Annotated in this window: 56 protein-coding genes, 1 pseudogene and 1 riboswitch (1 of these 58 cut by a window edge); of the genes and pseudogenes, 33 read left to right on the forward strand and 24 right to left on the reverse strand. The window is 71.3% G+C overall.

The genetic code is table 11. The annotated features are described in order from the left end of the window. The 4 genes from ACWIF2_RS01335 to ACWIF2_RS01350 all read left to right on the forward strand — a co-directional run. Positions 1–1,221: the 3' portion of an MFS transporter gene (locus ACWIF2_RS01335; protein WP_454358014.1), read on the forward strand. The gene continues 180 nt to the left of window position 1, outside the view; only the last 1,221 of its 1,401 coding nucleotides appear in the window; the start codon falls outside the window, past its left edge; its stop codon occupies positions 1,219–1,221. 62 nt (positions 1,222–1,283) lie between these two features. Next, complete coding sequence (locus tag ACWIF2_RS01340; RefSeq protein ID WP_454357949.1) at positions 1,284–1,757, forward strand: DUF2771 domain-containing protein; 474 nt, start codon at positions 1,284–1,286, stop codon at positions 1,755–1,757. Next, the gene (locus ACWIF2_RS01345; protein ID WP_454358015.1) at positions 1,727–2,518 is read left to right on the forward strand and encodes a futalosine hydrolase; all 792 of its coding nucleotides are present in this window, start codon (positions 1,727–1,729) and stop codon (positions 2,516–2,518) included. Before ACWIF2_RS01340 ends, ACWIF2_RS01345 begins: the two co-directional genes overlap by 31 nt. After that, complete coding sequence (locus ACWIF2_RS01350) at positions 2,508–3,356, forward strand: 1,4-dihydroxy-6-naphthoate synthase (RefSeq protein ID WP_454357950.1); 849 nt, start codon at positions 2,508–2,510, stop codon at positions 3,354–3,356. Before ACWIF2_RS01345 ends, ACWIF2_RS01350 begins: the two co-directional genes overlap by 11 nt. A 6-nt stretch (positions 3,357–3,362) precedes the next feature. On the opposite strand, the gene ACWIF2_RS01355 is transcribed toward ACWIF2_RS01350, so the two are convergent. Continuing rightward, a complete protein-coding gene (locus tag ACWIF2_RS01355) occupies positions 3,363–3,746 on the reverse strand; it encodes a cold-shock protein (protein WP_189729237.1) in 384 nt (127 codons plus the stop codon). 164 nt (positions 3,747–3,910) lie between these two features. On the opposite strand from ACWIF2_RS01355, the gene ACWIF2_RS01360 reads away from it, so the two are divergent. Continuing rightward, complete coding sequence (locus ACWIF2_RS01360; RefSeq protein ID WP_184599437.1) at positions 3,911–4,159, forward strand: hypothetical protein; 249 nt, start codon at positions 3,911–3,913, stop codon at positions 4,157–4,159. Here ACWIF2_RS01360 and ACWIF2_RS01365 read toward each other — a convergent pair. Together ACWIF2_RS01365 and ACWIF2_RS01370 are read right to left on the reverse strand one after the other, a co-directional pair. Continuing rightward, positions 4,138–4,761: an HAD family hydrolase gene (locus ACWIF2_RS01365; RefSeq protein ID WP_454357951.1), complete on the reverse strand. Its 624-nt coding sequence runs from the start codon at positions 4,759–4,761 to the stop codon at positions 4,138–4,140. The two genes, ACWIF2_RS01360 and ACWIF2_RS01365, sit on opposite strands and share 22 nt — an antisense overlap. A gap of 52 nt (positions 4,762–4,813) precedes the next feature. Further along, a complete protein-coding gene (locus tag ACWIF2_RS01370; RefSeq protein ID WP_454357952.1) occupies positions 4,814–5,812 on the reverse strand; it encodes a hypothetical protein in 999 nt (332 codons plus the stop codon). Positions 5,813–5,965: 153 nt separating this feature from the next. On the opposite strand from ACWIF2_RS01370, the gene ACWIF2_RS01375 reads away from it, so the two are divergent. The 3 genes from ACWIF2_RS01375 to ACWIF2_RS01385 all read left to right on the forward strand — a co-directional run bounded on the left by ACWIF2_RS01375 (position 5,966) and on the right by ACWIF2_RS01385 (position 9,108). Beyond that, entirely contained in the window at positions 5,966–8,515 is a 2,550-nt protein-coding gene (locus ACWIF2_RS01375) for a helicase-associated domain-containing protein (RefSeq protein WP_454357953.1), read from the forward strand. A 173-nt stretch (positions 8,516–8,688) separates the two neighbouring features. Next, positions 8,689–8,820, forward strand: a complete 132-nt coding sequence (locus ACWIF2_RS01380) for a hypothetical protein (RefSeq protein WP_311126344.1) — start codon at positions 8,689–8,691, stop codon at positions 8,818–8,820. A 96-nt stretch (positions 8,821–8,916) separates the two neighbouring features. Then, positions 8,917–9,108 (forward strand): hypothetical protein, encoded by a 192-nt coding sequence (locus ACWIF2_RS01385; RefSeq protein WP_454357954.1) that lies wholly within the window; start codon positions 8,917–8,919, stop codon positions 9,106–9,108. Here ACWIF2_RS01385 and istB read toward each other — a convergent pair. Then, positions 9,086–10,345, reverse strand: coding sequence for an IS21-like element helper ATPase IstB (gene istB, locus ACWIF2_RS01390; RefSeq protein WP_454357955.1), 1,260 nt, complete (start codon positions 10,343–10,345; stop codon positions 9,086–9,088). The genes ACWIF2_RS01385 and istB overlap by 23 nt on opposite strands. 164 nt (positions 10,346–10,509) lie before the next feature. On the opposite strand from istB, the gene ACWIF2_RS01395 reads away from it, so the two are divergent. Then, positions 10,510–12,153, forward strand: a complete 1,644-nt coding sequence (locus ACWIF2_RS01395; RefSeq protein ID WP_454357957.1) for a DNA repair helicase XPB — start codon at positions 10,510–10,512, stop codon at positions 12,151–12,153. A 19-nt stretch (positions 12,154–12,172) separates the two neighbouring features. On the opposite strand, the gene ACWIF2_RS01400 is transcribed toward ACWIF2_RS01395, so the two are convergent. Beyond that, entirely contained in the window at positions 12,173–12,361 is a 189-nt protein-coding gene (locus tag ACWIF2_RS01400) for a hypothetical protein (RefSeq protein WP_454357958.1), read from the reverse strand. 247 nt (positions 12,362–12,608) lie between these two features. Here ACWIF2_RS01400 and ACWIF2_RS01405 point away from each other — a divergent pair, with 247 nt between their 5' ends. Beyond that, positions 12,609–14,648, forward strand: coding sequence for a HelD family protein (locus ACWIF2_RS01405; protein ID WP_454357959.1), 2,040 nt, complete (start codon positions 12,609–12,611; stop codon positions 14,646–14,648). Between the two features lie 4 nt (positions 14,649–14,652). Here the strand turns inward: ACWIF2_RS01405 and ACWIF2_RS01410 are convergent, their stop codons facing one another. From ACWIF2_RS01410 to ACWIF2_RS01425, 4 genes are all read right to left on the reverse strand, one after another. Further along, the gene (locus ACWIF2_RS01410; RefSeq protein ID WP_454357960.1) at positions 14,653–15,393 is read right to left on the reverse strand and encodes an SDR family NAD(P)-dependent oxidoreductase; all 741 of its coding nucleotides are present in this window, start codon (positions 15,391–15,393) and stop codon (positions 14,653–14,655) included. 27 nt (positions 15,394–15,420) lie between these two features. Beyond that, positions 15,421–17,016, reverse strand: coding sequence for a BTAD domain-containing putative transcriptional regulator (locus ACWIF2_RS01415; RefSeq protein WP_454357961.1), 1,596 nt, complete (start codon positions 17,014–17,016; stop codon positions 15,421–15,423). Between the two features lie 94 nt (positions 17,017–17,110). Then, a complete protein-coding gene (locus tag ACWIF2_RS01420) occupies positions 17,111–17,809 on the reverse strand; it encodes a copper homeostasis protein CutC (RefSeq protein ID WP_454357962.1) in 699 nt (232 codons plus the stop codon). A gap of 103 nt (positions 17,810–17,912) precedes the next feature. Further along, positions 17,913–18,590 carry a maleylpyruvate isomerase family mycothiol-dependent enzyme gene (locus ACWIF2_RS01425; protein ID WP_454357963.1) on the reverse strand — a complete coding sequence of 226 codons (678 nt, stop codon included), beginning with the start codon at positions 18,588–18,590 and terminating at the stop codon, positions 17,913–17,915. Between the two features lie 172 nt (positions 18,591–18,762). Here ACWIF2_RS01425 and ACWIF2_RS01430 point away from each other — a divergent pair, with 172 nt between their 5' ends. From ACWIF2_RS01430 to ACWIF2_RS01445, 4 genes and pseudogenes are all read left to right on the forward strand, one after another. Next, positions 18,763–20,430, forward strand: coding sequence for a helix-turn-helix domain-containing protein (locus tag ACWIF2_RS01430; protein ID WP_454357964.1), 1,668 nt, complete (start codon positions 18,763–18,765; stop codon positions 20,428–20,430). Between the two features lie 223 nt (positions 20,431–20,653). Further along, positions 20,654–22,000 (forward strand): diaminopimelate decarboxylase, encoded by a 1,347-nt coding sequence (locus ACWIF2_RS01435; RefSeq protein WP_454357965.1) that lies wholly within the window; start codon positions 20,654–20,656, stop codon positions 21,998–22,000. A gap of 31 nt (positions 22,001–22,031) precedes the next feature. After that, positions 22,032–22,238, forward strand: coding sequence for a hypothetical protein (locus ACWIF2_RS01440; RefSeq protein ID WP_435283240.1), 207 nt, complete (start codon positions 22,032–22,034; stop codon positions 22,236–22,238). Between the two features lie 45 nt (positions 22,239–22,283). Continuing rightward, a pseudogene (locus ACWIF2_RS01445) lies at positions 22,284–23,157 on the forward strand (IS5 family transposase). 23 nt (positions 23,158–23,180) lie between these two features. Here the strand turns inward: ACWIF2_RS01445 and ACWIF2_RS01450 are convergent. Continuing rightward, positions 23,181–23,984 carry an SDR family NAD(P)-dependent oxidoreductase gene (locus tag ACWIF2_RS01450; RefSeq protein ID WP_454357966.1) on the reverse strand — a complete coding sequence of 268 codons (804 nt, stop codon included), beginning with the start codon at positions 23,982–23,984 and terminating at the stop codon, positions 23,181–23,183. An 87-nt stretch (positions 23,985–24,071) separates the two neighbouring features. Here ACWIF2_RS01450 and ACWIF2_RS01455 point away from each other — a divergent pair, with 87 nt between their 5' ends. The 3 genes from ACWIF2_RS01455 to ACWIF2_RS01465 all read left to right on the forward strand — a co-directional run bounded on the left by ACWIF2_RS01455 (position 24,072) and on the right by ACWIF2_RS01465 (position 26,852). Further along, on the forward strand, positions 24,072–24,923 hold the full coding sequence (locus tag ACWIF2_RS01455; protein ID WP_454357967.1) for a helix-turn-helix transcriptional regulator: 852 nt from the start codon (positions 24,072–24,074) through the stop codon (positions 24,921–24,923). Positions 24,924–25,096: 173 nt separating this feature from the next. After that, positions 25,097–25,759, forward strand: a complete 663-nt coding sequence (locus ACWIF2_RS01460) for an HD domain-containing protein (protein WP_454357969.1) — start codon at positions 25,097–25,099, stop codon at positions 25,757–25,759. Positions 25,760–25,793: 34 nt separating this feature from the next. Then, positions 25,794–26,852 (forward strand): GNAT family N-acetyltransferase, encoded by a 1,059-nt coding sequence (locus ACWIF2_RS01465; RefSeq protein ID WP_454358016.1) that lies wholly within the window; start codon positions 25,794–25,796, stop codon positions 26,850–26,852. Here the strand turns inward: ACWIF2_RS01465 and ACWIF2_RS01470 are convergent. Continuing rightward, positions 26,822–27,109: a DUF4031 domain-containing protein gene (locus ACWIF2_RS01470; protein WP_454357971.1), complete on the reverse strand. Its 288-nt coding sequence runs from the start codon at positions 27,107–27,109 to the stop codon at positions 26,822–26,824. The two genes, ACWIF2_RS01465 and ACWIF2_RS01470, sit on opposite strands and share 31 nt — an antisense overlap. Positions 27,110–27,116: 7 nt before the next feature. Beyond that, positions 27,117–27,497, reverse strand: coding sequence for a hypothetical protein (locus ACWIF2_RS01475; RefSeq protein WP_382495101.1), 381 nt, complete (start codon positions 27,495–27,497; stop codon positions 27,117–27,119). Between the two features lie 55 nt (positions 27,498–27,552). Between ACWIF2_RS01475 and ACWIF2_RS01480 the strand changes: the two genes are divergently transcribed. The 3 genes from ACWIF2_RS01480 to ACWIF2_RS01490 are packed head-to-tail and all read left to right on the forward strand — an operon-like array spanning position 27,553 to position 29,999. Further along, complete coding sequence (locus ACWIF2_RS01480; RefSeq protein WP_454357972.1) at positions 27,553–28,524, forward strand: MurR/RpiR family transcriptional regulator; 972 nt, start codon at positions 27,553–27,555, stop codon at positions 28,522–28,524. Between the two features lie 41 nt (positions 28,525–28,565). After that, the gene (gene murQ, locus ACWIF2_RS01485) at positions 28,566–29,498 is read left to right on the forward strand and encodes an N-acetylmuramic acid 6-phosphate etherase (protein ID WP_454357973.1); all 933 of its coding nucleotides are present in this window, start codon (positions 28,566–28,568) and stop codon (positions 29,496–29,498) included. 36 nt (positions 29,499–29,534) lie between these two features. Then, positions 29,535–29,999, forward strand: a complete 465-nt coding sequence (locus ACWIF2_RS01490; protein WP_454357974.1) for an SRPBCC family protein — start codon at positions 29,535–29,537, stop codon at positions 29,997–29,999. Between the two features lie 3 nt (positions 30,000–30,002). Here the strand turns inward: ACWIF2_RS01490 and ACWIF2_RS01495 are convergent, their stop codons facing one another. After that, positions 30,003–30,248 (reverse strand): hypothetical protein, encoded by a 246-nt coding sequence (locus ACWIF2_RS01495; protein ID WP_454358017.1) that lies wholly within the window; start codon positions 30,246–30,248, stop codon positions 30,003–30,005. A 113-nt stretch (positions 30,249–30,361) separates the two neighbouring features. Between ACWIF2_RS01495 and ACWIF2_RS01500 the strand changes: the two genes are divergently transcribed. From ACWIF2_RS01500 to ACWIF2_RS01520, 5 genes are all read left to right on the forward strand, one after another. After that, positions 30,362–31,201, forward strand: coding sequence for a helix-turn-helix domain-containing protein (locus ACWIF2_RS01500; protein WP_454357975.1), 840 nt, complete (start codon positions 30,362–30,364; stop codon positions 31,199–31,201). Further along, positions 31,185–31,397, forward strand: coding sequence for a DUF397 domain-containing protein (locus ACWIF2_RS01505; protein ID WP_454357976.1), 213 nt, complete (start codon positions 31,185–31,187; stop codon positions 31,395–31,397). Before ACWIF2_RS01500 ends, ACWIF2_RS01505 begins: the two co-directional genes overlap by 17 nt. A gap of 251 nt (positions 31,398–31,648) precedes the next feature. Continuing rightward, the gene (locus ACWIF2_RS01510; protein ID WP_454357977.1) at positions 31,649–32,452 is read left to right on the forward strand and encodes a hypothetical protein; all 804 of its coding nucleotides are present in this window, start codon (positions 31,649–31,651) and stop codon (positions 32,450–32,452) included. Positions 32,453–32,511: 59 nt separating this feature from the next. Then, complete coding sequence (locus tag ACWIF2_RS01515; protein ID WP_454357978.1) at positions 32,512–33,183, forward strand: Uma2 family endonuclease; 672 nt, start codon at positions 32,512–32,514, stop codon at positions 33,181–33,183. 13 nt (positions 33,184–33,196) lie between these two features. After that, positions 33,197–33,766, forward strand: coding sequence for a hypothetical protein (locus ACWIF2_RS01520; RefSeq protein WP_454357979.1), 570 nt, complete (start codon positions 33,197–33,199; stop codon positions 33,764–33,766). A 4-nt stretch (positions 33,767–33,770) separates the two neighbouring features. Here ACWIF2_RS01520 and ACWIF2_RS01525 read toward each other — a convergent pair whose 3' ends face one another. From ACWIF2_RS01525 to thrC, 6 genes are all read right to left on the reverse strand, one after another. Beyond that, complete coding sequence (locus ACWIF2_RS01525; protein WP_454357980.1) at positions 33,771–35,327, reverse strand: carboxylesterase/lipase family protein; 1,557 nt, start codon at positions 35,325–35,327, stop codon at positions 33,771–33,773. Between the two features lie 88 nt (positions 35,328–35,415). After that, complete coding sequence (locus ACWIF2_RS01530; protein ID WP_454357981.1) at positions 35,416–36,537, reverse strand: NADH:flavin oxidoreductase; 1,122 nt, start codon at positions 36,535–36,537, stop codon at positions 35,416–35,418. A gap of 201 nt (positions 36,538–36,738) precedes the next feature. Next, a complete protein-coding gene (groL, locus tag ACWIF2_RS01535) occupies positions 36,739–38,361 on the reverse strand; it encodes a chaperonin GroEL (RefSeq protein WP_391114850.1) in 1,623 nt (540 codons plus the stop codon). Between the two features lie 393 nt (positions 38,362–38,754). Beyond that, entirely contained in the window at positions 38,755–38,958 is a 204-nt protein-coding gene (locus tag ACWIF2_RS01540) for a cold-shock protein (RefSeq protein ID WP_003949956.1), read from the reverse strand. 448 nt (positions 38,959–39,406) lie between these two features. Further along, positions 39,407–39,682, reverse strand: a complete 276-nt coding sequence (locus tag ACWIF2_RS01545) for a MoaD/ThiS family protein (protein ID WP_003991133.1) — start codon at positions 39,680–39,682, stop codon at positions 39,407–39,409. Positions 39,683–39,767: 85 nt separating this feature from the next. Then, positions 39,768–41,054, reverse strand: a complete 1,287-nt coding sequence (gene thrC, locus ACWIF2_RS01550) for a threonine synthase (protein ID WP_454357982.1) — start codon at positions 41,052–41,054, stop codon at positions 39,768–39,770. 18 nt (positions 41,055–41,072) lie between these two features. Further along, positions 41,073–41,229, reverse strand: a riboswitch (SAM riboswitch). 155 nt (positions 41,230–41,384) lie between these two features. On the opposite strand from thrC, the gene ACWIF2_RS01555 reads away from it, so the two are divergent. The 3 genes from ACWIF2_RS01555 (at position 41,385) to otsB (ending at position 44,637) form a co-directional block, all read left to right on the forward strand. Beyond that, complete coding sequence (locus ACWIF2_RS01555) at positions 41,385–42,329, forward strand: glucosyl-3-phosphoglycerate synthase (RefSeq protein ID WP_454357983.1); 945 nt, start codon at positions 41,385–41,387, stop codon at positions 42,327–42,329. Positions 42,330–42,402: 73 nt separating this feature from the next. Continuing rightward, complete coding sequence (locus ACWIF2_RS01560) at positions 42,403–43,791, forward strand: alpha,alpha-trehalose-phosphate synthase (UDP-forming) (RefSeq protein WP_454357984.1); 1,389 nt, start codon at positions 42,403–42,405, stop codon at positions 43,789–43,791. A 3-nt stretch (positions 43,792–43,794) separates the two neighbouring features. Beyond that, positions 43,795–44,637 carry a trehalose-phosphatase gene (gene otsB / locus ACWIF2_RS01565; protein ID WP_454357985.1) on the forward strand — a complete coding sequence of 281 codons (843 nt, stop codon included), beginning with the start codon at positions 43,795–43,797 and terminating at the stop codon, positions 44,635–44,637. Positions 44,638–44,721: 84 nt separating this feature from the next. Here the strand turns inward: otsB and ACWIF2_RS01570 are convergent, their stop codons facing one another. Together ACWIF2_RS01570 and ACWIF2_RS01575 are read right to left on the reverse strand one after the other, a co-directional pair. Continuing rightward, positions 44,722–44,967, reverse strand: a complete 246-nt coding sequence (locus tag ACWIF2_RS01570) for a DUF3263 domain-containing protein (RefSeq protein WP_454357986.1) — start codon at positions 44,965–44,967, stop codon at positions 44,722–44,724. A 44-nt stretch (positions 44,968–45,011) separates the two neighbouring features. Beyond that, a complete protein-coding gene (locus ACWIF2_RS01575) occupies positions 45,012–46,265 on the reverse strand; it encodes an ABC transporter substrate-binding protein (protein ID WP_454357987.1) in 1,254 nt (417 codons plus the stop codon). Positions 46,266–46,419: 154 nt separating this feature from the next. Between ACWIF2_RS01575 and ACWIF2_RS01580 the strand changes: the two genes are divergently transcribed. The 3 genes from ACWIF2_RS01580 (at position 46,420) to ACWIF2_RS01590 (ending at position 49,631) form a co-directional block, all read left to right on the forward strand. Then, complete coding sequence (locus ACWIF2_RS01580) at positions 46,420–47,361, forward strand: ROK family protein (protein WP_454357988.1); 942 nt, start codon at positions 46,420–46,422, stop codon at positions 47,359–47,361. Further along, positions 47,361–48,572 carry an N-acetylglucosamine-6-phosphate deacetylase gene (gene nagA / locus ACWIF2_RS01585; protein ID WP_454357989.1) on the forward strand — a complete coding sequence of 404 codons (1,212 nt, stop codon included), beginning with the start codon at positions 47,361–47,363 and terminating at the stop codon, positions 48,570–48,572. The genes ACWIF2_RS01580 and nagA overlap by 1 nt, the downstream gene beginning before the upstream one ends. Before the next feature lie 129 nt (positions 48,573–48,701). Then, positions 48,702–49,631, forward strand: a complete 930-nt coding sequence (locus ACWIF2_RS01590; protein WP_454357990.1) for a 1-phosphofructokinase family hexose kinase — start codon at positions 48,702–48,704, stop codon at positions 49,629–49,631. A gap of 15 nt (positions 49,632–49,646) precedes the next feature. On the opposite strand, the gene ACWIF2_RS01595 is transcribed toward ACWIF2_RS01590, so the two are convergent. Together ACWIF2_RS01595 and cdgB are read right to left on the reverse strand one after the other, a co-directional pair. After that, positions 49,647–50,612: a CBM35 domain-containing protein gene (locus ACWIF2_RS01595; RefSeq protein ID WP_454357991.1), complete on the reverse strand. Its 966-nt coding sequence runs from the start codon at positions 50,610–50,612 to the stop codon at positions 49,647–49,649. 120 nt (positions 50,613–50,732) lie between these two features. Then, entirely contained in the window at positions 50,733–52,394 is a 1,662-nt protein-coding gene (gene cdgB / locus ACWIF2_RS01600) for a diguanylate cyclase CdgB (RefSeq protein WP_454357992.1), read from the reverse strand. Between the two features lie 322 nt (positions 52,395–52,716). Here cdgB and ACWIF2_RS01605 point away from each other — a divergent pair, with 322 nt between their 5' ends. Next, positions 52,717–53,301, forward strand: coding sequence for a flavin reductase family protein (locus ACWIF2_RS01605; RefSeq protein ID WP_454357993.1), 585 nt, complete (start codon positions 52,717–52,719; stop codon positions 53,299–53,301). 227 nt (positions 53,302–53,528) lie between these two features. Here ACWIF2_RS01605 and arfB read toward each other — a convergent pair whose 3' ends face one another. Then, positions 53,529–53,966 (reverse strand): alternative ribosome rescue aminoacyl-tRNA hydrolase ArfB, encoded by a 438-nt coding sequence (gene arfB, locus ACWIF2_RS01610; protein WP_454357995.1) that lies wholly within the window; start codon positions 53,964–53,966, stop codon positions 53,529–53,531. 152 nt (positions 53,967–54,118) lie between these two features. Between arfB and ACWIF2_RS01615 the strand changes: the two genes are divergently transcribed. Then, the gene (locus ACWIF2_RS01615) at positions 54,119–54,694 is read left to right on the forward strand and encodes a TerD family protein (protein ID WP_454357996.1); all 576 of its coding nucleotides are present in this window, start codon (positions 54,119–54,121) and stop codon (positions 54,692–54,694) included. The last annotated feature ends 101 nt before the right edge of the window (positions 54,695–54,795 follow it).

Consider the following 54,795-nt stretch of genomic DNA (forward strand, 5'->3'; position numbering starts at 1 on the left):
GAGCTGCACGGCGTGAACGGCGCCGGCGATGTCATGGTCACCGTCGCGCTCGCCTCGACCGTGTTCTTCTCCGTCCCCACCGACGAGGCCCGCGGCCGCGTCGCGCTGTACCTGGCCATCACCATGGCGCCCTTCACGCTCCTCGCGCCGGTGATCGGCCCCCTCCTCGACCGCATCCCGCACGGCCGCCGGGCGGCCATGGCCGGCGCGATGCTGGCCCGGGCGCTGCTCGCGATCGTCCTGTCCGGGGCCGTCGTCACCGGCGGTATCGAGCTGTACCCGGCGGCGCTCGGCGTCCTCGTCTCGTCGAAGGCGTACGGGGTGGTCAGAAGCGCCGTCGTGCCCCGGCTGCTGCCGCCTCGCTTCTCCCTGGTGAAGGCCAACTCGCGCGTCACCCTCGGCGGGCTCCTCGCCACCGGCATCGCCGCCCCGATCGGCGCAGGCCTCCAGCAGATCGGACCGCGCTGGCCGCTCTACGGCGCCTTCGTGCTCTTCGTGGCGGGGACGATCCTGTCGTTCACGCTGCCGCCCAAGGTCGACTCCGCCAAGGGCGAGGACACCGCGCTGCTCGCCGCGGACGAACAGCATCTGCACGGCCCGCACCGCCGGCCCGTCAAACGCCCCGGGCTGCGCACGGTCGGCCCGGCCGTCACCCACGCCCTGGCCGCCAACGCCTCCATCCGCTGCCTCACCGGCTTCCTGATCTTCTTCCTGGCCTTCCTGCTCCGCGAGCACCCGGTCTCGGGCCAGAGCGCCGCCGTGTCCCTGGGGATCGTGGGCGTCTCGGCGGGCGCGGGAAACGCGCTCGGCACGGCGGTCGGGGCGTGGCTGCGCTCCCGGGCACCGGAGATCATCATCGTGACGGTGGTGGCGTGTGTGGTGGGCGTGGCGGTGCTGGCCTCGGTGTTCTTCAGCGCGGTCCTGGTGGCCTGTCTGGCGGCGATGGCCGGCTTCGCACAGGCCCTGGCCAAGCTCTCCCTGGACGCGCTGATCCAGCGGGACGTGCCCGAACTGGTCCGCACCTCGGCCTTCGCCCGGTCCGAGACCCTGCTCCAGATGTCCTGGGTGCTCGGCGGGGCGGTCGGCATCGCGCTGCCGCTCAACGGCCCGGTCGGGCTGGCGGTGGGCGCCGCGATCGTCGCAGCGGGCTTGCTGCTGACCGTACGGGGGCTGGTCGCCTCGGCCCGGCGCGGCAGTGCGACACGACCGCGCGTGGCGTAGCCGTACGGGCACGCCGTACCCCGCGTGGGCGCTGCCGGTCGTGTGCCCGATAACCTTCGCCCATGAACACGTTGCAATCCGTAGTGCGACGCCGCCGCGCCGTCGCTGTCGCCGGTGTCGTATCCGCCGGACTGCTCGTCCTGTCGGCCTGTGACAAGCCGACGCCGATGGCCACGGTCACCGTGGGCAGCGACTCGGTGAACTCCGAGGCCACCTGTGGCGGCGAGGGCGACGCCCTGAAGCCCGCCGACCTCACGCAGTGCCTGAAGGACAAGGGCATCAAGACCATCTCGGTCGACCCGGACGAGACCGTGCGCTTCGGTGTCGACCCGGAGATCGCCGACAAGGGCTGGACGATCCTGATGAACGGTCAGCCGCTGACCGACAACAGCACGAAGACGTACCGCACCATCCCGGGCAGCGTGTTCTTCAACGCCCAGTACGGCGCGCAGGGCGACTCGACGCTGGTGTCCATCAAGGAGGGCGAGAAGGACACGTCCGGGCTCTGGAACTTCAAGCTCAAGAAGGACGCCTGATCGCTGCCGCTGGGCTTGGCGGGGTGCTGATTGCCACCGCTGTTCCTGTGGAGAGGGACGCGGTGGCACAGGCCTTTGGTGGGTTTTCGCCGGGGTCCGATGAGTCGGCGCTCGGCGTTGCAGGCCGTGGCGCGGCTGCGCGCTGCGACAGCGGCGTGGCTGCGTGCGGCCGGATTGACGTGATCGACGCCGGTGTCGGGCCCGCCCTCGCCGCCGCGTCCGTCGCCTCCGCTCTCACCGCCGCGTCCCTCCGGGGCACCCCCTACGACCTCGTCGTCTCCGCCGGGATCGGGGGCGGCTTCCAGCCCGGGGCGCCCGTGGGGTCGCTCGTCGTCGCCGATGAGATCGTCGCGGCCGATCTGGGGGCCGAGACGCCCGACGGGTTCCTGCCGGTCACCGAGCTGGGGTTCGGGACCGTACGTCACCAGCCGCCCGGGGAGCTCGTGCGGCGGGTCGCCGAGGCCGCCGGGGCCCGTACCGGGGCCGTGCTCACCGTGTCCACCGTGACCGGGACGGCCACCAGGGCCACCGCGCTGCGCGAGCGGCACCCCACCGCTCTCGCCGAGGCCATGGAGGGCTTCGGTGTCGCCGAGGCGGCCGGCGCGCACGGGGTGCCCGTGCTGGAGATCCGGGCGATCTCCAATCCCGTCGGGCCGCGTGACCGCGCCGCCTGGCGCATCGGGGACGCCCTGGCGGCCTTGACCGAGGGTTTCGGGAAGCTCGTGCCCGTACTGGAGAGTTGGAACCGGCATGACCAGTGACCAGTTGCAGATCGCGTACTCCCCCTGCCCCAACGACACCTTCGTCTTCGACGCCCTGGCCCACGGCCGCGTCCCCGGCGCCCCCGCCCTCGACGTGACCTTCGCCGACATCGACGTCACCAACGGCATGGCCGAGCGCGGCGAGTTCGACGTACTGAAGGTGTCGTACGCCGTGCTGCCGTACGTCCTCGACGAGTACGCGCTGCTGCCCTGCGGAGGCGCCCTGGGGCGGGGCTGCGGGCCGCTGGTGCTGACGCGGGAGGCGGATGTCGATCTCGCCGGGCGCACGGTCGCCGTGCCCAGCGAGAAGTCCACGGCCTATCTGCTGTTCCGGCTGTGGGCCGCCGACACCCTGGACGACGGGGTCGGCGAGATCGTCGTCATGCCGTTCCACGAGATCATGCCGGCCGTACGGGACGGGAAGGTCGACGCGGGACTCGTGATCCACGAGGCGCGCTTCACGTACGGCGGCTACGGCCTGCACAAGCTCGCCGACATGGGCGAGCACTGGGAGCACACCACCGGGCTGCCGATCCCGCTGGGCGCGATCATCGCCAAGCGGTCGCTGGGCGAGCAGAGGCTGCGGCTGCTCGCCGACTCCATCCGAACGTCCGTGCGCGCCGCCTGGGACGACCCAGAGGTGTCCCGCCCGTACGTCATGGAACACGCCCAGGAGATGGACCCGGCCGTAGCCGACCAGCACATCGGGCTGTACGTCAACGAGTTCACGGCCGCTCTCGGCGAGGACGGCTACGCGGCCGTACGCGGACTGCTGACACGCGCGGCGGCCGAGGGACTCGTACCGCCCCTCGGCCCGAACGCGCTGCGTTTTCCCTGAGCGGCCTCAGACGTCCAGCTGGTCGGCGACCGCCCGCAGCAGGCCGGCGATCTTCTTGCCGGAGGTCCGCTCGGGATAGCGGCCCCGCTCCAGCATCGGGGTGATGTTCTCCAGCAGGGTCGTGAGGTCCTGGACGATCGAGGCGAGTTCGTCCGGCTTCTTGCGCGTCGCGGCGGCGACCGAGGGGGTCGGGTCCAGAATCGTCAGGGACAGTGCCTGGTCGCCGCGCTGTCCGGCGACCACGCCGAACTCCACTCGCTGACCGGGCTTGAGCGTCTCGACTCCGGCGGGGAGGACCGAGGAATGGACGAAGACGTCACCGCCGTCGTCGCGGGAGAGAAAGCCGAAGCCCTTCTCGCTGTTGAACCACTTGACCTTGCCGGTAGGCACGTCTGTCCTCGTCCTCGTACTCGTCGGAAAACTGCTTCTGGAAACGGCTCTTGATAGCACTCGGGCGGGCCGCACGGACCCGCCGGTACCAAGGCTAATGCTCTTCAGGCCGGTGACAAGACGTCACCGGGTTGTTCCTTCGGGCTGGGAACTACCCTGGTCCGGTGCCTGACAAAACCCAAACGAATTCCGCCGCGCCCGGTGACCGTCTGGTCCGTGCCGGTGCCATCGTCTTCTTCATCGGTGCCGTGGCCACACTGGTCACGGTCGCCCCGCTGTTCCTAGGGACGACGCCCTTTCCGACGTACATGTTCGGATTGAGCATGCTCATGGCGGTCGGTTTCCTGATGGCCGGCGCGGGAGTACTGCGTTCCGTGGCGGCCGGCCGGCGTCAGGCGCGCGCGGGGCGGTAGTCCGAAAGCCACCCGGGGAATTCGGTCAGGTCCCCGAGGACGACGTCCGCGCCCGCCGCGCGCAGCTCCTCCGGGGAGCAGGGGCCGGTGGCCACCGCCACGGACAGCGCGCCGGCCGTCCGGGCACCGCGTACGTCTCCGACGTGGTCGCCGACGTAGACGGCCGCGTCGTGCTCACGCAGCGCCTCCGCCTTCTGCTCGGCCCACAGATCACCGATCACCGCGTCGGGCTCTATGCCAAGGTGGGCGAGGTGCAGCTTGGCGTTGGGCTCGTACTTGGCGGTGACGACTATCGCGCGCCCGCCGGCCTCCCGTACGGCCGCGATGGCCTCGGCGGCGCCGGTCATCGCCGGGGTCGCGGCGATGGCGATCGACGGATACATCTCCCGGTACAGATCGGCCACGTCCCCGACCTCCTCGGCCGGGAACCAGTTGATCAGCTCCTCGGCCAGCGGCGGCCCGAGCCGCGTGACCGCCAGATCGGCGTCGACGTACGTGCCCGTCCGCTCGGACAGCGCCTGGTAGCAGGCGCGGATGCCGGGGCGGGAGTCGATGAGGGTCATGTCCAGGTCGAAACCGACGGTGAGTGCCATATGGGCCATTGTGCCCAGGGCGTATGGCCGGCAGGCGTCCCGGGGGTGCTCAGGATGTGGGCTACTTCTGCCGCTGGGAGCGCCACACCAGGAACAGCGCCGACGCCACCGCCGCGCCCCGGACCACCCAGGGCCAGGTCTCGGAGACCGCGTCGTTCATATGGCCCTCGGCGATCGGAGTGCCCCAGCGGCCGTTCATCCTGCCCCAGAGCCACACCAGGCCCGCTGTGACGGCGAGCCCGGGCAGGACCATGACGGCCCACTTCGTCTCCGCCTGGGTCAGCCGGCGCGAGGCGTAGGCGATGAGCCAGCCGAGGAGGAGCACGAACCAGTTGCCGAGCACGGCGCCCGCGACGAGCAGCCCCGCGGCGGCGAGGAGCAGCGGGTTGCTCCAGCTGCCGGAGGGCAGCCGGGGGAGGCGGCGACGGCTGCCGGTCTCCGCCGCTTCCTCCACGGCCTCGACGGCCGGCTCGGCCTCCTCCTCCGTCAGCGTCTCCTTCGCCGGCTTCCTCGGCTGCGGCGGCTTCAGCAGGTCCGGCAGTTCCACGCCGCCCACGAAGCCCGGCACCTCCTCGCCCACGCCGAACGGGCTGCTGTCCACGCGCCACCAGTCGGGCTGTACGACGCTGTCCCCGAGCTCGTGCCCGGCGGCCAGGTGCGGCGGGGCCGGGCCCTCGGAGGGCGCCGGGTGGGGCTCATCGGCGGGCCGGGCCGGACGGGGCCGGGGAACGACGCGCCGCAGCACCCCCTTCGCCCGCTCCTCCGGCTCGGTGTCGCGCTGCACGGGGACGGAAGGGGGAGCGGGGGCGGTGCTCCGCGGCGCACCGCCGGTGCCTTCCGCTGCCGCCGCCACGACCTCGTCGGGGCTGCCCATGCGGGTCAGGATGCGGCGGACGGCGGCGGGCGAGTCGACGGTGGCCTTCGCGCGGCGCCGGTCGATCTCGTCGCGCAGGCCGGCGACCAGGCGCATCCGGGTGGCCGACGACAACTGCCGCTGCTGGGCCACGTCGCCGACCCGGCTCAGATACTCGTAAACGACCTGGTCGCTCTCAATCCCCACGAAGTCCCCTCCGGGGCGGGTGCGTTGGCTGACGCCGTCGGACGACGGTATCGCGAGTACCGGCAGGTCGGCCAAGAGGCCCGTCCGGCGATCGGGCCCGAGGTGGCCCGCAGTCGGCCCGGCCGCCCTGGGCGACCCGCTACCGTGGACCGGATGAGCACCGAGGACAGGCCCCCGGCCCCCCGCTCGCTCGCGGAAGCGCTCCGCGCGCGGGGCGATGCCGCGCTGGGCGCGCTTCTGCGCAGCCGCCCGGACCTCATCACTCCCGTGCCGACCGACCTCACTCAGCTCGCGACCCGGGCCGGCACCCGTGCCTCGGTCGTGCGCGCCCTGGAGCGGCTGGACCGGTTCGCGCTGCAGACGGCGGAGGCGCTGGCCGTGGCGGCGGACCCGGCGACCTACGACGAACTGCTCGGGCTCACCGCCGGGGACGACGCCGACCCGGCCGTCGTCGCCGCGCTGCCGCACGCCCTGGACACCCTGCGCGAGCAGGCCCTGGTCTGGGGCGGCGACGACCGGCTGCGGCTGGTCCGTACGGCACGAGAACTGCTGGCTCCCGCGCCGCAGCACCCCTCGCCGACCGGTCTCGGCCCCACCGTCCAGGAGGCCACCGCCGGGATGTCCCCGGGGCGGATCCAGGAGATCGTCACGGCCGCCGGACTGGCCTCGACCCATGACTCGGTCTCCGCGGTGACCGCCCTCACCGGCCTGTTCACGGACCGGGCCAGGATGACCGCGCTGCTCGACGGCGCCCCGGCCGACTCCCTGGACGTGCTGGAACGCCTGGTGTGGGGGCCGCCGTACGGGCAGGTCACCCCGGACCCGGCGCCGCGGCTGCGCTGGCTGCTGGACCGGGGACTGCTGCTGCCGACGGCGCCGGGGACGGTCGTCCTGCCGCGCGAGGTCGCCCTGCACCTGCGGCGGGGGCTGGCGCACCGGACGCCGGAGCCTCTGCCGCCGGTGGTCGAGGCCGCGGCCGTACATCGTCCACAGGTTGTGGACAGTACGGCGGCCGGGCAGGCGTACACCGCGCTGGCGACCGTCGAGGAGCTGCTGAAGGACTGGGACGAGGGCGGGCCCGCGGTGCTGCGGGCCGGTGGGCTGAGCGTGCGGGACCTGAAGCGGACCGCCGTCGCCCTCGACGCGCCGGAGCCGGTCGCCGCGTTCTGGGTGGAACTGGCCTACGCGGCGGGCCTGATCGCCTCGGACGGGGAGGCCGACGAGCGGTACGCGGCGACCCCGGCCTACGACGAGTGGCTTCAGGCGCCCCCCGCCGAGCGCTGGTCGCGGCTGGCCACGGCCTGGCTCGCGGCGACGAGGACGGCCGGTCTGGTGGGCGGGCGGGACGCGAAGGACCGTACGTTGTCGGCGCTCGGGCCGGGCCTGGACCGCTCGGCGGCGCCCGAGGTACGGCACCGGGTGCTGGCGCTGCTGGCCGGGCTCCCGGAGGGGGCCGCTCCGGACGCCGGGTCGGTGCTCGCCCGGCTGCGCTGGGAGCGCCCCCTGCGCGGCGCACAGCGCGAGGACGACCCGCGCACCCGCCTCGCCCAGTGGGCGCTGTCCGAGGCGGAGCTGCTGGGCGTCACCGGCCGGGGCGCGTTGTCGGCTCACGGCCGGGCCCTGCTGGGACCGGCGGCGGCCGTGAAGCACCCCGAGGCGGAGCCCTCCGGATCGGCGGGTCCGGGAGACAAGCTGCCCGTCCATCACCACCACCATCGCCCCGCCCCGGTCGCTCCCCTCTCCCCCGCCGAACAGGCCGTCGCCTCCGCCGCGGCGGCCCGGCTCCTCACGCCCCAGCTGCCCGAGCCGCTGGACCATGTGCTGCTCCAGGCCGACCTGACGGCGGTGGCGCCCGGGCCGCTGCGGCGCCCGCTCGCCGACATGCTCGGGGTGCTGGCGGACGTCGAGTCCAAGGGCGGGGCCACCGTCTACCGGTTCACGCCCGGCTCGGTGCGGCGCGCGCTCGACGCCGGGCAGGCCGCCTCCGACCTGCACGCCTTCCTGGCCGCGCACTCCCGTACGCCGGTGCCGCAGCCGCTCGCCTACCTGATCGACGACGTGGCCCGCCGGCACGGCCAGCTGCGTGTCGGAGCGGCCTCGGCGTATGTGCGCTGCGACGACGACGCGGTGCTCAACGAGATCCTCGCCGACAAGCGGGCCGCGGGGCTGGGCCTGCGCCGGCTCGCCCCGACCGTGCTGGCCGCGCAGGCCGACCCCGCGGGGCTCCTCGAAGGGCTGCGGTCGATGGGGTTCGCGCCGGCCGCCGAGTCCGCCGAGGGCGATGTGCTGATCACCCGCGCCCTCGCGCACCGCACCCCGCCCCGTACGGCGCCCGAGCCCGTGCCGGACGGCCCGCCGGTCCCCGACGACATCCTGCTCGCGGCGGCGCTGCGCGCCATCCGGGCCGGCGACCTGGCCTCCACCACCCCGCGCAAGCCCGGCGCCGCTCCGGCGGTCAACGGCGAGCTGCCCCGCACCGGTTCCGCCGAGACCCTCGCCACCGTGCAGGCCGCCGTCCTGACCGGCGAGGCCCTGTGGATCGGCTACGTCAACGCCGAGGGCACCGCCAGCCAGCGGGTCATCGCGCCCATCCGCGTCGAGGGCGGCTTCGTCACGGCGTACGACCACACCGCGGACGAGGTCCGTACGTATCCGCTGCACCGGATCACCGGGGTCGCGGAGCTGGCGGACGACTCCGGCTGACCCGTCCCGGGCAGGGGCGCTTCTCACCCGTTCGGGTGCACGCCGCCGTTCATGCACGCCACGCCGGGGATGTCCCACCCTCGGGCGACCTTGCCGGGCGTGCCGCATCACGCGCTGGGCCCGGGGGCAGCCACCGGGTGTTCCTGTGAGCACCGTCGAAAGGAAGTCCCAGCATGCGCGCTGTCCGTCGAGTCACCGCCGTCCTGGCCACCGCCGCCCTGATGATGTTCGGTGGTCTCGCCACCCCGGCCGCGGCGGTCGGCATCGATGTCGCCGGCCTCGTCATCGAGACGCCGCAGATCTGATCCGTCTCCGCGCACCCGTCGGGGCCGGCCCCGCGTTCCGGGCCGGCCCGGGGTGTGGTGTCCCGCACCGCTCAGCCCGTGAAAGGCCCTGCCGCCATGCGTGAAAAGCTTCCCGCCGTCGTACTCACCGCCGCCGCCCTCGTGGGCGTGTTCGCGCCCTCGGCCGCGGCGGCGCCGCCCGCGCTGCCGCTGCCCATCCCGGCGGCCCACGCCGAATCCCTGGTGGGCGAAGGCGTCTCCGTCGAGGGCCCGCTGGTCAACACCATCAGTCTGTCCACGCTGCGGTAGCGCGGCGCGTCCGGTAACTGTCGCCCTCCAGCCGGACCACCTCGGCGTGATGGGCGAGGCGGTCCGCCATCGCGGGCGCGGAGGTACCGAACACCTCGTCCCAGCGGCCGAGCGGGCGGTCGCTGGTCACGATCAGCGAGCCACGCTCGTAGCGGTGCGCGACCAGCCGGAAGAACAGGGCGGCGGTGGCCCCGTCGAAGGGCGTGTAGCCGATCTCGTCGACGATCAGGAGGGGGTGTTCGTCGAGGGCGGCCAGCTCCGCTTCGAGCCGGCCGGCGGCCCTGGCGTCGCTCAGCCGGGCGGCCCATTCGGCGGCGGTCGCGAACAGCACCCGGTGCCCGGCCTGGCAGGCCCGCACGCCCAGGGCGACCGCCAGGTGCGTCTTGCCGGTGCCGGTCGGGCCGACGAAGACCACGTTGCGCCGGGCGGCGACGAAGTCCGCCTTGCCGAGCCGGGCCACGGTCTCCCGGTCGAAGCCCCGGGGGTGCTGCTGGTCGAAGTCCTCCAGGTGCTTGCGGGCCGGGAAGCCGGCCGCGCGGATCCGGGCCTCGGCGTCGGCGTCCTGCTCCGGCCCGGTCACCGGCTCGGGCTCCGGCCGCCGGGGCGAGGGCAGCGTGACCGCCGGGGTGTCCTCTTCCGGCAGCGGGAGCACGGCCTGCGGGTGCCCGGCCGGTGCACGGTCGGCGTGCCCGCGATCGGCGTGCCCGCGATCGGTGTGTGCGCGATCGGTCTGCGCGGCCATCGGGCCCGACATGTACGCGAGGATCGCCGCCGAGGCGATGAACGCCATGTGGATCACCGTGCCCCACAGCAGGGCGTGGCGGGAGGTGTGGTGGACGTCCACGAACATCTGGAGCAGATGCACGGAGGAGATGCCCACGATCGCGGTGGCGAGCTTGACCTTCAGTACGTTGGAGTTGACGTGCGAGAGCCATTCCGGCTGGTCGCGGTGGCCCTGGAGGCCGATGCGCGAGACGAAGGTCTCGTAGCCCCCGACGATCACCATGATCAGCAGATTGGCGATCATGACGACGTCGACGAGCTTGAGAACGGCGAGCATCACATACGTCTCGGTGGCGTGCCCGCTCACGCACATGAGGATTAAGGTCCAGAGTTCCTTGAAGAACTTGTAGACGTAGACGCCCTGGGCGGCCACCAGCCCGAAGTACAGCGGGGCCTGGAGCCAGCGGGTGGCGAACAGGGCGTATCCGAGCGTGGTCGTCGGCGTATTCTGCACGGTTCGCCATTCTTCGGGGACACCGTGGAAAAACTGAATTCACACCACACGTTGGGATGAAAAGGCATTCTGTAGGACCGGCGTCGTTCCAGCAGCGCAGATCACACCCTCGGGGGGCGTCGATCAGGCACACTGGACGTTTGGCCGCAGAAAGGGTGCCGCGCGTGAATGGTCCGCTGATCGTCCAGTCCGACAAGACCCTGCTCCTGGAAGTCGACCACGAGCGGGCCGACGACTGCCGTCGCGTCATCGCCCCCTTCGCCGAGCTGGAGCGGGCGCCGGAGCACATCCACACCTACCGGGTGACCCCGCTGGGCCTGTGGAACGCGCGCGCGGCGGGCCATGACGCCGAGCAGGTCGTGGACGCGCTGGTGGAGTACAGCCGCTATCCGGTGCCGCACGCGCTGCTCGTCGACATCGCCGAGACGATGGACCGCTACGGTCGGCTCACCTTGTCCAAGCACCCGGCGCACGGCCTGGTCCTGACGACCACCGACCGGCCGGTGCTGGAGGAGATCCTGCGGTCGAAGCGGATCACCCCGCTGGTCGGCGCCCGGATCGACCCGGACACGGTCGCCGTGCACCCATCGGAGCGCGGGCAGATCAAGCAGACCCTGCTGAAGCTGGGTTGGCCGGCCGAGGACCTCGCCGGGTACGTCGACGGCGAGGCGCACCCGATCGAGCTGGCCGAGGACGGCTGGGCGCTCCGGCCGTACCAGAAGCAGGCCGTCGAGAACTTCTGGCACGGCGGCTCCGGCGTCGTCGTGCTGCCCTGTGGTGCCGGGAAGACCCTGGTCGGGGCCGGTTCGATGGCGCAGGCGAAGTCGACGACGCTGATCCTCGTCACGAACACGGTCTCCGCGCGGCAGTGGAAGCACGAGCTGGTGAAGCGGACATCGCTCACCGAGGACGAGATCGGCGAGTACAGCGGGACGAAGAAGGAGATCCGGCCCGTCACGATCGCCACGTACCAGGTGCTGACGACCAAGCGGAAGGGCGTCTATCCGCACCTGGAGCTGTTCGACTCGCGGGACTGGGGCCTGGTCGTCTACGACGAGGTGCATCTGCTGCCGGCGCCCGTCTTCAAGTTCACGGCGGATCTGCAGGCGCGGCGGCGGCTCGGCCTGACGGCCACCCTGGTCCGCGAGGACGGCCGTGAATCGGACGTGTTCTCCCTGATCGGGCCCAAGCGGTTCGACGCTCCGTGGAAGGAGATCGAGGCGCAGGGCTATATCGCGCCCGCCGACTGCGTCGAGGTGCGGGTCAATCTGACGGACTCCGAGCGGCTCGCGTACGCCACGGCCGAGACGGAGGAGAAGTACCGCTTCTGCGCCACGACGGCGACCAAGCGGAAGGTCACGGAGGCGATCGTCCGCCGCTTCGCCGGGCAGCAGATCCTGGTGATCGGCCAGTACATCGACCAGCTCGACGAGCTGGGTGAGCACCTCGGGGCGCCCGTGATCAAGGGCGAGACGTCGAACGCGCAGCGCGAGAAGCTCTTCGACGCCTTCCGCGAGGGCGAGATCAGCGTGCTGGTGGTCTCCAAGGTCGCGAACTTCTCGATCGACCTGCCGGAGGCGACGGTCGCGATCCAGGTGTCGGGCACCTTCGGCTCCCGCCAGGAGGAGGCCCAGCGTCTCGGCCGTGTGCTCCGCCCCAAGTCGGACGGCCACCAGGCCCACTTCTACTCCGTGGTCGCCCGGGACACCATCGACCAGGACTTCGCGGCCCACCGGCAGCGCTTCCTGGCGGAGCAGGGGTACGCGTACCGGATCGTCGACGCGGACGAGCTGCTGGCGGACAGCTGAGAACGGCGGGTCCGCAGGCTCACTTGTGGCGGACCACGCCGACCTCCTCGCCGTACTGTCCGAGGATGATCACGTCGAAGGCGGCGCCCGCGAAGACCTTGACGGCGCGCAGGGCGTCGCCGAGGCGGTGGCGGTGGCTGCCGGTCACGGCGGTGGCACCCGGCGGCCGGCCCGGTGCGGGGGCAGGGGAAAGGGTTGCTGCGCTCATGTCTCCATGGTGCGGTTTCGCCCGTAAAGCCCGCGTCGGTCCAGGGACCGATCCTGCGTCGTCCGCTCGTATGACCTCGTGGGACAACAACCCTTGAGGGTCACCGGAAAACCGTTGGCGGCCGCCTCCCCCGCTCCTCTAAGATCTCCGCTTCTTGCCCGCCTCCCTCACGGAGTGCCGCCGACCGGACGGAAACCGGCCGGCATCTCACCGCCATCTCTTCAGCAGGTCCTCCGGAGGCACCCCCTTGTCCACGCCCGTCGACGACCCGCTCTCCCGTGAGCGCTCCCACCTCTCCGCGTCCCGTTCCGCCCTGCGTGCCATGCGCGAGGACGTCGAGGCCCTCGACATCACCGACGTCACCGCGAACTGGGTCAACGCCGAGGTGCTGGCCCACCAGATCGAGGAGCGCATCAAGGCCCTGGCCGACCTCAGCGACACCCCGCTGTTCTTCGGCCGGCTCGACTATCTGCACACCCCGGGCGCCGAGCAGGCCGAAGGGGCGGACGGGGAACGCTTCTACATCGGGCGGCGGCATGTGCACGACGCCGACGGCGACCCGATGGTGATCGACTGGCGCGCACCGGTCTCGCAGCCGTTCTACCGGGCCACCAAGAAGGACCCGCAGGACATCGCGCTGCGCCGACGCTTCGGCTACACGGGCGGCGACCTCACGGCGTACGAGGACGAGCACCTCTCGGACCCGGCCGAGGCGGCGAAGACCAGCAGACTGCTCCAGCAGGAGATCGAGCGGCCGCGTGTCGGCCCGATGCGGGACATCGTCGCGACGATCCAGCCCGAGCAGGACGAGATCGTGCGCTCCGGCCTCTCCGGCTCGGTGTGCGTGCAGGGCGGCCCGGGCACCGGGAAGACCGCCGTCGGCCTGCACCGGGTCGCCTACCTCCTCTACGCCCACCGCGAGCGCCTCGCCCGCACCGGCACCCTGGTCATCGGACCCAACCGGTCCTTCCTGCACTACATCGAGCAGGTCCTGCCCGCGCTGGGCGAGTTGACCGTCCGGCAGGCCACCGTCGAGGACCTGGTGGCGCACGTCGAGATCAAGGGCACGGACGACGCGACGGCCGCGGTCGTCAAGGGCGACGCCCGCATGGCCCAGGTGCTGCGCAGGGCCCTGTACGCACACGTCACCCTGCCCACCGAGCCGGTCGTGGTGGTACGCGGCTCCCGCCGGTGGCGTGTTCCGCAGTACGAACTGGAGGACATCGTCCGCGAGTTGCTCGACCGCGACATCCGCTACGGTGCCGCCCGCGAGGCCCTGCCGCAGCGCATCGCGCACGCCGTGCTGGTGCAGATGGAGCGCTCGGGCGAGGCGCCGGACGACCGGGTGCAGGACGCGGTGGCCCGCAACAGCGCGGTCAAGGCGGCCGTGAAGTCGGTGTGGCCCGCCGTCGATCCGGCGAAGCTGGTGCTGCGCCTGCTGTCGGACGCGGACTTCCTCGCCGAGCACGCGGCGGGGATCCTCGGCGAGGAGGAGCAGAAGGCGATCCTGTGGGCGCGACCGGCGCGCAGCGTCAAGTCCGCCAAGTGGGCGGCGGCCGACGCCGTCCTCGTCGACGAGGCCACCGACCTGATCCAGCGGACGCACTCTCTCGGGCATGTCGTCCTCGACGAGGCGCAGGACCTCTCCCCCATGCAGTACCGGGCGGTCGGCCGCCGCTGCACCACCGGCAGCGCGACCGTCCTCGGCGACCTGGCGCAGGGCACCACGCCCTGGGCGACCCGCGGCTGGCAGGAGGCGCTGACCCACCTGGGCAAGCGGGACGCGGTGGTGGAGGAGCTGACGGCGGGCTTCCGTGTGCCGACGGACGTCATCACCTACGCCTCCCGGCTGCTGCCGCACATCGCCCCGGGTCTCACCCCGGTCGTGTCGATCCGCGAGAACCCCGGCCACTTCGAGGTCCGGGCGGCCCCCGCGACCACCGATGTGGTCGAGGCCTGCCGCGAACTGCTGCGCAACGAGGGCTCGACCGGTTTGATCGCGGCGGACGCCCGGATCCCGGAGCTGGCACGCGCCCTGGCTGAGGCCGGGATCCCGTACCTCGGCCCGGGCGAGGAGACCACGCGGGAGACCCGCCTGACCCTGGTCCCGGCCTCACTCGCCAAGGGTCTGGAGTACGACTACGTGGTCCTGGACGAGCCGCGGGCCGTGGTCGACGGCGAGCCGGACGAACGGACGGGGCTGCGGCGCCTGTACGTGGCGCTGACGCGAGCGGTGTCGGGGCTGATCGTCACGCACGCGGCACCGCTGCCGCCACAACTGGCGTGACCGCTCAGGTCGCGACGTAGCCCCCGTCGGCGGCGAGCACCGCGCCGGTGATGTAGCTGGCCTTGTCGGAGGCCAGGAACGCCACGGCCTCGGCGATCTCCTCGGGCTCGCCGGCGCGGGTGAGCGGAGTGTTCCGGCTGAACTCGTCGAACATCTCGCCCACCGTCTCGACGGCCATGTCGGTGCGGATCGGGCCGGGCGCCACGGAGTTGACGCGAACGCCCGCCGCGCCGAACTCGACGGCCCACGACCGGGTCAGCGCGTCCATCGCGGCCTTGGAGGCGTTGTAGACGGAGCCGACCGGGGTGCCGACCTGCCCGGCGACCGACGAGACGTTGACGATCACGCCCTTCTTCTTGGCCACCATGGCCGGCACGAGCGCGGCCGTCAGGAAGTAGGTCGCACGGACATTGATGTCGAACACCTGCTGGTAGCTGTCGAGGGGCTGCTCGATCGTCGTAGAGAACGGGAAGATGCCCGCGTTGTTCACGAGCACGTCCACTTCGCCGACCTCCTCGGCGAGCCTGCGGACGTCGTCGATGTCGGCGACGTCCGCGACGACGAAGTGGCCCGTCCCGCCCGCCCGCTCGATCAGCTCGACGGTCTCCTTGCCGAGCTCGGCCCTGCGCCCGGTCACATAGACGGTGGCACCCGCCTCCGCGAGCTTGACCGCGATCGCGCGGCCGATGCCCGACGTGGCGCCGGTGACGAGTGCCTTCTTGCCCTGAAGTTCCTTGGTTGTCATGTCTGCCAACCTGGCCGCGCCGGATCGTCAGCGCATAATTTCCGCATATACGGCCTGGTCAGGTACGGCCCGGTCAGGTACGGCGCGGCCAGGTACGGCCCGGCCAGGTCGCGAGGAGGCCGCCGTGCGCAGCCTGAAGCAGAGGCGCACGAACCGCGGCAGCCGGTAGCGGCCGAGTACGAGCGGCTCGATCAGGTGCACGCCCGCGAGCGCCTCCAGCACCAGTTCGATCTCGCCGGGGTCGGCCCCGGACATCTCCGCCGCCTCCTGACTGTCGATCACCTCGGCGTCCTGGCGCGCGAAGCACGTGAGCATGTGCCGTTCCGGATCGCTCAGCTGCTTCTCGGCCGCGATCAACGGGGCCATCATCGCGGCGCAGTCGGGCGGGATCACATCGGCGAGCCTGCTTTCCCGCTCCATCTGCCGCAAGACCATCTCGATCGTCCAGTGCGGACGCGCGCTGAGCTTGCCGCCGACCACCCTGATCGGGTGCGGCAGTCGCGAAAGGCGTTCCAGCAGCACCCCGGCCTGCTCGGGTTCCGCGTCCACGCGTGCCGGGTCGACGGCCTTGCGCAAGAACTCCCGCGCCTCCCGCTCGGTCAGCCCGGCGATCTTCAGCCAGGTCACTCCCGGCAGCTCGTGCAACCGGCGGACACTCGTCAGAATCATCGCCGAGCCGGGCGTTTCGAGATCGCGCACGGCCGCCGCGTCCGGCACGTCGTCGACCACGACCAGGAACCGCTTGCCGCGCGCCTTCTCCCGCCACAGCGCGGCCTTGTCGCCGACGGGGTTCTCCACGCCGACCGCGCGCAACAGCTCGCCCGCGACGTCCCTGCCCCTGACGAAGATCTGCCCGTCCGGGAAGCGTCCCTTGACGAGGTGGCCGATCCGGGTGGCCAGCGCGGTCTTGCCGCTGCCCCGCATACCGGTGATGCCCACGGTGCCCGGCAACGTCCGGAGTGCCTGCGCGATCTCCTCGGCGCGGCCGGTGAAGTCGACCAGATCCGGCACCAGCTGCTCCGGCCTGCGCGGCAGGGTGAGGTGGCCGTTGAGGATCTGCGCGTGGACCTCGCGCAGCTCCGGCCCCGGTTCGAGACCGAACTCCTCGATGAGGAGTGCGCGCACCTGGTGGAAGTGGTCGAGTGCCTCGCCCTGCCTGCCCGCCAGATAGAGCGCGCGCATCAGGAGGGCGCGCGGTCGTTCCCGGAGCGGGAAGGCGGCGACGTGCTTCTGCAGCTCCAGCACGTCCGGCTCACGTTCGAGGCAGTCCTCCCGCGCCTTGAGCCGGTGGTCGCCGAGCCGCACCCGTTGCGCGTCGAAGTAGGCACTCCGGAGGCCTTCCAGGGGCTCACCGCGGCAGTCGTCGACGATCTCCGCGCGGACCGTGTACCCGCCGTCCCTGGACTTCAGGTTCAGCTCCGGAAGCGTCTTGCGGATCTTGTAGACGTACGTCCGCAGTGCCATCACGGCGCTCGGCGTCGGGTCGTCCCAGATCATGCCGATCAACTGGTCGTTGCTCAGCCGGATGCCGTTGTTCAGCAGCAACGCCGCCAGCACCGCCCGCTGCTGGCGCGGCCCCAGTCCGACCTCCTCTTCGTCGCGCCAGGCTCGTACCGGACCCATCAGTGAGAAGCGAAGGCTCATGCAACGGCACAACGCGCGGGCACATCCCGTGCTTCCCCCTGTGAAGCGGGTGAGTTCGAACGACGCTTCGGGGTCACGCGGGGGCGGCGTCCAGGGCGGTCCGCCACCGCGCGACGGCCGCCGCCGACACGGGCTCCTCCCAGCCGTCCGGCCGGGCCGCCCCGCCGATGTGGAAGCCGTCGACCCCGGCGGCCCGCAGGCCCGGTACGTGGTCCAGCCGCAGCCCGCCGCCCACCAGCAGGTGCTGCTCGTACCCCGGCTCTCCTCGACGGGCCGCCTCCGCGAGCAGCACGGGAAGCCCCTCGTCGACCCCCTCGGCCGACCCTGCGGTGAGATACGTGTCGAGCCCGGGCATCCCGTCCAGCTGCTTGCGCAGGGCGTCCCGGTCGGCGGCCCGGTCGATCGCCCGGTGGAAGGTCCAGGGGCAGCCGTCCAGCACCGCGACGACCCGCTCCACCGCCGCCAGGTCCACGCCGCCGTCCGCGTCGAGGAACCCGAGCACGAACTCCTCGGCCCCGGCCTCCCGCAGCTCGCCCGCCACCCGGACCAGCCGGTCGGCGTCCCCCGCAGCGAAACCGTCCGCGAGCCGGAGCATCACCCGCAGCGAGAGGTCGACGGCCCGGCGGATCCCGGCGACGGTGCCGGCCGACGGGGTGAGCCCGTCGGCCGCCATGTCGGTGACCAGCTCGAGACGGTCCGCGCCTCCCGCCTGGGCGGCGACCGCGTCCTCGACGCCGAGGGCGATCACCTCCAGGACTGCACGCTTGCTCATGGGGCCCCTTCGTCGGCATGGAATCGGCGATCGGCGACAGGTCTAGTCCAATCAAAGACTACGCTGCCCAGTCCCGCCGCCTCCCACGCCCCTGTGAGGCGCCTCAGCCGAAGATGTTCAGCTCCTTGGCCTCCACCCCGGCCAGCTCGTACGCCGCCTCACCGACCGGACGCCCCGCGTACAGCCGTACCAGGGTCGGCCCGTCCCCGATGAAACGCCCCGGGGGCCGCTCCCCGTCGCTCCCGCCCAGCCGCAGCGGCTCGTCCAGATCGTCGAGGTCGGCGTGCAGCGGCACATGCCCCCGCTCGTGGGTGAGCCGGGCGAGCAGCGCGAGCGCGTCCGGCAGCCCGGCCCCGCCGTACGCGCCCGGCTCCCCGAGGGCCTCGCGAACGTCCCCGGCGTGCACCCACTCGCCGAGCGCGAGACCGTCCAGCTTCCCGTCCGCCCCGGCGATGCGGGGCCCGGCCTCGCTCATCCCGCGCTCCAGCTCGTCGACGAGTTGGCCGATGCTCCAGCCCTCCCGTTCGGCGATGTCCCGGTCGTTCGACTCGGGCGAGAACACGCCCTCCTCGAACCGGCCCTCCGCCACCCGCGTCAGGGCGGACGAGCAGTGCGCCAGCACGTCCCGCACCGTCCAGCCCGGACACGCGGCCACGGGCCGTGCGAAGTCCTCCTCGGCCCTGCCCCGCAGCAGCGGGATCAGCGCGTCACGCTCGATCGTGAGCAGCCGCCCGGGCTGCTCGGGGTCCCGTACGTCGTGCACATCAGCAGGAGTCGTCATGGCACCCACGCTAGGTGGGACATCGGTGAAGGGCGAGAACCCGGCACGGTCCTCGACAGCCTGGCCCCGACCGGCCGTTGCGCCCCGCCCGTGCGGCCGTGCGCCGTTGAGCACCGGGCGTTTCTGTGGTGTCGTACGGTCCTCACCGAGGGGGAGCAGGGGGCTCGCGAGGATGGACCCGTTACCGGAGTGGGGAGCCGCCGCCGCGTCGCAGGTGACGTTGGGGGGATTGCTGTCGGTGGTCGGCTCCGGGGCACTGGAGTTGCACGTGGCGCCGGGTGGGCTCGAGGTGCCCGTCGTCGGTGTCACCGTGCTCGATGCGCTGGAGCCCGGCGTCCGGCCGCGCGAACTGCTTCTCGCCGTCGGTGTCGACGCACGGGCGGCCCACGCCGTGGACGTGGTACGGCGGGCCGGAGAGGGCGGCGCCGCCGGGGTGATCTTCGGCCCGGGCACGGTGGAGGGGACCGTCCCCGCACTCCGTAAGACGGCCGAGGAAGCCGGCACGGCTGTGCTGTTCCGTACGTCCTGGTGCTCCTGGGACCAGTTGGTGGGCGTCCTGCGGGCCGGTCTCGCCTCGGCGGGACTTCCCCCCGGTCTCACCGCGCGGGGCGTGCCCCTCGGTGATCTCAACGGGCTGGCGGACGCGGTGGCCACGCTGGTCGGGGGTGCCGTGACGATCGAGGACATGGAGTCCCAGGTGCTGGCCTACTCCTCCGCCGACACCGAGGAGGACGTGGACGAGCTGCGGCGGCTGACGATCCTCGGGCGCCGGGTCCCGGCGTGGCGGGTCGACGCGATGCGGGAGGCCGGGTTCTTCCGAGCGCTGTGGGCGAGAAGCGATGTCCTGCACCGGCCGGCTCGCGGGGCGGATCCCGAGCGGCTGGTGGGGGCCGTGCGGGCGGGCGGCGAGGTGCTGGGGTCCATCTGGGTGGCGGCGGTCGCGGGCCGTCCCCTCGCCCCGAACGCCTCCGAGGCGCTGCGCGCGGCGACCCGGGCGGCGGCTCCGCATCTGCTGCACCACCGTACGCGCGGTGCGGACACCCGTCTGGTGGAGGACGCGGCGCGGGCGGTGCTGGAAGGGCGTGGGCCCGTGGCGGTGCTGGCCGAGCGGGCCTCGCTGCCGGAGACCGGGAACTGTGCCGTCCTCGCCGTACACGCCGGAACCCACAAGGGAAACGCCGAGGCGTCACGGCTGCACGACGTACTGGCGCTGCTCTGTTCCGCGCACGGCTACCGAGCCGTCGTCGTGCGCGTGAACGGAGCGACGCTGGTGGTGCTGGGCGCGCTGGACCGCGAGCGACGGCGGGCGCAGGAGCAGGTGAGGGAGCTGGGGACGTCGATGGCGGGGCAGGTGTCCGCCACCCTGGGGACGACCGTGCGGGTCGGCCTGGGCGACATGGCCGCGGGGCTGGCGGAGCTGCCGGTGTCCCGCCGGTCGGCCGAGCTGGCCCTCGCCGCGCTGACGACGGCCGGAGGGCCACGTGTGGTCGCCCGTGCCGAGGATGTCGCCGAGACGGTGGGCCTCATGCAGGTCATGGATGCCCTGCGCGCGGTGCCGCTGCCGCCGGGAACCCCGGTGGCGCGGCTGGCGGCGTTCGACGCGGAGCACAGCGGGAGTTGCCTGCTGCGGACACTGCGGGTGTACCTGGACCACTTCGGGGACGTGCCGGCCGCCTCCCGCGCCCTGTCCCTGCATCCCAACAGCCTGCGCTACCGGGTCCGCCGCATCGTCGAGGTCTCCGGGATCGCCCTGGACAGTCCCGACGCCCGGCTCTTCGCCGAGCTCCAGTTGCGGTTGCTCGACCGCGACGCCGACGGTGCCGGCGGCGCCGGTCACTGACCGGCTCGCTTCGGAGTTCTTGGCCGTCCGCACCATGGATCGGCCCGGCCTTCGTCGCCGCGCACCATCGCGCCGGGGCCCGGACCGGACACTGCCCACGGTCCCGGCCCCCGCGCCTGCGCCTCTGCCTTCTCCACGAAGACGTCTCCCCGGGGAGCCGGGCAGCCTGGAAATCAGCCCGGGTCCGCCGGGCGTCCCGCACCAGGCCACCAGGGGAGACACCATGACCGGCCTCACCGACCCCGCCGACCGGCGTGAGCAGATCCTGCGAGCGGCCGTACAGCAGGGACTGCTGGATCCCGACCGGTCCCTGCTGGCCGGGTTCATCGACCTCGACGGCGTCGCGGGGACGGTCGGCAGCCTGCGCACGGCGTTCCCCGGCTCGCTCTCCGCACTGCACGCCTTCGCGGCGAAGGCGAACAGCCTGGTGCCCGTCCTGGCGGAGCTGGAACGCCACGGCATGGGTTGTGAAGTGGCGACGGGTGGCGAACTGGCCCGCGCACTCGCGGCGGGCTTCCCACCGGAGAGGATCGTGTTCGACTCGCCGGTCAAGCACCGTAGGGATCTCGAATGGGCCCTGGACCTGGGCGTCACGATCAATGTGGACAGCTTTCAGGAGCTGGCCCGCATCGACGCGATCCTCGCCGGACTCGCCCCCGTGTCGCAGATCGGCGTACGCGTCAACTCCCAGGTGGGCGGGGGGAGCATCGCCGCGATGAGCACGGCCACGCGGACGTCGAAGTTCGGCATCCCCCTCTCGGACCCGGAAAGCCGCCGGGAACTGCTGCGGGCCTTCCGGGAACGTCCCTGGCTGACCTGGGTGCACACGCACGCCGGATCGCAGGGTTGCCCGCTGGACCTCATGGCCCAGGGGGTGGCGGAGGCCGTCGCCTTCGCGGAGGAGGTCAACCGGTCGGCAGGAGGGCCCCAGGTGACCGGGATCGACATCGGCGGCGGACTGCCCGTCAACTTCGCCGGCGACGAGGTCACCCCCGACTTCGCCACCTACGTCGCGCTGCTGGCCGAGCACGCGCCCGACCTGTTCTCCGGCAGGTACGCGATCGTCACCGAGTTCGGGCGCTCGATCCTCGCGAAGAACGGCTTCCTGGCCGCCTATGTCGAGTACACCAAGACGGCGGGTGGCCGGCCGATCGCCCTCACCCACGCCGGCGTGCAGGTCGCCACCCGGACGGTGTTCGCCCCGGAGTCCTGGCCACTGCGGATCACCGCGCATGACCCGAGTGGCCGGGCGAAGCACGGCAGCCCCGTCCGGCAGGACATCGCCGGCCCCGCATGCTTCTCCGGCGACCTGCTGGCACGCGACCGCGCACTGCCTCGGCTGGAACCGGGCGACATCGTCCTGCTGCCGGACACCGGCGCGTACTACTTCTCGACGCCGTTCCACTACAACAGCCTGCCGGAACCGGCCGTGTACGGCGTACGGGTCGGCGCGGACGACCGGGTCGCCTTCGACCTCTTCCGGCCGGCCCAGGACCCTTACGAGGTGTCGGCCCAGCCGGGCCGGACCACCGTGCCCGCCCCCCGGCCCAGCGGTCTCGTACGTCGCTGACGCCCCGCGAGAGGCAGCGAGGAGCACCCAGGTGGAACACGGAAACCGCACGAAGGGCGACGGGAACGGGCCCTTGCTCAGTCAGCGCGCCGCCGTGGTGTTCCTGCTGGCCGCACTGGTCGGCATCGGTGCCGGCGTCCTGTCGTGCGTGGCCGGCAACGCCTGGCCCCTCGCGGTCAGCGTCGGCGGCGGTGCGAGCGCCATGGCCGTCGTGTTCTTCAACCAGATCATCGACTAGGGCGCGTGTCGAAAGTGGATCTTGATCGTGGGATGATCTTGGTTCATGGCGCGTGGAGATTTGACGGACGAGCAGTGGGCGGTGCTGGAGCCTCTGTTGCCGAGGGGCAAGAAGCTCGGCCGACCGCCGATATGGATCAGGAGGCGGCTGGTTGACGGCATACGCTTCCGGGTCCGTACCGGCATCCCTTGGCGGGACATGCCGCAGGAGTACGGACCCTGGGGCCGGGTGTACGACCTGTTCCGTCGGTGGCAGCGCAACGGCACCTGGCAGCGGATCTTCACAGCCCTGCAGGTCCGGGCCGATGCCAAGGACCTGATCACTTGGGAGATCAACGTTGACTCCACGATCGTCCGTGCCCACCAGCATGCCGCCGGGGCGCGAAAAAAGGGGACCTGCAGAAGGAGTCGCCCGGCGGCGTCTCCACCGAGCAGGGCGACCACGGCCTTGGGCGCTCGCGCGGCGGCCTGACCACGAAGCTGCACCTGGCCGTCGAGCAGGGCCAGAAGCCCATGTCCATCGTGATCACCGCCGGGCAGCGCGGCGACTCCCCGCAGTTCGAGGTCGTCCTGGGGCGCATCAGGGTGCCCCGACTGGGGTCGGGCAGGCCACGCACCCGGCCCATGCGGGTGCGCGCCGACAAGGCCTACGCCTCCCGTAAGACCGCGCCTACCTGCGCAGACGCGGGATCCACTGCACCATCCCGGACAAGGCCGATCACATCCGCAACCGCAAGAAGCTCGGCTCCTGCGGCGGCCGTCCGCCGAAGTTCGACCGGGAGGACTACAAAGCTCGGCACGCGGTTGAGTGCGGCATCAATCGACTCAAAAGGCACCGAGCTGTGGGAACAAGGTACGACAAGCTCGCGGTCCGCTACGAGGCGACCGTCCTCGTAGCGGCGATCAACGAGTGGCTGTGAACAGGGATAGAGGCGTCCCTGGCTCAGGCCCGCGCGCCACCGTCGACCCGGAGGACCGTGCCGGTCACGTAGGAGGAGCGGTCGCTCAGCAGCCAGGCGGCGGCCTGCGCGATCTCCTGCGGGTCGGCCGCGCGGCCCAGCGGGGTGTGCGCCGTGAGCCGCTCTCGGAGACCGGGTGATCCCTCTTCCCAGGTGCTTATCATCTCGGTCGCCGTGTTGCCAGGGGCGATGGCGTTGACGCGGATGCCTTCCGGGCCGTAGGTGACGGCAGCCGACTCGGTGAGGCTGTTGACCGCCCGTTTCATCGCGCCGTAAACGGGCAGCTCGGGGTTGCCCATCAGGCTGCCGACAGATGAGTTGTTGACGATGGCGCCGGTCCCGGCGGTGGTTCGGATGGCGGCGATCTCGGCGACCATGGCCAGCCAGACGCCCTTGAGGTTTACGTCGTAGAGGCGGTCGAAGTCGGCCTCCGGCAGCTGGTGCATCGGGCCGGGCTGCTGGATCGTCGCGCCGTTGTTGAAGGCGATGTCGAGCCTGCCGTAGACGTTCACGGCGCGGTCCACGGCGGCGCGCACGCCGGCCGAGTCGGCCAGGTCGCACACCACGTACTCCGCGGTGCCGCCCGCCGCCCGGATCTCCGCGGTCACCGCCTGCAGCTGGTCCTCCGTCCGGGCCGCGAGAAGCACTCGGGCGCCCTCGCGGGCGAAGAGCCGAGCCGCGGCGGCTCCGATGCCGCGTCCGGCACCGGTGATGAAGGCGACCTTGTTGGCCAGCAGGCCCAGGGCGGCAGGCGTGGTGGATGTGCCGGTGACAGGTGTGTTGTCCATGGCGCCAAGCCTGCGCCCGTCCGCGAAGCGCAACCAGGCACCGGCGGTACCTGGATCCGCGGCCCGGCGCCCCCGCACACTGGAGAGGTGGATCGACGACAACTGGCCGACTTCCTGCGCAGCCGACGCGAGCGGATCACCCCTGCCGAGGTGGGGCTGCCCGCCGGACCGCGCCGCCGCACCCCGGGCCTGCGCCGTGAGGAGGTGGCGCAGCTGGCGCACATCTCGACCGAGTACTACACACGGCTGGAGCAGGCCCGGGCGCCGCACCCGTCGCACGAGGTGCTGGCCGGACTGGCTCGGGCCCTGCGCCTGACGGACGCCGAACGCGACCATCTCCATCACCTGGCCGGCACACCGCCGCTCCCGTCGGCCGGGCCCTCGCGCCAGGTACGGCAGAGCATCCTCGACCTGCTGCACCGACTGCCGCAGGCCGCGGCGACCGTAACGTCCGCGACCTTCGAGGTACTGGCCTGGAACGATCTGGCGGCAGCCCTGATGGAGGACTTCTCCGCCCTGCCCCGACGCGACCGCAACCTCGTGCGCCGTGTCTTTCTTGGCCCGCACACTCAGGGGCAGCGGCTGTACGGAGTGTCGGACGCGGACGCCTTCGCCCGCATCTCGACGCAGCGGCTGCGCGCCGCCGCCGCCCGCTACCCCGACGATCCAGAGGTCGCCGAGCTGGTAGCCGAACTCCTCGACGGAAGCGAAGAGTTCACCCGCCTGTGGCAATCCCACGACGTGTCCGCCGAGCTCACCCTGTGCAAGACCTTCCAGCACCCGCTGGTCGGCCCCGTCACCGTCAACTGCGACGTCCTCGACATCACCGACCGCGACCAGCAGGTCGTGATCTACACCGCGGTCCCAGGTTCGCCCTCCGAAGAGGCGCTACGGCTGCTGTCGGTGATCGGCACACAGCGCATGGACGTCACGCGCTGAGCCACACCGGCCGCACTTCAACGTCCCCTGATGTGGACCGACGCCGGTCAGCATCGCCCGCGCGCTTCTTAGCCCTGCCCTGCACGGCACGGCCCCTGACCAACCACTTTCGACACACGCCCTAGCAGACTCAAGATCTTGGGGTTCCGGCCCCGTCGACGGAGAATGACCCCATGGCCGATCCCGACGCCCTGCGCACCCGCTTCGCCCGCGCCCTGGAAGGAGCCCGGGGCCCGGCCGGCGGCCCCGACCCGGCGCCGTACGCGGACAACCTGCTCACCCGCTGGCAGGAGCCCCAGCGCCGCTATCACACGGTCGCGCACCTCACGGCGGTCCTCGATCACATCGACGTACTGGAGGGGCACGCCCAGGACCCGGACGTGGTGCGGCTGGCCGCCTGGTTCCATGACGCGGTCTACCTGCCCGACCGCTCCGAGAACGAGGAACGCTCCGCCCGCCTCGCCGAACGCGCCCTCGCCGAGGCCGGAGTCCCCGCCGCCAGGACCGCCGAGGTGGCCCGCCTGGTCCGCCTCACCGTCACCCACGACCCCGCCGACGACGACCCCGACGGCCAGGTCCTGTGCGACGCCGACCTGGCGATCCTCGCATCGCCCCCGTCGGCGTACGCGGCGTACACCACGGCCGTCCGCGAGGAGTACCACTTCGTCCCGAACGACGCCTTCCGCACGGGCCGCGCCACGATCCTCCGCCAACTCCTGGCCCTGCCGAGGCTGTTCAGAACCCCGCACGGAGCGAAGGAGTGGGAGGCGACGGCCCGCTACAACCTCACCGCCGAGCTGGAAATGCTGTCGCTCTCCCCCCATGCCCCCTCGTAACCTCCCCACCATGTGGACAACGGGCGCGGAACAGTTGGAGCAGGCCGTCGGTGAGTGCGCGGACCTGCTGGGGGGAGTCACCGACCGGGACTGGGAGGGGACGGCGGCCGGGCGGCTCGCGTGGAGCTGCCGGGAGACCGCCGTGCACATCGCCGAGGATCTCATCGCGTACGCGGGGCAGTTGGCGGGGCGGGAGCAGGACGGGTACACGCCCTTCGAGCTGTCGCTGGAGGAGGGGGCCGGCAACGCGGGTGCGGTGCACGTGATCAGGACGACGGGGGCTCTGCTCGCGGCGGCGATCCGGACGACGCCGCGGCAGGTGCGGGCCTTCCATCCGTATCCGTTCCGCAGCGCGAACCGGGAGGGGTTCGCGGCGATGGGCACGGCCGAGGTGCTGCTGCACACGCACGACATCGCCGAGGGACTGGGCGTGGCGTACGAGGCGGACTCCGGGTTGTGCGACTTCGTCCTCAGGCGGATCTTTCCGCATGTCCAGCCCGGACCGACCCCCTGGCAGACCCTGCTGTGGGCCACCGGACGGGGTGAGCTGCCGGGACGGGCGCCCGTCACCGAGTGGCGGTGGAACAACAACCCGGTGATCGGCACCGAACGGCTCACCCTAGAGGGCATCACCCCGGCGGTGGCCGACGACCTTGCCACGGTCGGTGACGGCGGCTGCTTCGAGTGGCTCGGAGGAAGCCCGGCCGAAGGCACCCGGGTGGGCGCCGGACTGGTGTTCAAGCAGTACGAGGACGGGGTCCACCGGCCCGAGTGGGGCATGTACGTGCTGGTCCGCCGCGAGGACGACCAGGCGCTCGGCGCCATGGGGTTCCACGCCGTTCCCGACGAGGCGGGACGGGTCGAGATCGGCTACGACCTGGTCGAGGCGGCCCGTGGGCACGGCTACGCCACCGAGGCCCTGCGCGCGCTGTCGGCATGGGCCCTGGCCCGGGACGAGGTACGGACCGTGGTCGCGAACGTCGAGCGGGACAACGCGCCCTCGCGGAGCGTCCTCACCCGCGCCGGCTTCACGGCCGTCGCGGAGAACACCGAGCAGGTGACCTACGAGCTGGGCGAACCCGGCGAGCGGTAAAGGCCCTTGGGCCGCCGCAGCCCCGCCCCGTGCAGCAGCCGCACCACTTCGCGGCTGCTGACCTCCACGGCACCGGCGCCCACCGCGTCGGCGTACCGCTGGGCGGGGAGGTCGTAGTGGTCGCGTTCGAAGGCCCGCCGGGGCACGCCGAGGCGTTCGGCGAAGGTGTGCAGCTCGTCGTACGAGACGTCGCTGATCAGGTGGGACCACATGCGGCCGTGCCCGGGCCAGGCCGGCGGGTCGATGTAGATCGTCACCGGGGCCTCACGAGGACGCCCCGCCGAGGGCCTCGCTCAGCGACCCCACCGCCGCGACCTTCACGCCCGCCTCGGCGCACACCCAGTGCGGGTCGGGCCCCAGCACCGGTTCCACGTCCAGCGCGTGCGGCTCGCCGGCGCCGCACACCGGGCACAGCGGCCAGCGGCCGTACCGCTCCAGCAGGGCGTCCTGCACGTCCTGCGCGACCAGACCGGCCACGTACGGCGCGCCCTCCGGCCACTGCTCGACCCACCACCGCCGCTGTGTGACGGACTCCTCGACCAGGGACACGACATCCGCCTCGGCGACGCGTCCCGCGACGAGGTCGGCCAGTACCAGGGCACGCGCGGCGTGCAGCGTCTGCTCCAGGGGGGTGATGGGCTCCATGCCCCCATTGTGCGCACTCTTGACCCCGGCACCGAGCCGAAAATATCTTTCATGGGTGACCCGTAGAGTGAAGGAAATTTTCGCCGGTGAGAACGGCGGCACGTCCGGCACCGGTGGTCCGGGCGGCCCGAGCGCCATGGTCGGCACCCTCGGCACCCCGCCCGCCCCGGCCGCCCTCGCGGCCAAAGTCCGCACGCTGGCCCCGTCGATGACGCGTTCCATGCAGCGCGTCGCCGAGGCCGTCGCGGGCGATCCGGCCGGCTGCGCGGCCCTCACGGTCACCGGCCTCGCAGAACTCACCGGCACCAGCGAGGCGACCGTCGTACGCACCGCCCGGCTGCTCGGCTATCCGGGTTACCGGGACCTGCGCCTCGCCCTCGCCGGACTCGCCGCCCAGCAGCAGTCCGGCCGGGCCCCCGCCATCACGACGGACATCGCGGTCGACGACCCGATCGCCGACGTGGTCGCGAAGCTCGCCTACGACGAACAGCAGACCCTCGCCGACACCGCCGCCGGGCTCGACACCGTCCAGCTGGGCGCCGCCGTCACCGCGCTGGTCGCGGCCCGCCGCACCGATGTGTACGGCGTCGGGGCGTCCGGCCTGGTGGCCCAGGACCTCACGCAGAAGCTGCTGCGCATAGGGCTGATGGCCCACGCCCACAGCGACCCGCACCTGGCCGTGACGAACGCGGTGCAGCTGCGGTCCGGTGACGTGGCGATCGCCATCACCCACTCGGGGTCGACCGGGGACGTCATAGAGCCGCTGCGGGTCGCCTTCGAGCGCGGCGCGACGACGGTGGCGATCACCGGCCGCCCCGACGGCCCGGTCACGCAGTACGCCGACCACATCCTCACCACGTCCACCGCCCGGGAGAGCGAACTGCGCCCGGCGGCGATGTCGTCACGGACCGGTCAGCTCCTCGTGGTGGACTGCCTGTTCGTAGGGGTGGCGCAGCGGACGTACGACACGGCGGCGCCGGCGCTCTCGGCGTCGTACGAGGCACTGGCCCACCGGCACCGCCCCTGAACCGCACCGACACAGACACGGGAAGCACGGAAAGAGCCGTCATGACCTCCACCTCCGACCCCCGGGACCTCAGAACCGAGCTGGAGTCCCTGACCACCGAGGCCTTCCGGCCGGAGCTCGCGGACATCGACCGGCTGCCCACCCTGGACATCGCCCGGCTGATGAACGGCGAGGACGCCACCGTGGCAGGGGCGGTCGCGGCGCGGCTGCCGCAGATCGCCGACGCGATCGACGCCGTGGCGGAGCGAATGGCCCGGGGCGGCCGCCTCGTCTACGCGGGCGCCGGCACAGCGGGCCGGCTGGGCGTCCTGGACGCCTCCGAATGCCCGCCCACGTTCAACACCGACCCGTCCCGGGTCCTCGGCCTGATCGCGGGCGGCCCCGAGGCCATGGTCACCTCGGTCGAGGGCGCGGAGGACTCCCGGGAGCTGGCCCGGGCCGACCTGGAGCCCCTCGGCCTGACCCCGGACGACACGGTGGTCGGCGTCTCGGCGTCCGGCCGCACGCCCTACGCCATCGGCGCGGTCGAACACGCCCGCACCCGGGGCTCCCTCACCGTCGGCCTCGCCTGCAACCCCGGCAGCCCGCTCGGGACCGCCGCCGACCACGGCATCGAGATCGTCGTGGGCCCCGAACTGCTCACCGGCTCCACCCGTCTGAAGGCCGGCACGGCACAGAAGCTCGTCCTCAACATGCTCTCGACGATCACGATGATCCGGCTGGGCAAGACGTACGGGAACCTGATGGTCGACGTCCGCGCGTCGAACGACAAGCTCCGCGCCCGCTCCCACCGCATCGTGGCGCTGGCGACCGGTGCGGGCGACGAGGAGATCGAGCAGGCCCTGAAGGCCACCGACGGCGAGGTCAAGAACGCGATCCTCACCATCCTGGCCGACGTGGACGGCCCGACGGCGGCCCGGCTGCTGGAGGAGTCCGGCGGGCATCTGCGGGAGGCGCTCGACTCGCGCGCCTGAGGGGCGGCTGTCAGACCCCGGTGCTTTCATGGGGGAATGAGCAGCCGAGGTGTCGTCGTGGAGCGGCGGATCGCCGCCGGGCAGGGTGCGGTGTGGGAGGCCCTGACGGACCTCGGGTCCATGGAGCGCGTCCTCAGCGGGGTCACGAGGGTCGAGGTCCTCACCGAGGGCGGTTTCGGCGTCGGCACGCGGTGGCGGGAGACACGGCGGATGTTCGGCAAGGAGGCCACTGAGGAGATGTGGGTGACCGCCTGCGAGGCGCCCGAGCGCTACGTGGTGGAGGCCGAGGCGCAGGGCACGCGTTATGTCTCGGAGTGGCTGCTGCGGACGGACGGCCCGTCGGCGACCACCGTGCGGATGACGTTCGGCGCGCAGGTGCCGGGCGGTGCCCGGGGGCTCCTCGCCAAGCTTCTGGGCGGTCTCGGGGCGCGGGCCGTGCGGAAGGCCATCACCAAGGATCTCGACGACGTCGCCTCCGCGCTGGAGGGGCGCAACGGCTGAGCCTCACCTCGGCTTCACCTCCCGGTTGACCTGCCGCACGCGAGCCCGCAGCGCCTCTTTCACGGGCAGCGAGCGCAGTACGTCGGTCAGGTGCTCCGCCGTCCGTACGTTGCACCGCCCCAAGTCGACCAGGGCGAACGGCTCGTCGCTCGCGCCGGTCACCGGGTCGACGCCGAGCGACGGCAGCACGACGCCGACTCCGGCGAGGGCGTCCCGCAGCGATTGCACGATCTCTTCGGTCGAACGCACCTTTCATACCTCCACGCTGAGTTTGTGATTCACCACACAGCGTGGCCGAAGCGCCTCTAGCCTGGCCAGATACGGCGGTCCAACAACCCGATGTGTACGACAGGGAGTTGCCCATGCCCGGATCCAGGGACCTCGACCCGTCCTCCTCCCCACGGGCCCTCCTGGGCGCCGAACTACGCCACGCCCGCGAGAAGGCCGGCCTGAGCCAGGAGGAGCTCGGGCAACGGCTGTTCGTGAGCGGGTCGTTCATCGGGCAGTTGGAGAACGGGGCGCGGCGGATGCTTCCGGAGTACGCGCGACTGCTGGACGAGGAGCTGGGGACGGGGGACTTCTTCCAGCGGAACTGTGCAGCTGCGGCGAAGTCGAAGTATCCAGAGCACTTCGCCGAGGCCGCGGAGGCGGAGGCCCAAGCGACAACGATCAGGCAGTACACACCGCTACTGATCCCTGGCCTGCTTCAGACGCCGGCCTACGCACGGGCCGTCTGCCGTGCATACCAGCCGACAGCGCCGGAGGAGCAGATCGAGGAACTCGTGGCCGCGCGGATGGATCGCGCTCGGCTCCTCGACGATCCAACAGAGCTCCTGTTGTGGGCGGTAGTTGACGAAGCCGCATTGCGGCGTGTGACCGGCGGGCGCCAGGTGATGGCCGAAGCCCTGCGGCACATCGCCGGCCTCGCCGAGCGGAGCCGGGCCATCGTGCAGGTGCTTCCCTTTGATGCGGGTGCGCACGCGGCCATGCAGGGCGCCATCAAGCTGATGGACTTCGAGGACGCCCCTCCGCTGGTCTACTTCGAAGGCGTCGGCACCGGGCGGCTGGAGGATGACCCCGCCACGGTCAAGGACCAGCGGTTCAGGTACGAACTCCTCACCGCCTGCGCACTTTCACCAAGGGATTCTCTGGCCCTGATCGAGGGCATGGCGCAGGATTACGCCCATGAGGCGCATACCTGAGCACCACTTGGACGCGGCCACCTGGCACAAGTCCAGCTACAGCGGCGGCGACGGCGGCGACTGCCTGGAAGTCACCCGCGACTTCCCCAGCGCCGCCCCCGTCCGCGACTCCAAGACGCCCCACGGCCCGAAGCTCGTGTTCCGGGCCACTGCCTGGGCCGCGTTCGTCGCAAACCTCAAGGACGAGACGGCCTGAGCTTCGGGATTCGAGCTTCGAGCCCTCTTTTCAAGGAACGGGTGGAGGGCCTCAACCCACCCTCCCACCCGGCGAGTTGACGCGACGCGTCCGGCTTGCCACGGACAGTCACGTACCTCTAACGTTCCTGGACAAGCAACAGCCCCCGCCCGGTGCTACCAACACCTGCGGGGGCTTAACCAACGAGATCGAAGAGCGTCGATCCCATGGCTGAAGCCAACTTTAGTGCTGCCTCCCCGTCCGCGCACCCCATGGCGCGCCCGGGCTACGGCAAACGCACCGCCCCCGACCAACTTCCCCGAACGAACCACGACTTCGCCCACATCCCACCGCGCGAAGCCGCCATCGCCGCATACCTGGACCGGCTTCCCGACGGCGCGGACATCTCCGTAAAGACGCTGGCCAAGCAGCTCCCGTACGGACAGTGCGCCCTCGGCACGGCCCTCAACCGCATCCAACAGGCGGGCCACCTGCGCCGAGGCCGGGAGTGCGTGACGGCCGACGACGGCAGCTCCCGATGGGTCACCCGATCGTGGTGGTCCCGTACCGCCCGAGATGACGACTGGTGGGCGTCCTTCACTCGCGGCGACGTACCGAAGCAGCAGCGTCCCACCCGCTCCCGGGCCCACATCCTCCTCGCCGCCCTCGGTCGTACCGCACCCATCCTGTCCCTCTCCCAGGCCGACTGCGCGACGCTCGCCCCGCTGGTGACGGAGTGGTTCGAGCGGGGCGCTTCGGAGGACGACGTACAGCGGGCGCTCACGACCGGCCTGCCAACGCCCGTCCACCACCCCGCCGCTCTGGTCCGCAACCGCCTGACCAGCAAACTCCCGCCTCCACGCGCCCCACGTCCTCCCCTACGGGTTCTGGAGTGCGCGAACTGCGGTGCTCCGGGGCGTCCAGAATCCCTGCCAGGAGGGCGTTGCAACGCCTGCCGGGGCGAACGCGCCCCCGCGCAACCCCCTGCGCCCCTCTCCGCCCCCACGATCCACGACCGCGCGGCCGAGATCCGCGCCGCGATGTCCCAACGACGACAAGAGAAGGCAGCCACATGACAGCTCCTACGGTGCGACGTCACTCCCGCAGGGCACGATGGAAGGGAGGAGGCACCACCATGACCCCTGGTACCGCTGACCGCCCGCTGATGCCCATCGAGGACTTCGAGGATCTGGCCGAGGCTGCCCCGGCCCACGTGCGGCTCGAGTACGTCGACGGTCGCGTCCGTACGAAGGACCCGCTCACCGTCGAGGACTTCGAGGAACTGGAACGCCGCGCCCCGGAGACCGTGCGGCTTGAGTACATCAACGGAAAACTAGAGGTCAAGGCCATGCCGGACGGCAACCACCGCTGCATCCTCATGTGGCTGCTGCGTCAGTGCATGCAACACCGCCCTGACCTGGATCTCGTGCCTGAGTCCGGTGTCAAGGCCGAGGCTTACCGCAAGGGCCGCGCTCGCACGGACGCAACGCTCGCGCCTGTGGATCACTTCCGAGGCCACGGCGAATGGTCCGACCCTGAAGGTTCCCTCATGGCCGTGGAGATCACCTCCCGCGACCGCGACACCAACCAGCGCGACCGCATCGACAAGCCCCTCGGCTACGCGGCGGCCGACATCCCCGTCTACCTCCTCATCGACCGCGACAACCACACCCTCACGGTCTTCAGCGAGCCGGAGGACGGCCGCTACCAGCGCATCACCCCGTACCCCTGGGGCGACACCGTCGAGCTGCCCGCCCCCGTGGACATCACCCTGGACACCGAGAAACTCAAGGACTACGCCGACTAGCGACAATGGACCCATGAACCACGCCCAGCTCACCGCCCTGGGCCGCGCCCTACGCCTCCTCGGCGAGCACGGCGAGGCCCTCACCTCCGACACCCCGGACGCCAAACTGCACGAGGTCAAGGCCGACCTGAAGCGTGCCCTGGACCTGCTGGACGAGAGCGTCGCGGGCGCCGCGCCCAGCACCCGCTGCCCCGAGCACCCGAACGGCCCGGTCGACGAGAACGCCCCCGACCTGTGCCTGCTGTGCGAGACCCGGCGCAGGACCGCCCGCCGGAACGAGTTCAACGGGCCCGCCCCGCAGCAGCCGCAGACCGACCCCGTCCAGTCCCGCTACGGCGTGAGCGGCGACCGCCCCCAGCCCCAGCAGCGCTGGCTGCCGGAGCTGTGGAACGGCCAGACCTGGCAGCTGTGCGGCACCCCGCGCCGGGACCGCCGCGAGGCCGAGCTGTTCATCGCCGCCCAGCGCAAGGCTCCCCGGGCGGCCATGGCGTACCGGCTCGTGCACGAGTTCACCGACTACGAGGTGCTGCGCGTGTGGGGCACGCCCGTGCGGGTCGACATCGAGCCGATGGGCAATCTGTAGGCCCTTACAGCAGGGGCAGGGGCACGAAGTCGTAGCCCTGCCACAGCCGCCGCGAGGTCTCCTCCGGGTACGCCCTCACCACCGGCTCCGCGTCCAGCACCTGCGCCAGCCGCCGCTCGTCGTCGTACGCCGGCCAGCCCGGGTCACCCGTCCTAGCGAACGCCGTCCAGGACGCGCGGAAGCGGGACGACAGCGCCTCGGCCTCGGCGGACGGCTCGGTGCCCGCGAACAGCAGAAGGCCCAGGTCCGCCCCGAACGTGCCGAAGAGCAGCGGGATGTCCAGGCCGTGACAGGCACCCAGTGCGCCGCCGTTTCCGGGAGCCGGCCAGGTCAGTTCGTAGAGGTGCGCGCTGCCGCCGCCCGCGCGCTGCGCCTCGGCCAGGTGCAGGGAGGGCATGTTGAACAGCCAGTCCGTCTGGACGCGTTCGTAGAGCTCGCCCGGGGTGGCGTCGGGGAAGGCGGCACAATAGGCCTGTTCGCCGTCGGCGCCCGGGGCGAACAGGCGCAGGGCGGAGGTCGTCTGCTCGTCGGTGATCTGGCCCAGCCGGCCCGACATGGCGATGAAGAGGCGGAACTCGTCGCGATTGTGGCCCACGAGCAGGTCGACGTCCTTCGCCGAACCCGCCGCCAGTGCCTGCCACGGCGTGGTCGGCAGCACCTCGCCGTCGACCACCGGTGAGAAGGGCGTGACCGTGGGCGCCGCCTGGCCCCAGCGGTCGGTGTACTGGAGCATCTTGGCGCTCAGCGTCTCGCCCGCCGACGTCAGCCGGCGCGGGGCGATCGTCGAGAGGTCGGCGACCGTGGGGCGCAGTCCCACCTCGGCGGCCAGCGCGAGAGAGATGTCCCGGGCGAGTGCGTCGGAGAAGAACGTCCCCGGCACGCTCTGCGCGATCGCCCGCCGGAACAGTCCGGCCGCCCGTGGCATGGCGAGCAGCGAGGCGACCGAACCCGCGCCGGCCGATTCCCCGAAGACCGTGACCTGGTCCGGGTCGCCGCCGAACGCCTCGATGTTGTCGCGGACCCATTCCAGTGCCGCCACCTGGTCGAGCAGGCCGCGGTTTGCGGGCGCGCCCTCGATGAACGCGAACCCCTCCATGCCCAGGCGGTAGTTGAGGGACACGACCACGAGGTCGCCGTCGGCCGCGATGCGCCGGGCGTCGTAGCCGGGGCTGCCGGAGTGGCCGAGCTTGTAGGCACCGCCGTAGATCCACACCATCACCGGGCGGCGGGCGGCCGGGTCGGCTTCGGGGGTCCAGACGTTGACGGTGAGCCACTCGTCGCCCTCGGGTACGTCGAGCAGGCCGGGGCCGCCCAGGCTGCCGACGTCCTGCGGGGGCGGCGGGCCGAAGGCGTCGGCGTCGCGTATGCCGTCCCAGGCCTGGGCGGGGCGCGGTGCCATGAAGCGCGCCTCGCCCACCGGGGGCGCGGCGAAGGGGATGCCGCGGAAGACGGCGAGTCCCTCCTCCCTTCGGCCCCGCACCGCACCGGCGGTGGTGCGCACCACCGGTGCGGGCTGTTCGGAGGGGCCGTCGTGCGGCGGGCGGGACTCGGTCGTCGTCATCTGGATCTCCTCACGGAATGCCGGTGAACAGGCGCTCAGCCAGTGTCCTTGACTGACGCAAGCAGATCCAGGGCCTCAGGTGACGAGGTCAGCTGAGGGTCTTCAGGGCCGCCGGGTCGTACGGGGCCGTGTCCTCGAAGCGGCCGCCCAGCACCTTGGCCGCCCACTGCGGGTCCTGGAGCAGCGCCCGGCCGACGGCGACCATGTCGAACTCGTCGCGCTCGAAGCGGTCCAGGAGGTTGTCGAGGTCGTTGACGTCGGCGCCCTCGCCCTGGAAGGACTTGAGGAAGTCGACGCCGTTCAGGCCGACCGAGCCGACGGTGATGGCGGGCTTGCCGGTGAGCTTCTTGGTCCAGCCGGCCAGGTTGAGGTCGGAGTCCTCGAACTCGGGCACCCAGTAGCGGCGGGTGGAGGCGTGGAAGGCGTCGACACCGGCGGCGGCCAGCGGCGCCAGGATGGCCTCCAGTTCCTCGGGCGTCTCGGCGAGGCGGGCGTCGTAGGCCTCCTGCTTCCACTGCGAGTAGCGGAAGATGACGGGGAAGTCGGCGGAGACGGTCTCGCGGACCGCCGCGACGATCTCCTCCGAGAGCTTGGCACGGGCGACCGAGTCGCCGCCGTAGGCGTCGGTGCGGCGGTTGGTGCCCTCCCAGAGGAACTGGTCGAGCAGGTAGCCGTGGGCGCCGTGGAGCTCCACGCCGTCGAAGCCGATGCGCTCGGCGGCGGCCGCGGCCTCGGCGAACGCGCCGATGACGGCGTCGATGTCGGCCTGGGTCATGGCCTTGCCGGTGGGCTCCGAGGCGCCGATGCGCAGACCGGAGGGGCCGACGGCCGGGGCGTCCGCGAACGGCGGCTCACCCTGGTTGCGGACCATGCCGATGTGCCACAGCTGCGGCACGATCGTGCCGCCCGCGGCGTGCACCGCCTCGGCGACCTTCGCCCAGCCCGCGAGCTGCTCCTCGCCGTGGAACCGCGGCACGCGGTCGCTCTGCCCGGCCGACTCGTGCCCGACGTAGGTGCCCTCGGTGACGATCAGGCCGACTCCGGCGGCGGCACGGCGGGAGTAGTACGAGACGACGTCCTCGCCGGGAACACCGCCCGGGGAGAACATCCGGGTCATCGGCGCCATGGCGATGCGGTTCGGGACGGTCAGGCCGTTGAGCGTGACGGGCCGGGACAGGATTTCGGCGGCGCGGGAGACGGCGACGGTCACTCAGGGGCTCCTTCGGATACCGGACAGTATGTGCATACGCATAGGACATGCGTTTCAACCGTCCGGCCCGCCCGCGCCATCCCGTCCGCGCTGTGACCCCGGACACGCCCGAGGGCGGCACCCCCTGCCCGGAAATCCGGAACAGGAAGTGCCGCCCTCGGCAGAACCGTTGATCAACCCGGGGAAATCCCAGGGGGTCGATCAGAAGTCCATGTCACCGCCCGGCATACCGCCACCGGCGGGCGCGGCGGCCTTCTCCGGCTTGTCGGCGATGACGGCCTCGGTGGTGAGGAACAGCGCGGCGATGGAGGCGGCGTTCTGCAGAGCGGAACGGGTCACCTTCGCCGGGTCGATGATGCCCTCGGCGATCATGTCGACGTACTCACCGGTCGCGGCGTTCAGGCCGTGGCCGACCTGGAGGTTGCGGACCTTCTCCACGACGACGCCGCCCTCGAGACCACCGTTGACGGCGATCTGCTTCAGCGGGGCCTCCAGCGCGAGCTTCACGGCGTTGGCGCCGGTCGCCTCGTCACCGTCGAGCTCCAGCTTCTCGAAGACCTGGGAGGCCTGGAGCAGGGCCACGCCACCACCGGCGACGATGCCCTCCTCGACGGCCGCCTTGGCGTTGCGCACGGCGTCCTCGATGCGGTGCTTGCGCTCCTTGAGCTCCACCTCGGTGGCGGCACCGGCCTTGATGACCGCGACACCGCCGGCGAGCTTCGCCAGGCGCTCCTGCAGCTTCTCGCGGTCGTAGTCCGAGTCGCTGTTCTCGATCTCGGCGCGGATCTGGTTGACGCGGCCGTTGACCTGGTCGGTCGAGCCGGCACCGTCGACGATGGTCGTCTCGTCCTTGGTGATGACCACCTTGCGGGCCTTGCCCAGCAGGTCGAGCGTGGCGTTCTCCAGCTTGAGGCCGACCTCCTCGGAGATCACCTCGCCGCCGGTGAGGATGCCGATGTCCTGCAGCATCGCCTTGCGGCGGTCACCGAAGCCCGGGGCCTTGACGGCGACCGACTTGAAGGTGCCGCGGATCTTGTTGACGACCAGGGTCGACAGGGCCTCGCCCTCGACGTCCTCGGCGATGATCAGCAGCGGCTTGCCCGACTGCATGACCTTCTCCAGGAGCGGGAGCAGGTCCTTGACGTTCGAGATCTTGGAGTTCGCGATCAGGATGTACGGGTCGTCGAGGACGGCCTCCATACGCTCCATGTCGGTCGCGAAGTACGCCGAGATGTAGCCCTTGTCGAAGCGCATACCCTCGGTGAGCTCCAGCTCCAGACCGAAGGTCTGGGACTCCTCGACGGTGATGACGCCTTCCTTGCCGACCTTGTCCATCGCCTCGGCGATGAGCTCGCCGATCTGGGTGTCGGCGGCGGAGATGGAGGCCGTGGAAGCGATCTGCTCCTTGGTCTCGACATCCTTCGCCTGCTCCAGCAGGGCGGCGGAGACGGCCTCGACGGCACGCTCGATGCCGCGCTTCAGGGCCATCGGGTTGGCGCCGGCGGCTACGTTGCGCAGGCCCTCCTTGACCAGGGCCTGGGCGAGAACGGTCGCGGTGGTCGTACCGTCACCGGCGACGTCGTCCGTCTTCTTGGCGACTTCCTTGACCAGCTCGGCGCCGATCTTCTCGTACGGGTCCTCGAGCTCGATCTCCTTGGCGATGGAGACACCATCGTTGGTGATCGTGGGGGCGCCCCACTTCTTCTCGAGGACGACGTTGCGGCCCTTGGGGCCGAGCGTCACCTTCACGGCGTCCGCGAGCTGGTTCATGCCGCGCTCGAGGCCGCGCCGCGCCTCCTCGTCGAACGCGATGATCTTGGCCATGTGAAGTGGTCCCTCCAGGACTGGGGGTGATTACTTCGGACCGCGCCCGCGCCCGCGACGGACGGCTCGCTTGCCTTGTGGTTCCTTCCCCACCCGGCCTGCGGGCCTCACCGACCCGGTCCTTACGTTGTCACTCTCACCTTCAGAGTGCTAACGCAATGATTAGCACTCGGGCATGCTGAGTGCAAGGCGCTCCCGCGAAGCGGGAGCTCATTGAGGGGTGGCGGTCGGGTGACGGGCGGGCGCAAGCGCCTCCCGGGGATCGGGCGGGCCGCTCAGCCACCCGCGAACGGCACCCGGCAGGGCTTTCGAACAGGCCGAAGGGCCCGCACCCCGGGGGGTACGGGCCCTTCAGAGAAGACCTGCCGCTTGCGGTTTGTCGTGGTCGCGCGTTCAGGCAGCCACGCGAACCATGTCGGCCTGTGGGCCCTTCTGGCCCTGCGAGATCTCGAACTCGACCCGCTGGCCCTCTTCAAGGGTGCGGTACCCGTCCATCTGGATCGCGCTGTAGTGGACGAAAACATCCGCACCACCGTCGACCGCGATGAAGCCGTACCCCTTCTCCGCGTTGAACCACTTGACGGTGCCCTGAGCCATGCCTAACTCCCCTATTACTGGCCCTTGCACAGATCCGCACTTCGCGGATCCGGGTCAGACCTCACCCCCCACGGATTGGGGGCGTGCGCCGGAACGCGTCGACCGCGGCTGAATGTATCTGTCCAACTGCCGTCTGCAACAGGTCAATCGGACGAGAATTCCGGACGCGCAGGATCCGGAATGTGGGGAGAATTCGCCCGACTTCAGGGCAAGTCGGGCCACGCAAAGGGAACAAAAGCCACGAAAGGCCCACACACTTTGGCTACATCTTGTCGGGCTCGCGGCAGGAATTCAGGGTGCCCGATCAGGGGATCGGGATCGCTTTCCCCAACTGTACCGCGCTCAACCACACAGAATTGCCCCCTCCGCTTCTCTCACGGAGGGGGCAATTCGATGAACGCTCAGTGACGGCCGTTACCGATGGTAATAATCAAGCCGGTCGACCGGTTCAGCCGCCGGCGACGGCCGGAATGATCGACACACCGGCACCGTCCGGCGTCGCCGTCTCGAGACCCTGCTCGAACCGCACGTCGTCGTCGTTGACGTACACATTGACGAACCGGCGCAGTTTGCCCTGGTCGTCCAGCACCCGGGCGGCGATCCCGGTGTGGTTCTTCTCCAGATCGGCGATGACCTCACCGAGATTCGCGCCCTCGGCGGCGACCTCGGCCTGCCCGCCGGTGTAGGTACGCAGGATGGTGGGGATGCGAACGGTGACGCTCATGACTTCAAAACCTCCGGTTGGGTATCGCCCTTAGGGGCGCGGGGAACTGCGCGACCAGCCCCCACCGGCCCGCAGCGAACAACGATCAGACGAGACCGGCATCCCGGAACGAGTCCAGGTTGGGCCGGATGGTCGCGGTCAGCCCAGTCCCCGCCACCGCATCCAGCGTCTTCAGCCCATCACCCGTGTTGAGGACAACCGTGGTCTTGGCAGGGTCGAGAAGCCCGTTCTCCAGCAGCTTCTTCGCCACCCCCACCGTCACCCCACCGGCGGTCTCCGCGAAAACCCCCTCGGTCCGGGCAAGCAGCTTGATCGCCTCGACGACCTGCTCGTCGTTCACGTCCTCCACCGCACCGCCCGTACGACGCGCGATGTCCAGCACGTACGGCCCGTCCGCCGGGTTCCCGATCGCCAGCGACTTGGCGATGGTGTCCGGCTTCTGCGGACGCACGACGTCGTGCCCGGCCTTGTACGCCGTGGACACCGGCGAGCAGCCGAGCGCCTGCGCACCGAAGATCTTGTACGGCTTGTCCTCGACCAGACCGAGCTTGATCAGCTCCTGCAGACCCTTGTCGATCTTCGTGAGCTGCGAGCCGGAGGCGATCGGGACGACCAGCTGGTCCGGCAGCTCCCAGCCCAGCTGCTCGCAGATCTCGTACGCCAGGGTCTTGGAGCCCTCCGCGTAGTACGGCCGCAGGTTGACGTTGACGAAGCCCCAGCCCTCACCGGCCGGGTCGCCGATCAGCTCGGAGCAGAAGCGGTTCACGTCGTCGTAGTTGCCCTCGATGCCGACGAGCTCGCCGCCGTAGATCGCGGCCATGACGACCTTGCCCTGCTCCAGGTCGTGCGGGATGAACACGCAGGAGCGGAAGCCGGCGCGGGCCGCGGCGGCGCCCACCGCACCGGCGAGGTTGCCGGTGGAGGAGCAGGACAGGGTGGTGAAGCCGAAGGCGCGGGCGGCCTCCAGGGCCTGGGCGACGACGCGGTCCTTGAAGGAGTGCGTCGGGTTGCCGGAGTCGTCCTTGACGAAGAGCTTGCCGGCGTCGACGCCGAGCTCACGGGCGAGGTTGTCGGCCTTGACGAGCTTGGTCCAGCCGGGGTTGATGTTCGGCTTGTCCGCGACGTCGGCCGGGACCGGCAGCAGCGGGGCGTAGCGCCAGATGTTCGCGGGGCCCGCTTCGATGCGCTTGCGGAGCTCTTCGGTTTCGTAGGCCGAGAAGTCGTAGGCGATCTCCAGCGGGCCGAAACACTCCTCGCACGCGAAGACCGGGCCGAGGGGGACGCGGTGACCGCACTCGCGGCAGCTCAGCGCGGCGGCGGGGCCGAGGTCTACGGTGGATTCAGTGGTGCTTGCAACAGTCTGCGCAGCCATGTGAGGCGAGGCCCTTTCTCCTCATCTTCCTCACGACGCATCTCGCCGTGAGACGGATTTGGCACCTTCCCGAGCCGGGAGCCTCGCGCCTGTGGTCGACAGTGACCTACGAGTACCGACTGGAGGGTTGCCGGGGCTTCAACGGGCCGTGTCCCTCTGCCCCTCTGGATGAGCTGTATTCGGTTGTCGACGTGGGTTGACCCCGGACATGCGATGGTCACCCGCGTTGTTCAAGACTGTAACCGACGACCAGGACAGTTGAGATAGTCGTCCGAACCGCGAGATGGCTCACAGTCCGTCCCGCCGAGAGTACGCAGAGGAGCCGCCAAGGTGCTGGAAGAAGTCGAGCGCTGGCTGAGCACCCGTTCCTGGTCCGCGACCGATCGCCCCCTCCACCAGATACTGGCCGCCAAGCAGCGCACGGGCCAGACGGTCAGTGTCGTGCTGCCCGCGCTCAACGAGGAGGAGACGGTCGGCGACATCGCCGCCGTGATCCGCCACGACCTGATGCGGCAGGTGCCGCTCGTCGACGAGCTCGTCGTCGTCGACTCCGGCTCGAGTGACCGTACGTCGGAGGTGGCCGCGGCCGCGGGCGCGACCGTGGTGCACCGGGACGGGATACTCCCGCGGCTGCCCGCGGTGCCCGGCAAGGGCGAGGTGCTGTGGCGCTCGCTGCTCGCCACCCGCGGGGACATCGTCTGCTTCGTCGACGCGGACCTGCGGGACTTCTCGTCCGACTTCGTCTCCGGGATCGTGGGCCCGCTGCTCACCGAACCGGGCGTGGACCTGGTGAAGGCCATGTACGACCGTCCGCTGGGCGCCGCCGCCGGGCAGGGCGGCCGGGTCACCGAGCTGATGGCCAGGCCGCTGCTGAACATGCACTGGCCGCAGCTGGCCGGCTTCGTGCAGCCGCTCGGCGGCGAGTACGCGGCCCGCCGCTCGCTGCTGGAGCAGCTGCCGTTCCCCGTCGGGTACGGCGTCGAGCTGGGCATGCTGGTCGACGCCCTGCACCTGGCAGGGCTCGACGCTCTCGCCCAGGTCGATGTCGGGGTGCGCAAGCACCGGCACCAGGACGGCCAGGCGCTGGGCCGGATGGCCGCCGCGATCTACCGCACGGCCCAGCTGCGACTGGCCCGCGGGCATCTGATCCGGCCGTCCCTGACGCAGTTCGAGCGGGGCGGGGACGGCTTCGAGCCGCGAACGTACTCCGTGGACACCGAGGAGCGTCCGCCGATGGTGGAGATCGCCGAGTACCAGGCGCGGAAGGCCGCCTGACCGGGGCTGTTTTCGGCCGAGTGGGGCAGGTCCGTACGTTTGAGCGTTTCCGGGCCGGGCTAGGTTGAGGGCTATGGCTTCAACGTACGGTGCTGCACAGGTGCTGGTGGCCTCCAACCGCGGCCCGGTCTCCTACACGGTGGGCGAGGACGGTTCGCTGAACGCCAAGCGCGGCGGCGGCGGACTGGTCTCCGGGCTCTCCGCGATCGGCTCGGACGCGGACGCGCTGTGGGTCTGCTCGGCGCTGTCCGACGGCGACCGCGAGGCGGTCCGGCGAGGAGTCGGCGAGGACGGCGTGCGAATGCTGGACATCCCGGCCGACGTGCACGCCGACGCGTACAACGGCATCGCCAACTCGGTGCTGTGGTTCGTCCACCACCTGCTGTACCAGACGCCGCTGGAGCCGGTCTTCGACGCGGAGTTCCGGCGGCAGTGGACGTCGTACGAGAGGTACAACCGGGCGTTCGCGGAGGCGCTGGCCGAGGAGGCGGCGCAGGGCGCGGCGGTCGTGGTGCAGGACTACCACCTGACGCTGGTGCCAGGCATGCTCCGCGAGCTGCGACCGGACCTGCGGATCGGGCACTTCTCACACACCCCGTGGGCGCCGCCCGAGTATTTCCGGATGCTGCCGGACGACGTGGCCGGGCAGGTGCTGCGCGGCATGCTCGGCGCGGACCGGCTGGGCTTTCTCACGCGGCGCTGGGCGGACGCGTTCGTCGAGTGTGCCGAGCGGTTCGCCGGCGGGCTCGGGGGCACCCGGATCGGCGTGCACGGGCTGGGGGCCGACGCGGACTTCCTGCGGAAGCGGTCGCACGAGGCGGACGTCGAGGAGCGGATGGCCGCGCTGCGGGAGCAGATCGGCGAGGGCCGCCGCACCATCGTCCGGGTCGACCGCACCGAGCTGTCGAAGAACATCGTGCGCGGCCTGCTGGCGTACCGCATGCTCCTCGACTCCCACGCCGAGTGGCGCGAGCGCGTGGTGCACGTGGCCTTCGCTTACCCGTCCCGGCAGGACCTCGCGGTGTACCGCGACTACACGGCCGAGGTGCAGCGGCTGGCGGACGAGATCAACGAGAGGTACGGGACGCCGGGCTGGACGCCGGTCGTCCTGCACGTCAAGGACGACTTCGCCCGCTCCCTGGCCGCGTACCGGCTGGCCGACGTGGCGCTCGTCAACCCCATCCGCGACGGCATGAACCTCGTCGCCAAGGAGGTCCCGATCATCTCCGACGCGGGCTGCGCGCTGGTGCTGTCGCGGGAGGCCGGGGCGTACGAGGAGCTGGGCGAGGACGCGATCACGGTGAACCCCTACGACGTGACCGGCACGGCGGCGGCCCTGCACGAGGCGCTCTCGATGCGCCCGGAGGAACGCGCCGAGCGCGCCAAGCGGCTGGCAGCGGCGGCGACCGCGCTGCCCCCGGCGCAGTGGTTCGTGGACCAGCTCGACGCGTTGAGGGGCTGAACGGTGACGAGCCCGCAGGCATTGCCGACACCCGTCACCAAGGCCGGGCAGGAGGGTCTGGACGCTCTCCTCACCCATCCCGGCAAGGCGCTGATCGCTCTCGACCTCGACGGGACGCTCGCGCCGATCGTCGCCGATCCCGAGAAGGCCCGGGCCCACCCGGAGGCGGTGCCCGCGCTGGCCGCGCTCGCGCCGAAGGTCGCCGCCGTGGCGGTGATCACCGGCCGGCCGGCCGAGGTCGCGGTGCGCAACGGCGGCTTCGCGAACGTGCCCGGCCTCGAGCACCTCGTCGTACTGGGCCACTACGGCGCCGAGCGGTGGGACGCCCGTACCGGCGAGATCAGCGCCCCGCCCCCGCATCCCGGAGTCGCGGCCGTCCGCACGGAGCTGCCCGAACTGCTCGAACGGCTCGGGGCGTCGCAGGGGACCTGGATCGAGGAGAAGGGCCGGGCCCTCGCCGTGCACACGCGCCGGGCCGCCGACCCGCAATCCACCCTGGACCAGCTGCGCGAGCCGCTCACCGGCCTGGCCGGCCGCCACGGCCTGATCGTCGAGCCCGGCCGGCTGGTCCTCGAACTGCGCCCGCCCGGCATGGACAAGGGCGTCGCCCTCACCGAGTTCGCCCGGGAGATCGGCGCCGGTTCCGTCCTCTACGGCGGCGACGACCTGGGCGACCTCCCCGCCTACTCCGCCGTCGACCACCTCCGCACGGCCGGCACCCCGGGCCTGCTGGTGTGCAGTGGCAGCGACGAGGTGACGGAGCTGCGGGAGCGGGCGGACCTGGTGGTAGAGGGCCCGGAGGGCGTCGTACGCCTGCTGGCTACGCTGGCGGAACAACTCGACTAGAGGCGCCCCGATAAGGGGCGCGGGGAACTGCGCGAACAACCACGACGCACCCGCACCGTGCAACGGCCGAACACCCCACGGCCCTCACCGCTCCGCCCGCCGCCGATCCCGAACCCGCCGCAGCCGATTCACCGTCACCGGGTCGTGGGCAAGGGCCCGGGGATCATCCAGCAGGGCATTGAGGAGCTGGAAATACCGCACAGGCACCAGCCCCAGCTCCTCCCGCACGGCCCGTTCCTTCGCACCGGGGCCGGAAAAGCTCCGCCGTTCGAGCGCGAGAATGTCCCGCTCCCGACGCCCGAGCCCCTGCTCACCCGTGTCCTCGTCCATGCCCGGCACCGTAGCGCCCGCCACCGACAGCGCCCAGACGGCGCCTACTCCGCGTTCTCCGCCCGGGACGCCTCCGCCTGGAGCCGGCCCAGGACGGCCGAGGGGCTGCCGCCGGGGGCGACGGCCTTGCCGATCCCCTGCTTGATCTCGGCGCTGACGTCGGCCCAGGAGGTCTTGCCGACCGGGTAGAGCTCGGACGTCAGCAGTTCCTCCAGGAACGGCCTGAGGTGCTTGTCCTGGTCGGAGGCGGACATGGTGCCGGACGCGGAGGTGGTGACCGGCAGCAGGTCGTACTCGCGTGAGAAGGCCAGCACGTTCTTCTCGCTGTAGACGAAGTCGAGGAAGTCACCGACCTGGTCGCGGTTGCCGTTCTTGCGGAAGGCCGTCATCCAGTCGGCGACACCGAGCGTGGACTTGCTCGTGCCTTCCTTGCCCGGCGTCGGCACCATGCCGTACTTGACGCCCTTCTTCGCGGCGATGTTCATCAGCGACGGGTGCCCGTTGACCATGCCGACCTCGCCCTTGGCGAAGGCGGCGTACGCGTCGGCCCGGTTGAGCTCCCCGGGCGCGACCGGCCCGTTCAAGCCCTTGCCGACCAGTTCGTCCTTCAGCCAGGTGAAGGTGTCGACGTTCTCCGGGGAGTCGATGCCGTAGCTGTCGACGGTGTCGGTGTAGCCGCCCCCGCCGCTGAGCATCCACTGCATGGTCTCGGCCGGCGCCTCCTCCGGGCCGAGGGGCAGCGCGTACGGGTAGGTCACGCCCTCCGCCTTGAGCGCCTCGGCGTCGTCGGCCAGGTCGTCCCAGGTCTTCGGCGGGGTGATGCCGGCCTCGGAGAAGAGGGTCTTGTTGTAGAAGAGCACGCGCGTGGAGGAGGCGAACGGCATGCCGTACTGCACGCCCTTCACCTGCCCCGCGGAGGCCAGCTGTCCGACGAAGTCGGCCTGCACGGGTATGGAGAGCAGCTCGTCGGCCTTGTAGAGCTGGTTCTGGGCCGCGTAACCGGCGTACGAGCCGATCTGCGCCATGTCCGGCGGGTCACCGGCGGCGACCATCTCCCGGACCTTGCGGTCGACGTCGTTCCAGGAGTAGACGGTGACGTCGATCCGCACACCGGGGTGCTCGGCCTCGTACTCCTCGACGAGCTCGTCCCAGTACTTCTGGGAGCTGTTGGCCTTGCTGTCGCCGTAGTCGGCGGCGACCAGCTTCAGGGTCACGTCACCCGAGCCGCCCGTCACGCCACAGCCGCCGAGGACCGCCGTCATGCCCAGTGCGGACACCACCGCGATCGTTCCTGCCATCCGCCGCCGCTGCACCGCTGTTCTTCCCCAACCCTGGCGTCACTCGCCAAACTCTGGCGTTGTCCGCCACCGAAACTTTTCGATATTCGGAATAAGGTCTACACCACGCGAGTGGACTAGACCTCTCGCGGGTCCCCGGGTCACACTGTGTTCCGTGAGACATGTCATCGCCCTCGACGTGGGCGGCACCGGAATGAAGGCCGCGCTGGCCGGTCCCGGGGGCGAGGTGCTGCACCGGGCCCGCCGGGCCACCGGACGCGATCAGGGTCCGGACGCCGTCGTCGCGGGCATCCTCGACTTCGCCGCCGAGCTGCGCGCCCACGGCGCCGAGCACTTCGGCACGCCCGCGGCCGCCGCTGGCGTGGTCGTGCCCGGCATCGTCGACGAGGCGGCGGGCACCGCCGTCTACGCCGCGAACCTCGGCTGGCGAGACATCCCCCTGCGAGAAGCACTCACGACCCGGCTGGGCGTCCCGGTCGCCCTCGGCCACGACGTGCGCACCGGCGCTCTCGCCGAGGGCCGGGTCGGCGCGGGCCGCGGAGCCGACCGGTTCCTGTTCGTGGCGCTGGGCACCGGCATCGCGGGCGGCATCGGCGTCGAGGGCCGGGTCGAGTCGGGCGCGCACGGCTTCGCGGGCGAGATCGGCCACATCGTCGTACGGCCCGGCGGGGCCCCCTGCCCGTGCGGGCAGCGCGGCTGCCTGGAGCGCTTCGCGTCGGCGGCGGCCGTCAGCGAGGCCTGGGCCGCGGCCTCGGGCGACCCGGACGCGGACGCGGCCGACTGCGCGAAGGCCGTCGAATCCGGCGACCCCCGCGCCCGGGAGGTCTGGCAGGACGCCATCGACGCCCTCGCCGACGGCCTGGTCACGGCCCTCACCCTGCTGGACCCCCGCACCCTGATCATCGGCGGCGGCCTGGCCGAGGCGGGAGAGACACTGTTCACGCCTCTGCGCGAGGCCGTCGACCGCCGCACCACCTTCCAGAAACAGCCGTCGATCGTCCCGGCGGCCCTGGGCGACACGGCGGGATGTCTGGGCGCGGGCCTGCTCGCCTGGGATCTCCTCGACCAGACCGACCGTATGGAGGTAACGCCCTGATGGCATCCCACCCAGGGGCGCGGGGAACTGCGCGACAAGCCCCCACCCACCCGCACCCCGCGACGGCCGGACAGCCCACGGTCCTGACCGGCGCAACCGTCGTCCTCCCCACAGGAACCGTCCAAGACAGCCAGCTGATCATCGACGGCACCCGAATCAGCCGCACCACCCCGGAAAACGCCCAGGTCATCGACGTAACAGACCACTACGTGGTCCCCGGCTTCATCGACCTCCACAACCACGGCGGAGGCGGAGCCTCCTTCACCTCCGGCTCGGCCGAGGACATCCTCAAGGGCATCCACACCCACCGCCTGCACGGCACGACCACCCTGGTCGCCTCCACCGTCACCGGCGACCTGGACTTCCTCTCCCAACGCGCCGGCCTGCTGAGCGAGCTGGCCGAGCAGGGCGAGATCGCCGGCGTCCACTTCGAGGGCCCCTTCATCTCCCCCTGCCGCAAGGGCGCCCACGCCGAGGACCTTCTGCGCGACCCGCACCCCGCGGACGTCCGCAAGCTGATCGAGGCGGCCCGGGGCCAGGCCAAGATGGTCACGCTGGCCACCGAGCTCCCCGGCGGCCTGGACTCCGTACGCCTCCTGGCCGAACAGGGCGTGATCGCGGCGATCGGCCACACGGACGCGACCTACGAACAGACGGTCCAGGCCATCGACGCGGGCGCCACGGTCGCCACCCACCTCTTCAACGCGATGCCGCCCCTCGGCCACCGCTCCCCCGGCCCCATCGCCGCGCTCCTGGAGGACGACCGGATCACGGTCGAGCTGATCAACGACGGCACGCATCTGCACCCCGCCGCATTCCAGCTGGCGTTCCACCACGCGGGCGCGGACCGCGTGGCGTTCATCACGGACGCGATGGACGCGGCCGGTTTCGGCGACGGCCGCTACTGGCTCGGCCCGCTGGAGGTGGAGGTCGCCGACGGCGTGGCCCGCCTGGTCGAGGACGGCACCATCGCAGGCTCCACCCTCACCCTGGACCGCGCCTTCAAACGCGCGGTCACGGTCGACGGCCTGTCGGTCGAGGACGCGGTGCAGGCCCTCTCGGCGACCCCCGCCCGCCTCCTCGGCATGTCCGACCGCATCGGCACCCTGGAGCCGGGCAAGGACGCGGACCTCGTCCTCCTGGACGCCGACTTCGACCTCAAGGGCGTGATGCGCCGGGGCGAATGGGTGGTCGGTCCCCAACTGCACTGATCCGTCCCGCAGTCGGGAGACGGTGGCCGAGTCCAGGACTGGGCCGACCGCCGTCTCTTTGGCATGATCGACCCTCCGGAAGTTTCACGGCAGCAAGCGCATGTCTCTGTATCGGGGGAGGTCGACCAGGTGATCCTCACGGTCACGCTGAACACCGCTCTCGACATCACCTACCGCGTACGGTCCCTCCGGCCGCACGCCTCCCACCGCGTCTCCGAGGTGACGGAACGCCCCGGCGGCAAGGGCGTCAACGTGGCCCGGGTCCTCGCGGCCCTCGGCCACGAGGTGACGGTGACGGGATTCACGGGCGGTGCGACGGGCCGGGTCGTGCAGGAACTGCTCGCGCCGGTGCCGGGCCTGGTGGACGCGCTGGTCCCGATCACGGGCGCGACCCGCCGCACGATCGCCGTGGTCGACGACCGGTCCGGCGACACGACCCAACTCAACGAACCCGGCCCCATGGTCACCCCCACCGAGTGGTCGGCCTTCCAGGAGGCCTACGAGACGCTGCTCCCCACCGCCTCCGCCGTGGCCCTGTGCGGCAGCCTCCCGCCGGGCGTCCCGGTGGGCGCGTACGCCGGGCTGATCCGCACGGCCAGGTCCGCCGGCGTCCCGGTCCTGCTGGACACGAGCGGCGAACCCCTGCGCCGTGGTGTCGCCGCCCGCCCCGACATCATCAAGCCCAACGCGGAAGAACTGGCAGAACTGACGGGCTCCCACGACCCCTTGCGAGCCACCCAGGACGCCCGCCGCCGGGGTGCGCGCGCGGTGGTCGCGTCCCTGGGCGCGGAAGGCCTCCTGGCGGCATCCCCCGAGGGCCGCTGGCGCGCCACCCCACCAGCCCTCCTCCGAGGCAACCCGACAGGCGCGGGCGACTCGGCGGTCGCGGGCCTGCTCTCGGGCCTGGTGGAGCACCTTCCCTGGCCGGACCGCCTGACCCGGGCGACGGCCTTGTCGGCGGCGACAGTCTCGGCGCCGGTTGCGGGGGAGTTCGACCGGAGGGTCTACGAGGAGCTGCTGGGGCGAGTCACGGTGACGAGCGAGGCTTCTGCGGCGTAACGCACGCTCGGCGTATTAGCTCGTCCGGTTGCCCTTCTTGAGGTAGAGCTGGTCGAGGACCGCGTCGCACTGGTTGCCCTCGTTGCAGGCGAGCTCGATGGTGTTCGTGCCCTTGTTCAGGTTCACGGTGGCGTAGGTGTTCTTCCAGCCCTGTTCCCAGTCGCCCTTGGGTGTGTTCCCGAAGTTCTTCATGCTCAAGGGCCTGGAGAGGGCGTCGCCGTTGACCACCAGGGTCGCGTTGGCGTCCGTGCCCGGGACGCCGTAGTTCACGTAGAGCGTGTAGGTGCCGGCCTTGTCGATGCCGTCCACCGTCCAGGTGACCTTGGCACCGACCTGGTTGAAGCCCGTCACATAGACCCCGCCGTCGGCCTTCGCGCCCTTGAACTCCGACGCGGTCGACATGCCGGGGCTGAGGCGCAGGGTCTTCGCGTCGACCTTCGGCAGCTCGACCTGGCTCGCCGCGCTCTTGCTGGCCGACGGAGTCGGCTCGGCGCTCTGGGACTGGCTCTGGTCGGAGCCCGCCTGGTCCTCGGGCTTCTTGTCGTCCTTGTCACCGCCCACCATGGCCACGCCGATGCCGATCACGACCGCCGCGACCACCGCGACCGCGCCGATCAGCAGGCCCTTGGTGTTCGGGCCGCGGCCGCCGCGGCCGCCCCCGCCGCCGGGCACCTGGTGCTGGGGGGCCGTGGCGGCTCCGCCGCCGCCCGGCAGCGTCTCCGGCGCCGCGTAGTGCGCGTTCGGCTGGCTGTACGCACCCTGCTGCTGCGGAACCTGACCGTAGGCCGCGGTCTGACCCGCGCCCGCCTGCGGCTGCTGGCCGTAGGAACGCGTGCCCACCGCCCGCACCCTGTTGACCGAGTTCGGGTAGCCGTAGCCCCCGGACGGCGGCTGGGCTCCGTTGGCCTGCCCGTCGGCGTAGAGATAGCCGAACGGGTCGTCGTCCTCGGGCGTGCTCGCGCCGTTGTTGCCGGGCGTCATCCCTTGGTCTCCTCAGTCAGGTGCGGTGCGAATGCGGTACGGGTCGTGAGAGAGCGAGCCTACCCGCTCCCAGTGACCCAAACGGGTGACTCAGACCGCATCAACTCGCTGACCTCGGGTTCACCCGGCGCGTCTGTGTTGTTTGGGACGAGATCGTTTCTCGACGTACATCCGCTCGTCAGCGGACTTCAACACTTCGTCCGCCGTCATTCCACAGTGTGCCCATCCGATGCCGAAACTGGCGCCGACCCGGACGGCACGCCCCTCGGCGCGGATGGGCTGGATGATCTCGTTGCGGAGGCGGACCGCGAGGTCCTGCGCGTCGGCCCGGCCGAGCCCGTCCGCGAGGATGACGAATTCGTCACCCCCGAGCCGGGCGACCGTGTCGCCGTCCCGGACGCCGCCGCTCAGCCTCCGGGCGACCTCGATGAGAACCGCGTCACCCGCGTTGTGCCCGAACCGGTCGTTGATCGACTTGAAGCCGTCGAGGTCGCAGAAGAGGACCGCGAGCCCCTTCGTACCGTCGTCGTGGTCGCCGTCCGGGGCGACGGTGTGCACATGGTGGTCGTAGGCGTCGTACGGCTCGGCGCCCTGCCGGAAGTCGAAGCCGGGGCCGACGACGTCGAAGGCGGGGTGGCCGTAGGCCGCGTCATGGGACTCGGCGACGGCGGAGTGCGGGGGCGCGGCACGCTGGCAGAGCCGCGACGACAAGCGGGAGCGCAGCTCGGCGGAGTTCGGCAGGCCGGTGAGCGAGTCGTGCGAGGCGCGGTGGGCGAGCTGCAGCTCGCGGCGCTTGCGTTCCTCGATGTCCTCGACGTGGGTGAGGAGGAAGCGCGGCCCGTCGGCGGCGTCCGCGACGACGGAGTTCCGGAGGCTGACCCAGACGTAGGTGCCGTCCCGGCGGCCGAGGCGGAGTTCCGCGCGGCCGCCCTCCGCCGAGGTCCGCAGCAGGGTGCCTATGTCCTCGGGGTGGACCAGGTCGGAGAAGGAGTAGCGGCGCATCGCGGAGGCCGGGCGGCCCAGCAGCCGGCACAGCGCGTCGTTGGTGCGCAGGATCCGGCCGTGCTGGTCGCCGCCCATCTCGGCGATGGCCATGCCGGACGGCGCGTACTCGAAGGCCTGCCTGAAGCTTTCCTCACTGGCCCGCAGCGCCTGCTGCTCGCGCTCCAGCCGGACGAGGGCGCGCTGCATGTTGGCGCGCAGCCGGGCGTTGCTGATCGCGATGGCGGCCTGGAAGGCGTACATCTGGAGGGCCTCGCGGCCCCAGGCGCCGGGGCGGCGGCCGTTGCGCGGGCGGTCCACGGAGAGCACGCCGATCAGCTCGCCGCACGCCGCGCTGCCCTGCGGTCCGGGCGCGTACATGGGCGCGAAGAGCCGGTCGGCCGGGTGCCACTCGTCCTCGAAGCGGGGCGCGGGGCCGTCGGTGTACCACTGCGGGACGTCGTCGTCGTCGAGGACCCAGCCCTCGGTGTGCGGTATGAACACCAGGTCGCCCCAGTGCTCGCCCATGCCGAGGCGGCGTTCCCAGGACTCGCGCGAGCCGACGCGGCCGGTGATGAGGGCCTCGGCGGCGGGGTTACCGGCGAAGGCGGCGACGACGAGATCGCCGTCGGGGCGGACGAGGTTCACGCACGCCATCTCGTACCCGAGAGCGGCGACGACGCCCTCCGCGACGGTCTGCAGTGTGTCCGCCAGGCTGCGGGCCGTGTTCATGTCGGCCATGACCTGGTGCAGTTGTCGCAGGGACGCAAGACGGACGTAGGGCTCCGACTCGGTCTCCATGCTCGCCCTCCCCCCGAGTACCTCGCAGCGAATCAAGAATCAAGGGTTCTCATCGGCGTACGTCCTGGCAGCTTCCCCGCCACTGAATCACAGCGCGCTGCTCACTCGGTACACAGGGTCAACAATTCCTGCCCCTTGTGACTCAAGTCACAGGTAAAGCTGAACAATTGCCGGGAGTTTCTGCGTTCTTCACGTGCGTCTACCGAACGCAATTTTGTCAGGTTGCGCACATATTCTTCCCGGGGTCCATCGCGAGTCCTAAGACCCTGATCGGGCGGGAGTCCGATGCGTGGCGCGCGGGGCGGAGATTAGCGTTTCGGGTGTGCCGAACACTCCCTCTGCCACGTCCCCGATCATTCCGTCACCCGCCTCCGGGCATGCTGAGGGGGTGAGCAACGACGAGTTCCGCGCCGCCATGTCCCGGCTGGCCTCGGGCGTGGTCCTGGTGACCGCGCAGGAGCCGCCGCTCGACCCGGACGACCCCTCGGCGCCGGGCAGCGAGGACGTGGGCATGACGGCCACCGCCTTCATGTCGGTGTCCCTGGACCCGCCCATGGTGCTGGTGAGCCTGCGCGAGGGCTCCCGCATGGACGATTTGCTCGACGAACAGCCCCAGTGGGCGGTCTCCGTGCTGTCCGAGAGCCAGCGGCACATCGCGGGCCGGTTCGCCATGAAGGGCCGGGTCAGCGACCGGCTGCTGTTCGCCGACATCCCGTACACGCGCGGCGAGTACACCGGGGCGCCCCTGGTGGGCGGCGCCCTGGCAGTCCTGGAGTGCCGCACCGAGCAGCGCGTGCCGGCGGGCGACCACACGCTGGTCATCGGCCGTGTGCTGACCGCCCGCGTACCGAGCGCGGAGGGCGGGCCGCTGACGTACTTCCGGGGGCGGTACCGGCACTTGGGGTGACCCGGGAAATCCCGTGGCCGCCTCGGCGCGGGCGTCCCTAGGGTGCCCGGATGACGATTCCCGCACCCCGGCTCGAAGAGATCACCGCCGGGAACCTCGACACCGCCCTCGGCATCCGCGTCCGCCCCCACCAGGAACACGCGGTCGCCCCGGTCGTGAAGTCAGAAGTTCTACGTCACATGGCACCCGGGCCCGAACGGCCCCGCCGTAGGGGTACTGAAGCTGGACTAGCTCCAGCCCTGCGCCGACCGGCCGCGCTTGGTCTCCGAGCGCTGCTTCTTCTCGCGCAGCCGGCGCTCGTTGATGCCCCGGGGGATCCGGGTCGCCTTGCGGGGCTTGGGCGGGGGCGCGGTGGCCTCGGCCAGGAGGGCGGCGAGGCGTACGGCGGCGGACTCGCGGTTGCGCCACTGGGAGCGGTGCTCGGAGGACCGTACGGTGACGACTCCGTCGACCAGGCGCCCGGCCAGCCGCTCCAGCGCCCGCTGCTTCCACACCTCGGGCAGTGCCTCGGTCTTCGCCAGGTCGAAGCTGAGCTCGACCTTCGAGTCACTGGTGTTGACGTGCTGTCCGCCGGGCCCCGAGGAGCGCGAGAAACGCCACAGGAGCTCGGCCTCGGGCAGGGAGACGGAGCCGCGGATGACGTGGGGACCAGACATGCCATCCATGTTCCCTCTCCTGTCCGGTCCACGTCATCCCAATAATCGCGAGTAAAGAAAGTAAAGGAGCTGGAACCTCGCGTACCCCTCTCCACGTTCAGGGGGTAGCTGTAGCTTCTTTGCCGTACTGCCGTACGTAACGAGGGAAGGGACTCCCAACAATGGCTGTAAGCCTGTCCAAGGGTGGCAACGTCTCGCTCACCAAGGAGGCTCCGGGCCTGACCGACGTCACCGTGGGCCTCGGCTGGGACGTCCGCACCACCACCGGCACGGACTTCGACCTCGACGCCTCCGCGATCGCGGTCAACACGCAGGGCAAGGTCTACTCGGACGCCCACTTCGTGTTCTTCAACAACAAGCAGACCCCGGACAACACGATCGTCCACACCGGTGACAACCGCACGGGTGAGGGCGCCGGCGACGACGAGGCGATCAACGTCAACCTCGCCGCCCTCCCGGCCGACATCGAGAAGATCGTCTTCCCGGTGTCCATCTACGACGCGGAGAACCGCTCGCAGAACTTCGGCCAGGTCCGCAACGCCTACATCCGCATCGTCAACCAGGCCGGCGGCGCCGAGATCGCCCGCTACGACCTGTCGGAGGACGCGGCCACGGAGACGGCCATGGTCTTCGGCGAGCTGTACCGCAACGGCGCGGAGTGGAAGTTCCGCGCAGTCGGCCAGGGCTACGCCTCGGGCCTGGTCGGCATCGCCCAGGACTTCGGCGTGAACGTCTGACGGACGCCGAGCCGCCTTTGGCGGCGGAGCCCCCCGGCCTTGCAAAGGGCCCGGGGGCTCTGCCCTTTCTTGGGGGCGCGGGGCCGTTTCGATCTGCGGCT

The organism is Streptomyces sp. NPDC055506 (genome assembly GCF_053643595.1).

What these genes read in the sequence shown, in the direction of transcription:
- ACWIF2_RS01340 (WP_454357949.1), top strand. Translation starts at nt 1,284, where the DNA reads ATGAACACGTTGCAATCCGTAGTGCGACGCCGCCGCGCCGTCGCTGTC.
- ACWIF2_RS01350 (WP_454357950.1), top strand. Translation starts at nt 2,508, where the DNA reads ATGACCAGTGACCAGTTGCAGATCGCGTACTCCCCCTGCCCCAACGAC.
- ACWIF2_RS01365 (WP_454357951.1), bottom strand. Translation starts at nt 4,761, where the DNA reads ATGGCCCATATGGCACTCACCGTCGGTTTCGACCTGGACATGACCCTC.
- ACWIF2_RS01375 (WP_454357953.1), top strand. Translation starts at nt 5,966, where the DNA reads ATGAGCACCGAGGACAGGCCCCCGGCCCCCCGCTCGCTCGCGGAAGCG.
- ACWIF2_RS01380 (WP_311126344.1), top strand. Translation starts at nt 8,689, where the DNA reads ATGCGCGCTGTCCGTCGAGTCACCGCCGTCCTGGCCACCGCCGCCCTG.
- ACWIF2_RS01385 (WP_454357954.1), top strand. Translation starts at nt 8,917, where the DNA reads ATGCGTGAAAAGCTTCCCGCCGTCGTACTCACCGCCGCCGCCCTCGTG.
- ACWIF2_RS01400 (WP_454357958.1), bottom strand. Translation starts at nt 12,361, where the DNA reads ATGAGCGCAGCAACCCTTTCCCCTGCCCCCGCACCGGGCCGGCCGCCG.
- ACWIF2_RS01410 (WP_454357960.1), bottom strand. Translation starts at nt 15,393, where the DNA reads ATGACAACCAAGGAACTTCAGGGCAAGAAGGCACTCGTCACCGGCGCC.
- ACWIF2_RS01415 (WP_454357961.1), bottom strand. Translation starts at nt 17,016, where the DNA reads ATGGGTCCGGTACGAGCCTGGCGCGACGAAGAGGAGGTCGGACTGGGG.
- ACWIF2_RS01420 (WP_454357962.1), bottom strand. Translation starts at nt 17,809, where the DNA reads ATGAGCAAGCGTGCAGTCCTGGAGGTGATCGCCCTCGGCGTCGAGGAC.
- ACWIF2_RS01425 (WP_454357963.1), bottom strand. Translation starts at nt 18,590, where the DNA reads ATGACGACTCCTGCTGATGTGCACGACGTACGGGACCCCGAGCAGCCC.
- ACWIF2_RS01430 (WP_454357964.1), top strand. Translation starts at nt 18,763, where the DNA reads ATGGACCCGTTACCGGAGTGGGGAGCCGCCGCCGCGTCGCAGGTGACG.
- ACWIF2_RS01435 (WP_454357965.1), top strand. Translation starts at nt 20,654, where the DNA reads ATGACCGGCCTCACCGACCCCGCCGACCGGCGTGAGCAGATCCTGCGA.
- ACWIF2_RS01450 (WP_454357966.1), bottom strand. Translation starts at nt 23,984, where the DNA reads ATGGACAACACACCTGTCACCGGCACATCCACCACGCCTGCCGCCCTG.
- ACWIF2_RS01460 (WP_454357969.1), top strand. Translation starts at nt 25,097, where the DNA reads ATGGCCGATCCCGACGCCCTGCGCACCCGCTTCGCCCGCGCCCTGGAA.
- ACWIF2_RS01475 (WP_382495101.1), bottom strand. Translation starts at nt 27,497, where the DNA reads ATGGAGCCCATCACCCCCCTGGAGCAGACGCTGCACGCCGCGCGTGCC.
- murQ (WP_454357973.1), top strand. Translation starts at nt 28,566, where the DNA reads ATGACCTCCACCTCCGACCCCCGGGACCTCAGAACCGAGCTGGAGTCC.
- ACWIF2_RS01490 (WP_454357974.1), top strand. Translation starts at nt 29,535, where the DNA reads ATGAGCAGCCGAGGTGTCGTCGTGGAGCGGCGGATCGCCGCCGGGCAG.
- ACWIF2_RS01500 (WP_454357975.1), top strand. Translation starts at nt 30,362, where the DNA reads ATGCCCGGATCCAGGGACCTCGACCCGTCCTCCTCCCCACGGGCCCTC.
- ACWIF2_RS01505 (WP_454357976.1), top strand. Translation starts at nt 31,185, where the DNA reads ATGAGGCGCATACCTGAGCACCACTTGGACGCGGCCACCTGGCACAAG.
- ACWIF2_RS01510 (WP_454357977.1), top strand. Translation starts at nt 31,649, where the DNA reads ATGGCGCGCCCGGGCTACGGCAAACGCACCGCCCCCGACCAACTTCCC.
- ACWIF2_RS01515 (WP_454357978.1), top strand. Translation starts at nt 32,512, where the DNA reads ATGACCCCTGGTACCGCTGACCGCCCGCTGATGCCCATCGAGGACTTC.
- ACWIF2_RS01520 (WP_454357979.1), top strand. Translation starts at nt 33,197, where the DNA reads ATGAACCACGCCCAGCTCACCGCCCTGGGCCGCGCCCTACGCCTCCTC.
- ACWIF2_RS01525 (WP_454357980.1), bottom strand. Translation starts at nt 35,327, where the DNA reads ATGACGACGACCGAGTCCCGCCCGCCGCACGACGGCCCCTCCGAACAG.
- groL (WP_391114850.1), bottom strand. Translation starts at nt 38,361, where the DNA reads ATGGCCAAGATCATCGCGTTCGACGAGGAGGCGCGGCGCGGCCTCGAG.
- ACWIF2_RS01540 (WP_003949956.1), bottom strand. Translation starts at nt 38,958, where the DNA reads ATGGCTCAGGGCACCGTCAAGTGGTTCAACGCGGAGAAGGGGTACGGC.
- ACWIF2_RS01545 (WP_003991133.1), bottom strand. Translation starts at nt 39,682, where the DNA reads ATGAGCGTCACCGTTCGCATCCCCACCATCCTGCGTACCTACACCGGC.
- thrC (WP_454357982.1), bottom strand. Translation starts at nt 41,054, where the DNA reads ATGGCTGCGCAGACTGTTGCAAGCACCACTGAATCCACCGTAGACCTC.
- ACWIF2_RS01560 (WP_454357984.1), top strand. Translation starts at nt 42,403, where the DNA reads ATGGCTTCAACGTACGGTGCTGCACAGGTGCTGGTGGCCTCCAACCGC.
- ACWIF2_RS01570 (WP_454357986.1), bottom strand. Translation starts at nt 44,967, where the DNA reads ATGGACGAGGACACGGGTGAGCAGGGGCTCGGGCGTCGGGAGCGGGAC.
- ACWIF2_RS01575 (WP_454357987.1), bottom strand. Translation starts at nt 46,265, where the DNA reads ATGGCAGGAACGATCGCGGTGGTGTCCGCACTGGGCATGACGGCGGTC.
- nagA (WP_454357989.1), top strand. Translation starts at nt 47,361, where the DNA reads ATGGCATCCCACCCAGGGGCGCGGGGAACTGCGCGACAAGCCCCCACC.
- ACWIF2_RS01595 (WP_454357991.1), bottom strand. Translation starts at nt 50,612, where the DNA reads ATGACGCCCGGCAACAACGGCGCGAGCACGCCCGAGGACGACGACCCG.
- cdgB (WP_454357992.1), bottom strand. Translation starts at nt 52,394, where the DNA reads ATGGAGACCGAGTCGGAGCCCTACGTCCGTCTTGCGTCCCTGCGACAA.
- arfB (WP_454357995.1), bottom strand. Translation starts at nt 53,966, where the DNA reads ATGGATGGCATGTCTGGTCCCCACGTCATCCGCGGCTCCGTCTCCCTG.
- ACWIF2_RS01615 (WP_454357996.1), top strand. Translation starts at nt 54,119, where the DNA reads ATGGCTGTAAGCCTGTCCAAGGGTGGCAACGTCTCGCTCACCAAGGAG.